The sequence below is a fragment of the Nocardioides iriomotensis genome, assembly GCF_004168035.1.
Classification (GTDB): Bacteria; Actinomycetota; Actinomycetes; order Propionibacteriales; family Nocardioidaceae; genus Nocardioides_B; species Nocardioides_B iriomotensis.
Window position 1 is genome coordinate 225,963 of record NZ_SDPU01000023.1, and the last position, 55,494, is coordinate 281,456.

Below are 55,494 nucleotides of genomic sequence, written 5' to 3' on the forward strand. Positions count from 1 at the left end.
GCTGGGCCGGCGAGGCCGGGCTCGACCTCGACGGGCTGGACACCGCGCTGGCCAGGCACGAGCCCGTCGGCGACCTGGTCACGGGCGCGGCGTCGGAGGCCGACTTCCGAACGGCGTACGCCGCCGCGCTCGGGCTGAGCGACGAGCAGGCGGCCGCGATGATGGCGGAGATGTGGGACGGCTACTGCGGCGAGCTCGACGTGCCGCTGCACGAGTTCTGGCTCTCGCTGCGCGAACGCGGCGTCCGCCTCGGGATCTTGTCGAACTCCATGGACGGGGCTCGTCGCGAGGAAGGCCGCCGCTACGGCTTCCCGGACCAGGTCGACGTGCTCGTGTACTCGCACGAGGTCGGCCTGGCCAAGCCCGACCCGGCCATCTACGCGCTCACCACGGAGCGGCTCGGCGTCCGGCCGGACGAGGTCGCCTTCCTCGACGACAGTGCCACCAACGTCGCCGCCGCGCAGACCCACGGGTGGCACGCGATGGTGCACGACAACACGCACCAGTCGATCGCGTGGCTGCGCGAGCTGCTGGACGGGGAGGCCTGAGTTATGTCAACCCCGCCGGAGTGTGGTCACTGAGGACGGAGAGAGCGGCAGTCGGCCCGAGGTCCGGGCCCTGCGCGCGTGACTGGTGGCCTCCGGTGCTGGCGTCGGCTGGCGCTCGTCGGGCGACGTCGTCAAAGCGTCGGTGCTGTCGTGGGAACGCCGCAGGGAGGATGCCGGCAGGTGCAGGGAGCATCGGCGGAGGTTTCGAGGGGCTCAGGGCAGCCCCTTCTCCGGAGTCGCCGCCTCCTGCGTAGTTCGCCGATAAGCGACATTATGTCAACTACCGTGGATTCCGGAACGGACCGCCCTGGGCCGCCCTCCCCGCTGTCCCTGCTATCCGTTGAGCAGGTCGGCCGCTGCTTCGCGCACCCGGTCGAGACTGCCGAGCTGCTCGTCGAGCACCTGGGCGGCGACGCCACGGCCTTCGCGGACGAGTGCCAGCAGCACGTGCGCCGGCGCGACCTCGTCGCTGCCCAGGTGCCGGGCCTCGCGGACGGCGATCTGCATGACCTTCAGCGCCCGGGCCGTGAGCCCGGGCGTCCGGGTGACGTCCAGGGCTCCCTCGCCGACGATCTCCAGCGCGGCGTCCATCGCGGCGTCGGCGGTGAGGCCGACCGCCGCGGCGACGCGTCCCGGCGGCAGCGCCAGCACGCCCACGAGCAGGTGCTCGGTGCCGACGTAGTGGTGCCGGTGCGCGCGCGCCCGCTCCTGGGCGATCCGCACGGCCGTCCGGACGTCGGCGTCGTACCCCTCCAGGTCACCCTGGTCGGGTTCGTCGGCGCGCGACTGAGCGCGCTGCTGGGCGGCCTGCTTGCTCACCCCCATCGCCGCGCCGATCTCCGACCACGACGCCCCCTCGGCGCGAGCCCTCTCCACGAAGTGCCCCACCAGGTCGTCGGCGGCCTCGGTCAGCTCCCGCGAGCCGAGCACCGCCAGGGACAGCAACCGCAGCGCGCTCCCCTGTGGCGCCGACGTCTCGACCTGCGCGACGAGCTCTTCGAGCGACACGTTGACCATGTGTCAAGGATGACTTGACGGCACCTGGTCGTCAAGAGTGAGTTGACGGCCCCGCGGGCTACGGTCGCTCCATGGCAGCCGACTACACCCACGGGCACGACGAGTCCGTGCTGCGCTCCCACCGGTGGCGCACCGCGGAGAACTCCGCGGCGTACCTGCTCCCGCACCTCGCCCCCGACCTGCACCTGCTCGATGTCGGCGCCGGGCCGGGCACGATCACCGCCGACCTCGCGGGCCGGGTCGCGACGGTCACCGCCACCGAGGTGGACGAGGCGACGCTCGACCTGACCCGCGCCGGCGTCGGGGACGCGGCGAACGTCCGGTACGCCGTCGCCGACGTGCACGCCCTCGGCTTCCCCGACGACACGTTCGACGTGGTGCACGCCCACCAGGTTCTGCAGCACGTCGCCGACCCGGTGCTGGCGCTGCGCGAGATGCGCCGCGTCACCAAGCCCGGCGGTCTGGTCGCCGCCCGCGACAGCGACTACCCGGCGTTTGCGTGGTTCCCGGCGCGCGACGGGCTCACCGCCTGGCTCGAGCTGTACGTCGGCCTCGCAAGCGCCAACGGCGGCACGCCCGACGCCGGCCGGAGGCTGCTGTCGTGGGCCCGGGCGGCCGGGTTCGAGGAGGTGACGGCGTCGTCGTCGACGTGGTGCTTCGCGACGCCCGAGGACCGGGCGTGGTGGGGCGGCATGTGGGCCGACCGCGTCACGGGCTCCGCGATCGCGACCCAGGCACTGAACACCGGCGCAGCGACCCGGGACGACCTCGACCGGATGGCCGACGCCTGGCGCACCTGGGCGGCCGCCGACGACGGCTGGATCTCGCTCCTGCACGGGGAGATCCTCGCCCGCGTGTGACTCCGTAGGGTCGTCCCGTGAGCAGCACCCACACCCAGGCCGCCAAGGTCGCCGTCTCCGGCGTCTTCGTCCTCAACGGCCTGGCGTTCGCGTCGTGGGTGTCTCGTGTCCCGGCGATCCGCGACACGCTCTCCCTCACCCCGGGCCAGGTCGGCCTGCTGCTGCTGTGCCTCTCCGCCGGTACGGCGATCGCGCTGCCGATCTCCGGCGTCGTCGTGCACCGGCTCGGCCCGGCCCGCACGGTCGCCACAATGGCGGCGGTGGTCACCCTGGGGCTGCTCGTCATGTCCGCCGGGCTGGTGACCGTCGCGATCCCGCTCGTCGCGGCGGGGATGGTCGTCTACGGCATCGGGACGTCGACCTGGGACGTCGCGATGAACGTCGAGGCCGCCGACGTGGAGCGCCGGCTGGGCCGCACGATCATGCCGCGCTTCCACGCCGGCTTCAGCGCGGGCACCGTGACCGGCGCGCTCCTGGGCGCGGCCGCCGCCCGGGTCGGGATCGACCTGCCGTACCAGCTGATCGGCACCGCATTCGTCGTGCTCGCCGTCGTACCGCTGGTGACCCGCTGGTTCACGCCGGTGCCCGAGGAGGACCCGCACGCGGAGCCGAAGCCGAGCGCGCTGGTCGCCTGGCGCGAGCCACGCACCCTGATGATCGGGCTCGTCGTGCTGGCGTTCGCGCTGTCCGAGGGCATCGCCAACGACTGGGTGGCACTCGCGCTCGTCGACGGGCACGACGCGGGCGAGTCGCTCGCGGCGTTCGGCTACGCGCTGTTCGTGTCCGCGATGACCGTCGGGCGGCTGTTCGGCGGCTCGGTGGTCGAACGGGTCGGACGCGTCGGCACGCTGCGGGTCACCGGGCTCCTCGTCACCGCCGGGGTGGCCGTCGTCGTGCTCTCCCCCGGCCTCCCCGGCGCGATGGTCGGGGCGGTGCTGTGGGGCATCGGCGCCTCGCTCGGCTTCCCGCTCGGCATGAGCGCCGCGGCCGACGACGAGCACCGCGCCGCGGCCCGGGTCGCGGTGGTCAGCTCCATCGGCTATGCGGCCTTCCTCGGCGGACCGCCGCTCGTCGGCCTGCTCGCCGACCACCTCGGGGTGCTGCAGGCGATCGTCGTGGCGGCCGTCGCCGGGATCGCCGGAGCCCTGCTGGCGAAAGCCACCGCGCCCACGTCGCCGCCCGGCCCGACCGCACCTGGCCCGACCGGTCCGACCTCTCCTGGCGAGGCCGCTGCCGACCGACGGCTAGCGTGACCCGCATGCGCCTGCCCGTGCCCGGTCCCCGCGACCTCCTCCAGCTCGTCGAGCGGGGTGGTGACGCGCTCGAGACCGTGCTCGGCGCCGTACCCCGCCTGCTCTCCCTGCTCGACCAGGCCGAGGACCTCCTCGGCCGGGTCGGCGGCCTGCTCGACCGCATCGAGGGCACGCGTCAGGGCGCGGACGAGGTCGTCGCGCGCACCGACGCCACCGTCGGCCGGGCGGACGCGCTGGTCACCTCGGTGGAGCCGCTCAACCAGCGGCTGGCCGCGCTGCTCGACCGGCTGGAGCCTCCGCTCACCCGGCTGCAGCCCACCCTCGACCGGCTCGCCGAGACGACGGACCCGCACGAGGTCGACGCGCTCGTCGAGCTGATCGACCACCTGCCCAACCTCGCGCACAAGATGGAGACCGACATCGTGCCGGTCCTCGACAGCCTCGGCTCGGTCGCGCCCGACCTGCACGACCTGCTCGACGTCTCCCGCGAGCTCAACGAGATGCTCAGCCAGATCCCGGGCATCAGCCGGATGAAGAAGCGGATCGACGAGCAGCAGGAGGCCGAGGGCCGCGGGTGAGACGGCTCACCCGGTGAATGGCCGCCGAGGCCCTGGGTACGGGCGCCGCATGACCACCACCACGAACGACACCCGCAAGGTCGCGTTCCTCGTGGCCTCCGAAGGCATCGAGCGCGTCGAGCTGACCGAGCCGTGGAAGGCCGTCGCCGACGCGGGTTTCGAGCCGGTCCTGGTCTCCCCCGAGGCCGGCGAGGTGCAGACCTTCGACCACCTCGACAGGTCCGACAAGCAGGCCGTCGACGTGACCGTCGCCGATGCGAACGTCGACGAGTACGCCGCGCTGGTCCTGCCCGGCGGCGTCGCAAACCCGACGCGCTCCGCCTCGACGAGGGCGCGGTCGGGTTCACCCGCGACTTCCTCGCCTCCGGCAAGCCGCTCGCCGCGATCTGCCACGCGCCGTGGACGCTCGTCGAGGCCGACGTGCTGAAGGGCCGCACGCTGACCAGCTGGCCGAGCCTGCGCACCGACATCACCAACGCTGGCGGCACCTGGACCGACGAGAAGGTCGTCGTCGACGGCAACCTCATCACCAGCCGCAACCCCGACGACCTCCCGGCGTTCGTCTCGGCGCTGGTCGAGTCGCTCCAGCACGGGGACGCCGCCGCGTCCTGACGACGCCGTCCAGTAGGTTCGCGGCATGTCGAGCCGCATCCCGGTCGGCCTGTGACCGACCTCCACGACCTGCCCACCCCCACCCTCGTCGTCGACATCGACCTGCTGCAGCGCAACGTCGCCGACATGGCGTCGTACGCCGCCACGGAGGACCTCGCGCTGCGCCCGCACGCCAAGACCCACAAGACGCCGCGGATCGCCGACCTGCAACGGGCGGCGGGCGCGGTCGGGCTCACCGTCGCCACGGTCTCGGAGGCCGAGGTGTTCGCGGACGCCGGCCACACCGACCTGTTCGTGGCCTACCCGCTCTGGCTGGACCACGACCGGACCTGCCGCATCCGTGAGCTGCTCGGCCGCACCGCGCTGACCCTCGGTGTCGACTCGGCCGAGGGTTCGCGCCGGCTCGCCGCCCAGCTCGGCGACGACCGCGGCCGGCTCCGCGTCCGGGTCGAGGTCGACAGCGGGCACCATCGCAGCGGTGTCGCCCCGGAGGAGGCCGGCGACGTCGCCGAGGCCGCCGAGCACGCGGGTCTGGTCGTCGACGGCGTCTTCACCTTCCCGGGGCACTCCTACTCCCCCGGCGCCCAGGCCGACGTGGCCGGTCAGGAGTCCGACGCGCTCGGCCGGGCCGCGGCCGCGCTGCGCCGTCGAGGCATCGACGCCCCGGTCGTCAGCGGCGGCTCGACGCCCAGCGCGCAGGCCACCTCCGCCGGCGTGCTCACCGAGCTGCGGCCCGGCGTCTACGTCTTCGGCGACGCCCAGCAGTGGGAGCTCGGCACCACCACACCCGACCGGATCGCGCTCAGCTGCTGGGCCACCGTGGTCAGCCACGCCGGTGGCCGCGCCGTCCTCGACTCCGGCAGCAAGGTCATCGGGGCGGACCGCTCGGCGTGGGCCACCGGCCACGGGCGGCTGCTCGACCACCCCGACGCCCGGATCGTGCAGCTCTCGGAGCACCACGCGGTCGTCGACGGCTTCACCGGCCCGCTGCCGCCGCTGGGCAGCCACCTGCGCGTCGTACCCAACCACGTCTGCAACGCCGTCAACCTCGTCGACCGGCTCGTCGTCGTCCAGGACGGCCGCGTCGTCGACACCTGGGAGGTCGCCGCGCGAGGAGCCAACACGTGAGCCCGTCGGCCCAGGGCCACCGCCCCGACCTGGTCATGTTCGACTGCGACGGCGTGCTCGTCGACAGCGAACGGCTCACCGTCGGCGTCGAGGCCCGCGTGCTCACCGAGCTCGGTTGGCCGATGGACGCCGCCGAGGTCGTCGCCCGCTGGATGGGAGGTACGTCGGCCGCGCAGATCGCCGACGTCGCCGCGCGCCTCGGCCCCGAGACCGCGGCCCGCTTCGACGATCTGACCACCGCCGAGGTGCACGCCGCGTTTGAGACCGACCTGGTCGCCGTCCCCGGGGTCGCGGACCTCGTCGACCACCTCCACGACGCCGGCGTCCGCACCTGCGTCGCGTCGAGCGGCAGCCACGAACGGATGGCCCTCACCCTCGGGCTGACCGGGCTCCGGGACCGGTTCGACGGGCGGATCTTCAGCGCCACCGAGGTCGCGCACGGCAAGCCCGCACCCGACCTCTTCCTGCACGCGGCCGAGCGGATGGGGACCGACCCGGCGCGCTGCGCGGTCATCGAGGACAGCGTGCACGGCGTCCGGGCGGGCGTCGCCGCGGGGATGCAGGTCTACGGCTACGCCGGCGGGCTGTCCGCTCCCGACGCGCTCGCGGCCGCCGGGGCGGTGCTGTTCGACGAGATGATCGACCTGGTCGCGATCTTCTCCCACTCCTCGTCCAGCAGCGCGTAGTCCGCCTCGTCGCCCCACTCCCCCTTGAACCACTCGTTCTTCACCAGCAGCGCCTCGCGGCGCATGCCGAGCCGTTCGAGCACCGCGGCCGAGCCGGTGTTGCGGGCGTCGATGCGCGCGATGACCCGGTGCATGCCCAGCAGGTCGAAACCGATCTCGAGCATCGCCCGCGCACCCTCGGTGGCCAGGCCCCGGCCCCAGAAGTCCGGGTGCAGCACGTAGCCGACCTCGCCACCGCGGTGCTCCACGCTCCGCAGGAACAGCACGAACTCCCCCACCAGCCGGCCGGACTCCTTGTCGAAGCCCGCCAGCGTCATGCCGTCGTCGTCCTTCTCCAGGACCGCGGTCTGGTGCCGGTCGAGCGCCTTGCGCGACGCCTCGGCGTCCCGCGTCTCCCACGGCAGGTACCGCGCCACGTCGTCGCGACCGTGCAGGTCGTGGAACGCGTCGTAGTCGTCGAGGGAGTACGGGCGCAGCAGCAGTCGCTCGGTCTCCGCGCGGTAGCCGCCGAAGTCCACTCAGACCACCTCCACCGAGACCGGGGTGCCGCGCTCGACCGTGCGGCTCACCGTGCAGAGCCGGTCGTGCGATCGCTCGACGGCGCTCGGCAGCACCTCCCGCGCGGCGTCGCCCGCCTCGCCCTCGGGGAAGGCGATCTCGATCGTCACCGCCAGGTCCTCCATGCGGTTGCCGGTCTCGTCGCGCACCTTGTCGCCGCGCACCTGCACCCGGAACGTCGTCGGCTCCGCGCGCTTGACGGTGATGTAGTCGACGTCCGCCGCCGTGCACCCGGCGATGGCGGTCAGCAGCAGCTCGACCGGGCTGAACTCGTCGCTGTCACCGCCCGACCCGAACCGCAGCGTGCCGCCGCGCGGGTTCACCGCCTCGTAGCGGCCCAGGGCCAGCCGGGTGATCTCGACGCTGCGTCCGCTCCCGTCGGTCATGGCGGGAACTCTGCCACAGCGCGGTCAGCAGCCCGTGAACAGCCGGGCGGGGTCGAACAGCTCGGGCATGTCGCGGCGCAGCAGCGGGTCCGCGACGTCCTCCTCCAGCGAGGCCGAGCCCTGCTCCTGCGACCCGTCGATCGAGAGCGTGTACGTGGTGCGCTGCACGTCCCAGGCCAGCATCACGCCCGGCGGTTCGGCCGTCGTGGCGCTGAGCACCTCGACCGTGTCGTCGCCGCACCGCACCGCCAGGGGTGCCATGCCGCCGTCGGTGGCGACGAACGGGACGACCGGATGTCCGTTCACCGTGACCTCACGCATCGCGTCGGGACCCACCAGGTACAGGTGCGGCTGGAAGCCGCCGCGCGGGTGCATCCCGCCGTCGACCCGCACGAGCACGCCGCCGCCCAGCGGTCCCGCGTCGAGCACCGAGATGGTGCTGCCGTCGAGCTCGTCGGAGCCGACGTCGACGCCGACGACCCCGCCGGGACCGGACGCGACCAGGGCGCCGGCGCAGGGCCCGTCCGACGGCAGCTTGAGCTGCATGTCCGCCCCCCAGCCGTCGTGCCGCAGCGTCGTGGCCGGCGAACCCGCGGCCGCGAACGCCTCCTCGGTGCAGTCGCCCCACGCCTGCCCGGGCGCACCCGTCGGCGTACCGGACCCGTCCGCGGCACCGTCGTCGGACCCGCCCGTCCGGGACCCGCATCCGGCCAGCGCGACCGACGGCACCAGGGCCAGCACCACGAGAAGGCGTCGCATGCCGATGGGACGCATCGTCAGAGCAGTGGGTTCCGTCGGGCCAGGCTCGAGGTGACCCGCCGCACCGCGGCGAGGCTGTCGCGCAGGAAGGCGCGCAGCCCGTGCGCGAACGCGTCCTCGGGCAGGGCCGCGTCGGCAGCGACCGTGAGCTCCAGCATCATCCCGCCCACGATGAGCCCGGCGATCAGGTCAGCGAACCAGTGCCAGTTCAGCGACAGCGACACGACCACCATCATCACCGACAGGCCGGCGACGGCCGACCACAGCACGGCGTACTCACCACGGCTGACCCGGTAGTAGCGGCCGAGGAGGTACACGGCGAGCCCGTAGACCAGCACGATGTTGGCGGTGTGGCCCGACGGGTACGCCATGCCGCCGATGAAGAACGACGGGTCGGCAGGTGCGGGCTGCCCTCGGCCCAGCGCGAGCTTGAGGATCCCCACGACGAGGTTGAGCAAGAGCACCGCCCCGACGGCGATCACCGCAGGCCGCCAGGAGCGCTCCTTGCGGCAGCACACCCACACCACGACCGCCAGGATCGGCAGGCAGATCGCCCGCTGCCCGACGCGGTCGAGCAGGTGGAGCACGGGGACCCAGCCGGACGGCGGCGGGGCGAGGTTGAAGTACTGGTCGAGCGCCATCAGCCGGCCCATGACCAGCAGGGTGAAGCCGGTGAACACCAGGCCGAGGAAGCCCGCGAGCGCGAGCGCCGACGACGCCTCGCTCGTCCAGCCCTCGTGCGGACCCGGGACGTCCGGGCCGCTCGCATCCCGCCTGCCCAGCCTGCGCACTCCGCCTCCGTTCGCACCTGTGGACTGTGCCCGGCCGGTCCGCAGCACCCCGAGACTCCTGCCTCGCCGTCCTCCCCAAATATAGGGTTTCCACATGAGCCCTCCCCGACGCCCCGGACCGTCGGTGCGCACGCGCGTGCGCGAGGTGCGCAACGGCGGCGCGGTCGTGCGCGAGGACCGGCTCGCCACCGAGGAGCCGCTCGAGATCCGCTGCTCCTGGCCCGGCGTCGACGGGCACCGGGTCGCCGTGACGATGCGCACACCGGGGCAGGACTTCGAGCTGGCCGCGGGCTTCTTGTTCGCCGAGGGCGTCGTGGGCGGGCAGGAGCATCTGCACACCGTGGCCTACTGCACCGACACGAACCTCACGCCCGAGCAGGAGTTCAACGTCGTGACGGTGGACCTCGCCGGTCCCCCGCTCCGGCACCCCGCGGTGCGGTACGGCGGGCTCGCCGGCGCGTCCTCGGCGTGCGGGGTCTGCGGCACCGAGAGCATCGACGACGTCCTCGCGCTGGTGGCGTCGTTCCCGACCCGCGACCATGCCGCGACACCGCCGCCCGTCGACCGCGCCGTCGTCCACGGCCTGCCCGACCGGCTCCGCGAGGCGCAGCGCGTCTTCGACACGACGGGCGGCCTGCACGCCGCCGGACTGTTCACCGCCCACGGTGAGCCGCTCGTGGTGCGCGAGGACATCGGCCGGCACAACGCGGTCGACAAGGTCGTCGGTGCCCGGCTGCTGGCGGGTGCGACGACCGCCGTACCCGTGCTGGCGGTGAGCGGCCGCATCGGCTTCGAGATCGTCCAGAAGGCCGTCGCCGCCGGCGTCGGACTGCTCGCCGCGGTGGGCGCCCCGTCCAGCCTCGCCGTCGACCTGGCCCGTCGCGCCGGCCTGTGCACGGTGGGGTTCGTCGACCCCGAACGGTTCGTCGTCTACAGCGCCCCGGAGCGGCTCGGCGTGTGAACCGGGGACTGTCGGCGTGCCCGATTAGCGTTCGTGGCGATGAGAGTCCTGCACACCTCCGACTGGCACCTGGGACGGTCCTTCCACCGGGTGGGGCTGCTCGATGCCCAGGCGGTCTTCGTCGACCACCTGCTGGCGACGGTCGAGCAGGAGCAGGTCGACCTCGTCGTCGTCTCGGGCGACGTCTACGACCGCGCGCTGCCTCCCGTCGACGCCGTCGAGCTCGCCGACGAGACGTTCGCGCGCCTCGCCGCCTCGCGCGCCCAGGTGGTCGTCACCAGCGGCAACCACGACTCCCACGTCCGGCTCGGGTTCAACGCCCGCCTGGCCGACGCCGCCGGCGTGCACCTGCGCACCCGCCACCAGGACGTCGGCACGCCGGTGCTCCTCGACGACGCGCACGGACCCGTCGCCGTCTACGGCCTGCCCTACCTCGAGCCCGACGCCGTCCGCGGACCCTGGCAGCTCACGGCCCGCAGCCACGAGGCGGCCCTGACCGAGGCGATGCGCCGCGTCCGGGCCGACCTCGACACCCGGCCCGGCACCCGCTCGGTCGTGATGGCCCACGCGTTCGTCGCCGGCGACCCGGACGCTGCCCCGGCGATGGCCAGCGACAGCGAGCGCGACATCTCCGTCGGCGGCGTCCAGCTCGCGCCGACCAGCCTGTTCGCCGGCGTCGACTACACCGCGCTGGGCCACCTCCACGGCCGCCACACGCTGAGCGACGCCGTCCGCTACAGCGGCTCGCCACTCGCCTACTCGTTCTCCGAGGCCCGCCACACCAAGGGCTGCTGGCTCGTCGAGATCGGTCGTGACGGGGTCGAGCGCGCCGACTTCGTCGAGGCGCCGGTGCCGCGTCGCCTGCGCAGCGTGCGCGGCCGGCTCGACGACCTGCTCCGCGACCCGGTGCTCGCCGACGCCGAGGACGCCTGGGTGCAGGCCACGCTCACCGACGCGCGCCGTCCGCTGCACGCGATGGAGCGGCTGCGCTCGCGGTTCCCGCACGCGCTGCTGCTCGCCTTCGAGCCCGAGGGAGCACCCCGCGCCCGTGGCCCGGTGCTGCCCCGCGTCGACGGCCGCTCCGACCTCGACGTCGCCCTCGGTTTCGTCGCCGAGGTGCGCGACCTGGAGGCCACCACCGAGGAGGCGCTGCTGCTCCAGCTCGCCTGCGACTCCTGCCGCATCAACGACGACCGCGACGCCGACGGGTTCGTCGAGGTCCGCGGGACCGGGTGACGCGGTGCGCCTCCACGACCTCGAGGTGACGGCGTTCGGGCCGTTCCCCGGCACCGAGCGCGTCGACTTCGACGCCCTCAACGACGCCGGCCTCTTCCTGCTCTCCGGCGCCACCGGCGCGGGCAAGACCAGCATCCTCGACGCCGTCTGCTTCGCGCTCTACGGTCAGGTGCCGGGCGTCCGCGGCGTCAAGGCGCTGAAGTCCCAGCACGCCGCCGACGAGGCCCGGCCCGAGGTGGTGCTCGACTTCAGCGTGCGCGACCGCCGCTTCGTCGTACGCCGCTCGCCGGAGTGGACCCGCCCCAAGCGGCGCGGCGAGGGCACCGCGACCGAGAAGGCCCGCGCGTCGATCGCCGAGGTGCGCGCCGACGGCGAGGACCTGCTCAGCCACCGCGCCGCGGAGGTCGGCCAGCTCGTCTCCGACCTGGTCGGCATGCAGGCCGCACAGTTCCAGCAGGTCGCGATGCTGCCGCAGGGCGAGTTCCAGCGGTTCCTGCAGGCCTCCTCGCAGGACCGGCACGACGTGCTGCAGCGGCTCTTCCACACCGACCGGTTCTCGCGCATCGAGGACTGGGTCGCCGACCACAGCCGGCAGCGACGCGACGCGGCCGCCGACGGGCAGTCGACCGTGCAGCGGCTGGTCGACACGCTCGCCGAGCGAGCCGCCGTCGAACCACCCGAGCACCTCTCCCCCGACCGTCTGCTCGCCGCTGCCGGCAGCGGCGAGGTCAGCGTCTGGGCACACGAGCGCCTGGACGACGCGGCCGGCCTCGACGTCGCCGCCCGGGCCGGCCACGACCAGGCCGCGGCGGCCGCCGCCGCGGCCGCGAGCCGCCTCGACCGGGCCCGCGAGCGGGCGGCGGCCCGGGCCCGTCGCGACGAGGCGCAGGCACAGCTGAGCCGGTTGGAGGCGGAGGTCGACGCGGTCACCGCCGCCACCGCTGCGCTCGACGGCCACTGTCGCGCCGTCCGCGTCCTCCCGGCCCTGGCCGTCCTCGAGCGCGCCCAGCGTGAGTCGACCCAGGCGACGGCCACGGCCACCCGATCGGCCGAGGCCGCCCGCGCCCGCGACCTGGCCCCTGAGCCGGCCTGGGCCGACACCGTGGCCGAGTTGCGCGAGCAGGTCACCCGCACGCAGCGGCTCACCCCGCTGCTCGACGAGCACACCGCCGCGACCGACGCCGTGGGCGCCACCCGCCGACGGCTGGCCGAGGCCGAGGCCGCGCGGGTCCGCGCGGCGACGGCGCACGAGGCACTCCCCGGCGAGCGCGACCGCCTGCGCCGCGCCCTCGACGCGGCCCGCGAGGAGGCAGGCCGCGGCGAGGCTCTCCGGCTGCAGCTCGCCTCGACGCGCCAGCGCGCCCGTGCGGCCGCCGACCTGCCGGCCGCCGAAGCCACCGCGGCGACGCTGGCCGACCGGGCCCGCGACGCGCGCGACCTGGCCGCCGACACGCGCGACCACATGCAGGACCTCGTCCAGCGCCGGCTCGACGGGATCGCGGCCGAGCTGGCCGGTCGGCTCGAGGACGGCCGGGCGTGCCTGGTGTGCGGCGCGACCGAGCACCCCGACCCGGCGTCGAGCGATCAGGCGAGCGTCACGGCGGACGAGCAGGAGGCCGCGGGCGCCGCCTTCGACGTCGCGCAGGCCGCCCACGCCGACCTCGTCGCGCGCGCCGCCGACGCCGACCGCCAGGTCGCCTCGCTGCGCGAGCTGGCTGCCGGTCGCGACGCCGCCACCTGGGACGCGGAGGTGGAACGACTGCGCGGCGAGCTCGCGACGGCCGAGGAGTCCGCAGCCCGCGCCGAGGCCCTCGCGAAGGACCTGGTGTGCGTCGAGCAGAGGCTCGCCGAGGCCGAGCGGGCCCTGCGCGCCCACGACGTCCGGGCGGCCGAGCTCGCCGAGACCCTGCGCGCCGACGAGGGCCGGGCCGTCCGGGCCGAGACGCACCTGGCCGAGGCGTGGCCCGACCCGGGGCTCGACGCGTCCGACCTGCCGCGACTGGTGGAGCGGCTGCGCACCGACCTCGCCGCCGCCGGGGCCGCCCACGACACCGCCGAGGCGGCGGCCGGAGCGGCGAGCCGCGTCGACGAGGTCCGCGCCTCCGCCGTCGAGGCGTCCACCGCCGAGGGGTTCGCCGACCTCGACGACGTACGTTCGGCGGTCCTGACCGACGCCCGGCACCGCGACCACGAGGAGCTGCTGGCCGACCACGCCCGCCGCGAGGCCGCCGCCCGGTCGGTGCTCGACGAGCCCGCCGTCGCCGCTCTCGTCGTCGCGTCCGAGGACGCACCGCTCGAGGGGCTCGACGAGCTCGAGACGCTCGACGGCCTCGACGACCTTGACGACCTGGCTGCCTCCGCCCGGTCCGCGCAGGAGACGGCGGAGGCGGCGACCCGGGTGTTCCACCTGGCCGAGCAGCGGCTGACCTCGGTCCGAAGCCTGGTCGATCGGCTCGACGCCGCCCTGACCGACTGGGCACCCGCCCGCGACGAGTTCCTCCTCGCCGAGTCCATGTCGCGCCTCGTGCGTGGCCTCGGCGGTGACAACCAGCTGCAGATGCGCTTGTCGTCCTACGTCCTGGCCACCCGGCTCGACCAGGTGCTCGACGCCGCCAACGAACGGCTGTCACACCTCCGCGACCAGCGCTACCTCCTCCAGCGCACCGGCCGCGCCGCCCGACGCGGGTCGCAGGCCGGGCTCGGGCTCGAGGTCGTCGACCAGTGGACGGGCGACGTGCGCGACCCCGCCACGCTCAGCGGAGGCGAGACGTTCGTGGTCTCGCTGTCGCTGGCGCTCGGCCTCGCCGACGTGGTCACCCACGAGGCCGGCGGCACGGAGATCGAGACGCTGTTCGTCGACGAGGGGTTCGGCACGCTCGACGCCGACACCCTCGACGACGTGATGGACCGGCTCGACGGGCTGCGCGCCGGTGGCCGCACCGTCGGGGTGGTCAGCCACGTCACCGAGCTGCGCAGCCGCATCCCCGTCCAGCTCCACGTCGACAAGACCCCGGCAGGGTCCTCGATCCGTGCCCACGCCCTCGTCGGATGATGGTCCGGTGCCGCGCACCCCGACCGGAAGCACCCCTCCCCCTCCCCCGCGCATGCTCGCGGTCGTCGACCTCGACGGCGTCGTCGCCGACGTCCGGCACCGACTGCGGTACGTCGAGTCGCGGCCGAAGGACTGGCGCCGGTTCTTCGGCGCCGCCCCGCAGGACCCGGTGCTCGACGAGGGCCGGCGCGTGGTCGAGGCGCTCGCCGGCGTGCACGAGGTGGTCTACCTCTCGGGCCGCCCGGAGTACTGCCGCGACGACACCGAGGCCTGGCTCGCCCGGCACGAGCTCCCCGAGGGTCCGGTCCACCTCCGGCCCTGGGGCGACCACCGGCCCGCCCGGGAGCTGAAGGTGGCCGCCCTGCGCGAGCTCAGCCGCGACCGGGAGATCGCCGTCCTCGTCGACGACGACCCGCTCGTGTGCGACGCGGCGCGGGCGGCCGGGTTCGACGTGCTGCCCGCGACCTGGATGGGCGAGGCGCCCACCCTGCTCGAGGCGCAGGAGGTCGACGGCGAGACGTGAGGCCCGCGCCTCGCCGGGGACCCAGGTGCGGGGTGGTCCAGACCCCTCTCGGTAGGTTCGACCCATGACGAGCACGTCCACGCCTCAGGACGCCGAGATCGACCCGACGTTCACCGCTCTGCCCTACCGGAAGATGGCGGAGGCAGCACTCGCCCGCTGCCAGGACTTCCACGTCGACCACGCAGACTTCCGCTTCGAGCGGGTCCGCTACCAGGACATCCGGGTCCGCGACGGACGGCTCCAGGGCGCCTCCGACCGCGAGGACATCGGCTTCGCCGTGCGCGTCATCCTCAACGGCGCCTGGGGCTTCGCCTCGGGCGTGGTGCTCACCCCCGACTCGGCCGTCCAGGTCGCCGAGACCGCGCTGCAGACCGCCCAGGTCGCCGCGGCGATGACCTCCCGCCCGGTGGCGCTCGCCCCGGAGCCGGTGCACGCCGACGTCACCTGGGTCAGCGCCTACGACGTCGACCCGCTCGCCGTACCCCTGGCCGACAAGGTCGCGCTGCTCAGCGACCTCTCCCGTCGGCTGTACGACGCTCCTGGAGTCGCGCACTCCAGCGGCGAGCTCCGGCAGGTGCTGGAGAACAAGTTCTACACCGACCTCGCCGGCACCACGACCACCCAGCAGCGGGTCCGGATGCTGCCCGAGCTCGAGGCGTTCGGCTCCGACGAGGCGACCGGCGCGTTCGACTCGATGCGCACCATCGCGCCGCCCGTCGGCCGCGGCTGGGAGTACATGCTCGGCGGGCTGCACGACTGGGACGCCGAGATCGCGCAGCTGCCCGAGCTGCTCGCCGAGAAGCTCAAGGCGCCCTCGGTCGACGCCGGCCGCTACGACCTCGTCATCCACCCGTCCAACCTGTGGCTGACCATCCACGAGTCGATCGGCCACGCGACCGAGCTCGACCGCGCGCTCGGCTACGAGGCCAACTACGCCGGGACGTCGTTCGCCACGATCGACAAGCTCAACACCCTCCGGTACGGCTCCCCCGTCATGCACGTCACCGGCGACCGCACCGTCGATCACGGGCTCGCCACGATCGGCTACGACGACGAGGGCGTGCAGACGCAGAGCTGGGACATCGTCAAGGACGGTGTCCTCGTCGGCTACCAGCTCGACCGGGCGATGGCCCGCGACCACGGGGCCGAGCTCAACGGCGGCCGGTCCAACGGCTGCGCCTACGCCGACTCCCCCGGGCACATCCCGATCCAGCGGATGGCCAACGTCTCCCTGCAACCCGCCAGCGACGGCCCGGACACCGACGGGCTGATCGGTGACGTCGAGCGCGGCATCTACGTCGTCGGCGACAAGTCGTGGTCGATCGACATGCAGCGCTACAACTTCCAGTTCACCGGGCAGCGGTTCTACAAGATCGAGAACGGCAGGCTCGCCGGCCAGCTCCGCGACGTCGCCTACCAGGCCACCACCACCGAGTTCTGGGGATCGATGGAGGCGGTCGGCGGCCCGCAGACCTGGGAGCTCGGCGGCGCGTTCAACTGCGGCAAGGCCCAGCCCGGCCAGGTCGCCGCCGTCTCGCACGGCTGCCCCACCGCCCTGTTCCGCGACGTCAACGTCCTCAACACCACCGCCGAGGGAGCAGCATGAGCACCCCGCAGAAGCTCGTCGAGCACGCCCTCAAGACCTCGACGTCCGACCACTGCATCGCGATCGTCCAGGACTCCACCAGCGCCAACCTGCGCTGGGCCAACAACACCCTCACGACCAACGGCGTGATGCACGGCGTCAGCGTGACGGTGGTCGCCTTCAAGGACGGCGGCGAGGGTACGGCGACCGGCTCGGTCACCGCGAGCGCCGCCTCGTCCGAGCAGGTCACCCGGATCGTCGAGGCGGCCGACGCCGCCGCGGCGGCGAGCGGCCCGGCGGAGGACGCCCAGACGCTCGTCGACGGCGACGCGGCCGCCGACTGGGACGACACGCCCGGCAGCACCTCGATCGACGTGTACTCCGACTTCGCCCCCGCGCTCGGCGAGGCGTTCGGCCGCGCCGACGCCGAGGGTCGGGTGCTCTACGGCTTCGTCGACCACGACGTGACCACGACGTACCTCGGCTCCAGCACCGGCCTCCGGCTCCGGCACGTCCAGCCCACCGGGCACTGGGGCTGCACCGGCAAGAACGCCGACCTCACCAGCAGCGCCTGGGTGGGCGGCGCGACCCGCGACTTCACCGACGTCGACGCCGGCGCGATGGAGGCCGAGCTGGTCCGCCGGCTCGGCTGGGCCGAGCGCCGCGTCGACCTGCCCGCCGGCCGCTACGACACGGTGCTGCCGCCGACGGCGGTGAGCGACCTGATGATCTACGCCTACTGGACCGCCGGCGCGCGCGAGGCGCATGACGGCCAGACGGTGTTCTCGCGGCGCGGCGGCGGCACCCGCATCGGCGACGCGCTGTCCTCGAAGCCGGTGCAGGTCTACTCCGATCCGGCCTACCCCGGCCTCGGCGCCGGCACCTTCGTCACCGCCTCGTCCAGCAGCAACCTCGAGAGCGTCTTCGACAACGGGCTGCCGCTCGACCGCACCGACTGGGTGCGCGACGGCAAGCTCGCCGCCCTGCTCCAGACCCGGCACTCCGCCGGGATCACCGAGCAGCCGGTCACGCCGTACGTCGACAACCTGGTCGTCGAGGTCGACGGCGCCGAGGGCACGACCGACGACCTCGTCGCCGGGATGGACCGCGGCCTGCTGGTGACCTGCCTCTGGTACATCCGCGAGGTCGACCCGCAGACGCTGCTGCTCACCGGCCTGACCCGCGACGGCGTGTACCTCGTCGAGAACGGCGAGGTGACCGGCGCGGTGAACAACTTCCGGTTCAACGAGAGCCCGGTCGGCCTGCTCGACCGGTTCTCGCAGGCGTCCGCGACCGTGCCGAGCTTCTCGCGCGAGTGGGGCGACTACTTCCCGCGCACCGCGACCCCGGCGCTGCGCGTGCCGGACTTCAACATGAGCACGGTCAGCCAGGCCCAGTAGCGGGCAGGCCGCCCGGCACCGGTGCGGCCGGGTCGTAGGGCACCCGGGTGTAGACGAACGTGGCGCACACCAGGTGGGTCACCGTGCCGTCGGCGGCGCGGCCGACCTGCAGCGTCTCGCCGTGGTGGTAGCCACTGGTGCCGACGAGCACGCCGTCGCGCAGCGCGAAGCGGTAGCTCTCCAGCCCGGACTGCAGGCCGCCGGCGACCACGTGGCTGCCGTCCCACGCGAACGCGAAGGCCGTGTTGCCCCAGTGCCAGACACCCAGCACCTCCCGGACCTCCTCCGGCACCTCGGTGACGGGCTGCCAGGCTTGGGGAACGGTCGGCTCGAGCTCCTCGAGCGTGTTGAGCAGGTCCACGGGCAGTCCCTCGGCGCGCAGGCCGGCGGTGCCGTTGGCGAGCACGACCGCCCCGGTGCGGCGCTTGCGGTCGACGAACAGGCCGGCCAGGAAGCCAGGCATCGAGCCGGTGTGGCCGTGCAGCAGCCCGCTGCCGCCGGACACCAGCCGGAAGCCCAGGCCGTAACCGCCCGCGAGCGCGCCGGCCAGGCTGCCCGACTGCGGCGTGCTCATCTCCTCGAGCGTGGCCGGCGACAGCACGTCGGGGTGCCCGGCGACCAGGAACGCCGCGTACCGGGCCAGGTCCTCGACGGTGCTCCAGACCTGACCGGCCGGTGCCATCGCGCCGGCGTCGTGGCTCGGCTCGGGGTCGAGCGTGCCGGCGAAGTGGTGGACGCTCCAGCCGTCGGCGTGCGGCGGCTCCGGGAGGTACGTCGTGCGCGTCATGCCCAGCGGCGCGAGCAGCCGCTCGCGCACCGCGTCGAACCACGGCCTGCCCGTGAGCCGCGCGACCAGCTCGCCGAGCAGGCCGAAGGCGACGTTGGTGTAGTGGAACGTCGCGCCGGCCGGGAACGCCGGCGGCACGTCCGCGAGGTGCTCGGCCAGGTCGTCGAACGAGCCGCCCGGCGTGCGCTCCCACCACTCCCCGGCCGGCTCGGAGTGCATGCCGGACGAGTGCGAGAGCAGCGACCGGATCGTGCGGTCGCCGTACCGCACGCCGGGCAGGTGCGCGTCGAGCCGGTCGTTGAGGTCGAGCCGACTTTGGTCGCGCAGCTGCAGCACGAGCACGGCGACGAGCGTCTTGGTGATCGAGCCGATGCGGTACTGCACCTCGGGGCCGGTGGCGAACCCGGCGGCGGCGTGCGAGCCGTGCCAGACGAGCTCGCCGTCACGGACGACACCGCCGACGACCGACGGGAGCCGTCCCGCGACCTGGTCCTTCGCGAGGAGGAGGTGCAGCCGGCGGGCGGTGAGGTCCGAGACGGTCTCTGAGGAGCTCACTCCGCGAAGGCCTCCGGCGACGGGCAGGCGCAGACCAGGTTGCGGTCGCCGTACGCCTGGTCGACGCGGGCCACGGGCGGCCAGTACTTGTCGGGGTCGTAGCCGGTCGGGAACACCGCCAGCTCGCGGCTGTAGGCGCGGTCCCACGCACCGACGAGCGCGCGCGGGGTGTGCGGGGCACCGCGCAGCGGCGAGTCCTCCGGGCTCCACTCGCCCGCCTCGACCCGGTCGATCTCCTGGCGGATCGCGATCATCGCGTCGCAGAAGCGGTCCAGCTCGCGCAGGTCCTCCGACTCGGTCGGCTCGACCATGAGCGTGCCCGCGACGGGGAAGCTCATCGTCGGGGCGTGGAAGCCGTAGTCGATGAGCCGCTTGGCGACGTCGTCCACCGTCACGCCGGAGGTCTTGGTGAGCCCGCGGACGTCGAGGATGCACTCGTGCGCGACGAGGTCGTTGTGGCCCTTGTAGAGCACCGGGTAGTGCTCGCCGAGCCGCTTGGCGACGTAGTTGGCGCTGAGCACCGCGACGGACGTCGCGTCGGTGAGGCCGGCGCCGCCCATCATCCGCACGTAGGCCCACGAGATCGGCAGGATGCCGGCCGAGCCGTGCGGCGCGGCGCTGATCGGGCCGATCCCGTCGCGGCGGTCGGCGTCGGGGTGCATCGGGTGGCTGGGGAGGTACGGCGCGAGGTGCGTGCGGACCGCGACCGGGCCGACACCGGGACCGCCGCCGCCGTGCGGGATGCAGAACGTCTTGTGCAGGTTGAGGTGCGACACGTCGCCGCCGAACTCGCCGGGCTTGGCGTGCCCGAGCAGGGCGTTGAGGTTCGCGCCGTCCACGTACACCTGGCCGCCGTGGTCGTGGACGATCTTGCACAGCTCGGTGATGCCGTCCTCGTAGGCGCCGTGCGTCGACGGGTAGGTCACCATGATCGCGGCGAGGTCCTCGGCGTGCTTCTCGCACTGGGCGGTCAGGTCGTCGAGGTCGACCGAGCCGTCGGCGGCGGCCTTGACCACGACCACCCGCATCCCGGCCATGACGGCCGACGCGGCGTTGGTGCCGTGGGCGGACGACGGGATCAGGCAGACGTCGCGCTGGTCGTCGCCCTGCGCGCGGTGGTAGCCGCGGATCGCGAGCAGGCCGGCGAGCTCGCCCTGCGAGCCGGCGTTGGGCTGCACCGACACCCGGTCGTAGCCGGTGACCTCGGCGAGCCAGCCCTCGAGCTCCTCGATCATCGCGGTGTAGCCCTCGGCGTCCTCGGCGGGCGCGAACGGGTGCAGGTCGGCGAAGCCCGGCAGGCTCACCGGCTCCATCTCGGTGGTGGCGTTGAGCTTCATCGTGCACGAGCCGAGCGGGATCATGCCGCGGTCGAGCGCGTAGTCGCGGGCCGAGAGCCGGCGCAGGTAGCGCAGCATCGCGGTCTCGGAGTGGTGGCTGCTGAACACCTCGTGCGTGAGGTACGGCGTCTGCCGGAGCAGACCGGCCGGGAGGTCCTCCCCCACCCGGGCGTCGAGGTCGTCGACGTCGGCGTCCACGCCGAACGCCGCGAGCACGGCGTCGAGGTGCGGGCGGCGGGTCGTCTCGGAGGTGCTGATCCCCACGGTGTCGGCGTCGACGAGGCGCAGGTGGAGGCCCGCCTCCCGGGCGGCGGAGACGACGGCGTCGGCCCGGCCCGGCACGCGGGCGGTGACGGTGTCGAAGAACGCCTCGTGCGTCACCTCGACCCCGCCCTCGCGGAGCGCGGCGGCCAGGACGGCGGCGTAGCGGTGGGTGCGCCGCGCGATCGCGCGGAGGCCCTCGGGGCCGTGGTAGACGGCGTACATGGACGCGACGACGGCCAGCAGCACCTGCGCGGTGCAGATGTTGGAGGTGGCCTTGTCGCGGCGGATGTGCTGCTCGCGGGTCTGCAGCGCGAGGCGGTAGGCGGGACGGCCCTCGGCGTCGACGGACACGCCGACGAGACGGCCGGGCAGGTGCCTCTCGAGGCCGGCGCGGACGGCCATGTAGCCGGCGTGCGGGCCGCCGTAGAACAGCGGCACACCGAAGCGCTGGGTGCTGCCGACCACGACGTCGGCGCCGAGCTCGCCCGGGGACTCGAGCAGGGTCAAGGCGAGCAGGTCGGCCGCGACCACCGCGAGCGCGTTGCGCTCGTGTGCGGCCTCGACGACCGGGCGCGGGTCGAGGATCGCGCCGTCGGCGCCCGGGTACTGCACCAGCACGCCGGACAGCGGTCCCTCCGGCAGCCCGTCGCCGAGGTCGGCGACCACGACCTCGATGCCGAGCGCAGCCGCCCGGGTCTCGACGACGGCGATCGTCTGCGGCAGCGCGTTGGCGTCGACGACGAACGGCCCGTCGGCGCTCCGGTTGCCGCGGCGTACCAGGGTCATCGCCTCGGCGGCGGCGGTGCCCTCGTCGAGCAGCGACGCGTTGGCAGTGGGCAGCCCGGTGAGGTCGCCGACCATGGTCTGGAAGTTCAGCAGCGCCTCGAGGCGGCCCTGGGAGATCTCCGGCTGGTACGGCGTGTACGCGGTGTACCAGCTCGGGTCCTCGAGCACGTTGCGCCGCACGACCGGCGGCGTGGTGGTGCCGTGGTAGCCGAGACCGATCATCGGCTCCCGCGGCGTGTTGCGCGCGGCGAGAGCGCGGAGCTCGCGGGCGGCCTGCTCCTCCGACGCGGCGGCCGGGAGGTCCAGCTCGGCCGACGCCCGGATGCCGCCGGGGACGGCGGCGCGCATGAGGTCGTCGAGGCTGTCGAAGCCGAGCGCGGCGAGCATGGTCGCGCGGCCGCCGTCGTCGGGACCGATGTGGCGCTCGCGGAAGGGCTGCGCGTCGTCGAGCTCGGACAGGCTGGGGTGGTCGGACACGGGGGCTCCTGGTCGCATCTGGTGCCGGTGCAGGTCGCCCTCCCCCTCTGTCGGGACGCCCGCGCGTGGTGCGGCCGATCTCCAGAGTTGCCTGTCCCGCGCGGTCCGGGCGCCTGAGAGGTTCCGGGGAGGATTTGCCCCTTCGGCGCTCCGCTGCGTGTGGCGGAGTCTCTCCCGCGCGGTGTCGTCAGCGGTGTCAACGCTACCGCATGGCCCGGCGTCGTCCCGGCATGCAGGAGCCCCCGGGACCGTGGGTCGCGGGGGCTCCGGAGTCGGAAGGCAGGGAAGCTAGGAGGGTGCCGGTCAGCCGACCTCGCGGCGGCGGCGCCGGGCGGCGAGCTCGTCCTCGGCGTGGCCATCGGGGTCCTCGGCGGTGCGCTCGCTGGGCAGCTCCGCGAGCGACCCCTCGATCTCGCGCCAGACACCGCCGATCGCGATGCCGAAGACACCCTGACCGCCCTGGAGCAGGTCGATGACCTCGTCGTTGCTGGTGCACTCGTAGACGCTCGCGCCGTCGCTCATCAGCGTCACGCGGGTGAGGTCGTCGGTGCCACGCTTGCGGAGGTGCTGGACGGCGGTGCGGATCTGCTGCAGGGAGATGCCCGCGTCGAGGAGCCGCTTGATGACCTTGAGCAGCAGGATGTCGCGGAAGCTGTAGAGGCGCTGCGAGCCGCTGCCGCTCGCCCCGCGGACGCTGGGCTCCACGAGACCGGTGCGGGCCCAGTAGTCGAGCTGGCGGTAGGTGATCCCGGCGGCGTTGCACGCGGTCGGGCCGCGGTAGCCGGCGTCGCTGGGCAGCGGCGAGACGTCGTCGTCGAAGAGCAGCCCCTGGCTGTCCGCAGCCTGGGCGGCCTCGGCGGCCGCGCTCTCCGCCTCGCGCTCGTGCGCGGCCTTGTCGCCGTTGCCTGTCACGGTTGACCTCCGTCATTCCTTCGCTCTGCCTGTCGCTCCGAGGGGGAAGCCGTCCGTTCCCCGGCGGAGAACAACGGTGGAGTTACAGCGAAGACACTCCCCAAGGTAAACCTGGGGTTGAGGGTGGTCAACGAACTCCGGCATCTTCGGGGCGGCGTGTCGCAACCCTCAACCTCAACTAGAGGGTTACTCCCCACCCGAGACGCGAAGGCCACCATCGACCGGCCGGTGCCGGTCCGCCCGCCGTGGATGCGGGTTCAGTGGGCCTCGAAGTCCTCCGGCGTGACGTGGTCGAGGAACTCGCGGAACTTCTCGACCTCGTCCTCCTGCTCGTCGGGAACCTCGAGGCCGGCCTCGTCGAGGACGTCCTCGGCGCAGACGATCTTGCTGCCGGTGCGCAGCGCCAGGGCGATCGAGTCGGACGGCCGTGCGCTGACCTCCACACCGCTCGCGAAGACGAGGAGGGCGTAGAAGATGCCGTCCTTCATCTCGGTGATGCGGACCTCGCTGAGGTCGTTGCCGGTCGCGCTGAGGAGGTCCTTCATCAGGTCGTGCGTCAACGGCCGGGGTGGCACCACGCCCTGCTGGGCGAAGGCGATCGCCGTGGCCTCGACCGCGCCGATCCAGATCGGGAGGTACCGGTCCCCCGCCACCTCGCGCAGCAGCACGATGGGCTGGTTGGACGGCATCTCCACGCGGACACCGATCACATCGACTTCACGCACGAGATCAGCGTACTCCCGACCCCTGACAGGGGAACCGCCCGTGCGAGTGGGTTGGGGGCGTCAGCGTCCGGACTGGAGGCCGGACTTCACGAGCGTCGCGTGCAGCTTCACGGAGAGCGCCGCGATCTCGCGGACCGCCTCCTCGGCGCGGGCCTGGGCTCCGGCGTCACGCTGCCGGCGCAACGGCTCGGAGACCTGCTGCACGAGCCCGACCTCCCGATCGGCGGCGGTCTTGAAGGCGCGCAGGTGCCGCGGCTCGAGCCCGTACGACGCCAGCTCGCCCGCGGCCTTGGCGATGACGAGGGCGTCACCGTCGAAGTACTTCGTGCCGGGACGCAGTCGCACCATGCCGAAGTCGACGAGCTGCTGCAGCAGCTCGTCGTCGATGCCGGCGGTCTCGACCAGCTCGGCCCGGGACAGCCGCAGCTCGGGTCCTCCGGCGGCGAACGCCTCGGGGCTGGGCATCCCGTCGCCGGACAGCACCACCCGCGGCACTTGCGGCCCGGTGACCGGCAGCTCCGGCGGCTCGAGGCCGCGGTCCATCGCGTCGAGGTGCTCGCGGATCACCTTGAGCGGGAGGTAGTGCTCGCGCTGCGCGGTCAGCACGTAACGGAGCCGGGCGACGTCGTCGGCGGAGAACTTGCGGTAGCCCGCCGGTGTGCGCTCGGGCGAGACCAGTCCCTCGGTCTCGAGGTAGCGGATCTTCGAGATGTGCAGGCCCGGGAAGTCCGGGCGCAGCTGCTCGAGCACCTCACCGATGCTGAAGCGCCCGCTCCGCGAGTGCGAGGTCGCTGCGCTGCCGGAGCCGTTGCTCGAGGAGGTCATGACGGTCGACGCACGGTTGGTCGCCGGGCTGGTCACTGAGGCGTGCCCGCACCCGCGTGGCTGGCGAAGTAGACCAGCCGGTACTTGCCGATCTGCACCTCGTCGCCGCCCTGGAGGGCGACCTCGTCGATGCGGTCGCGGTTGACGTAGGTGCCGTTGAGGCTGCCGACGTCGGCCACGGTGTAGCCCTGCGCGCCACGCCGGAACTCGGCGTGCCGGCGCGACACGGTCACGTCGTCGAGGAAGATCTCGCTGTCGGGGTGGCGGCCCGCGGCGACCACGTCGGTGTCGAGCAGGAACCGGCTGCCCGCGGACGGGCCACGCTGCACGACGAGCAGGGCGCTGCCGGCCGGAAGCGCGTCGACGGCCGCGGCGTCGGCGTCGTTGAGGGAACGCTCCTCGCGGTGCTCGGCCTCCTTCTGCGGCGCGCCGAAGGTGATCGTGGCCGTGGTCTCGCTCGGCGACTCGGTGGCCGGCGCGGCCGGCTGCTCGAGGCGGGTACCGCACTGCGAGCAGAAGCGCGCACCGTCGGGGTTCTGATGTCCGCACTCGGTGCAGAACGGCATCGGTTGCCTCCCGTTGTCGTGCCGTCGGACGTTGCCAACCCTCAACCGCTCATCGAGGTTGACGGTGGCCCCGAACCTATCAGGGGCGCGGAGTCGATCAACCCCGTTCGGTCAGAGCTGCTGCTGGTACGCCTCGGCGTCGAGCAGCCCGTCGACGACCGACGGGTCGCTCGGGGTGACCTCGAACAGCCATCCGTCGCCGTAGGGGTCGGTGTTGACCAGCTCCGGGGTGCCGTCGAGGTTCTCGTTGCGCGCGACGACGGTGCCGGTGACCGGGGCGTACACGTCGGAGACCGACTTGGTCGACTCGAGCTCGCCGACCGCCGTACCGGCCTCGACGTCGGTGCCGACGTCCGGCAGCTGGACGTAGACGATGTCCCCGAGGGCATCCTGGGCGAAGTGCGTGATCCCCACGCGGACCGAGCCGTCGCTCTCGCCGGGGCTGCGCACCCACTCGTGCTCGACGGTGTACTTCAGGTCCTCGGGGTACACGGCAACCGGCTCCTCTGTGCTGGACGGATCGAACGGGGCTGGACGGGATCGAACTGGGCAGGGCTGGTGGGTCGCACCGGCGACGCGGGCAGGCTACTCGGTCGGCACCGGGTCGGCGTACTGGGACGGGGGCACCTCGTGCACCGAGGCGATCTCGACGCTGTCGGAGCGGGCGACGCCGACCTCACCGCCGACGCGCTCCACCTCGTAGGTGAACCCGCGCCGCAGGTCCAGCGCGCTGGAGAGGTTGTGCGGACCGCCGATCGCCTCGATGACGTACGGCGCCGTGATCGTCTCGCCGTCGACGACGACGCCACCGTTGGGGGCGTCGCGCAGCGCGGTCTGCGCGACGATGCGCACGGTGTTGTTGAGCTCGATCGCCTCGGCGCCGGCGTCGCGCAGCTCCTGGATGCCGTTGATGAGGTTGTTGGAGCCGACCGCGTTGTCGGGGTCCCGGATCGTCACCTGGATGCCGGGCCCGACCGCCGGGAGCGTCCCGGCCATGATGCCGAGCTCGTCGGCCCGCTGCCGGGCGCGCTCGAGGGCGGTGCGCCGGGCCTGGGTGTCGTTGAGCAGGGAGCTGCGGGTCTGCTCGAGCTCGGCGATCTCGTTCTCGGCCCGGTCGCTGGCGAGGGACAGCGAGTTGATCAGGCTGATCAGCTCGTCCTGCCGTGCGCCGACGTACTCCGCGTCGCTGGTGTTGGAGCGGACCTGCACCACCGCGGCGAAGCCGAGCACGAGCAGCAGGACGCCGGCGGTGACCTGGCCGCGGCCACCGGGCTTGCGCAGCGAGGCGGCCAGCCGGTCGCGTCCGGTGACCTTGGTCGGTCCCGGCTCGGGCGGGTGCGTGGTCGGCTCGTCAGGCATGGAACAGGTGGCGCCGGATCGCGGCGACGTTGGAGAAGATGCGGATGCCCAGGACGACGATGACCCCGGTCGACAGCTGACCGCCGACGCCGAGCTGGTCGCCGAGGTAGACGATCAGGGCCGCGATCAGCACGTTGCTGACGAACGACACCACGAACACCTTGTCGTCGAAGATCCCGTCGAGGAACGCCCGGAGCGCGCCGAACACCGCGTCGAGCGCGGCGACGACCGCGATCGGGAGGTAGGGCTGCAGCCAGACCGGCACCTCGGGCTGGAGGAGCAGGCCGAGGAGGACGCCGACGACCAGGCCCAGGCCCGCGATCATCGCAGTCTCTCCGGGGTGTGGGCGTAGCGCAGGGTGCTGCGACGGGCCGCGGGCACGGTCAGGGGGTCCTCGCTGTTCGTGATGTCGAGTTCCACACCATAGAGCGCCTGCAGATCGCTCCACCATTGGCCCGAAGGTGTGTCGGCGAAGCGGGCCGCCAGGGTGTCCGGGTCGCCGATGACGCGCAGGTTGTACGGCGGGGAGATCGGCCGGAAGTTCACCGTGATCACGGCGCCGCCCTGGCGGACGGCCGTCAGGGCGGTCAGCCGCTCACCGTTGATCGAGATCGCCTCGGCGCCGGCCAGCCAGAAGCCGTTGACGAGCTTCTGCAGGTCGAGGTCGATGACTTCGTTCTCGCCGTCGGCCAGGGGCGGCCCGTCGTCGGCACGCACGAGCACCCCGGGGCCGCGGGCGGCGTCCGCGCCGGTCGCGACGCCGAGCGAGGTGAGCCGCGACTGCACCGACCGTCCCTGCGCGGTGGCCTCGAGGTACTGCGTCTGCAGCGTCTCGGTCTCGTTGGCGAGCCGGTTGACCCGCTCACGGCGGTCGGCGAGCTGGGCCTTGCGCGCCTGGACCTGCTTGACCAGCTCCTCGTGGGAGGTGGCGGTGTCGTCGGCGCTGCGAGCGGTCTGCACGGCGGCCGTCGCGATCAGGACGCCGAAGACGGCGAGCACCGCGAGCACCGCGCCTGCCGCGCGCGACGGAGGCCTCTCCCCCGCCGCCTCGCGGCGCTCGGCGACGACGGCGTAGTCCTGGTCGAGCGACGTCACGGTGAGGTAGTTGATCAGCCCCATCACGGCCTGGGGAGGGGGCTCCGGCAGCGTGCGCTCGCCACGTCCGGCGTGCTCGGCGCCGGGCCGGCGTCCGGGCTTGCCCGACGAGCCGGCGTCGTTCCGGTCGGAGGTGGGCAGGTCAGGAGCCATCGAGGCTCGGTGCCCTGCGGTCGTGATCGGCCAGGAGCTTGCGCACCTGCCAGGCGTACAGGAACCCGGCCCACCAGTAGAGCGCCGTCCCCCAGATGGCGAACGCCCAGCCGAACACCTTGGCGAGCATGGCGACCAGGCCGCTGCCGTCACCGAGCAGCAGCAGCGGGAAGGCGTAGAGCAGGTTGGCCGTCGCGGCCTTGCCGAGGAAGTGCACCGGCAGTGCGCTGTAGCCGCGGGTGCGCAGGAACGGCACGAGTCCCCAGAGGAACAGGTCGCGGGCCGGCAGCAGGAGCGCCAGCCACCACGGGATGATGTCGCGCCACGCGAGGCCGATGACGGTGGACAGGATGTAGAGCCGGTCGGCGACCGGATCGAGGATCTCGCCGAGCTTGGACGTCTGGTTCAGCTTCCGGGCGAGGTAGCCGTCGAGGTAGTCGCTGATCCCCGACAGGGCGAGGACGAGGAGCGCCCAGCCGTCCGCTTCCGGCACGAGGATCAGCCAGAGGAAGAGCGGGACGCCGGCGAGCCGGACGATGCTGATGACGTTGGGGATGGTGAGGACCCGGCGACCACTCGTCGCCGTCGTGCCCTGGCCGTCCACCCAACCCACCTAATGCTCTGTCGTCCCACCGGTCGTCAGTACCTTATCCGGTGGGGTCGCACGGCCCCGGCGCACGCAGGGCGCGTCGGGCGGTTGGTCGCGTCGCTCGGGTCAGTCGCGGTGCAGCGTGCGGCCGCAACGCGGGCAGTGGGCCCGGGCGCAGATGTCGAGCTGCTGGCCGCAGGTGCAGCTGCGGGACGTCGATCCGGTGGCCCGTGTCAGGGTGGGCCGCTTCTCGGTGGTGCTTCGCACGGTCTTCATGGTCCTGGTACTCCTGGTTTCCCCTCGGCTCTTCCATGGAACCGACGAGACCGGCGCTCATGACGGCAAAACACGCCGAATAGCCCGAACGGGTCACGCGAAACGACCTGATCGGTCCTGGCGCCCCGCAGCCGTCCGGCGCCGGGCCGGTCAGCCGGGTCAGGTGCCGCCGCCCGGCCGGCCCACCTGGTCGAGCTGTCCGAGGAGGTCCTCGATGAGGGCGTCGAGGTCACCGGTGTCGCCGCCGGTCAGGCCCTCGAGCCCACCCAGCCCGCCGAGCCCGCCGAGCCCGCCGTCATCGGCGCCCGGCCGGACGTCGAGGTCCCGGTCGCCGTGGCTGCCCTGCATCCACCGGCGCCAGAGCCGGTCGAACGACGGCTCGTCGAGCGCCGCACCCAGGGCGTCGCGGAGCTGGTCGGAGGTCAGCATGGCGAACGCGTGCTCCTCCGTGACCGTGCCGAGCGCGCTCGCGACCCGGTCGGGGCCGTAGCGCTCCTCCAGCGCGCGGTAGAAGGCGGCGGCCTTGCCGTAGACGAGACCGGCGTACTGGAACGACGAGTCGTAGTCGCTGGTCGCGCGGTCGGCCCGGCCGTCGGCGTCACGGAGCATCCGCATCTGCTCGTAGCCGCTGTCGATGTGGGTGTCGCAGAGCTCGTCGACCTCGTCGGGCGGCGCGTCCTGCAGCTCGCGGAGGACGAGGCAGGCGGAGTACTGGGCCAGCGGCTCGTCGACGACCGGTGCGAGCACCGAGTCGTTGCCGACGATGACGTGCCACCACTCGTGGCCGACCTCGTGGGCGATCGTCCAGGCCCGCATGGTCTCGAGCATCCGGCCGGTGTCGCCGCCGACCATCCCACCGAGTCCGCCCGCTCCCCCGCCCAGCAGGTCCTCGAGACCCTCCATGCCTTCCATGCCCTCGAGCCCCTCCAGGCCGCCGAGGCCGCCGAGCAGGTCCTCGAGGTCGCCGAGGCCGGGGACGCCGCCGGCGAACAGCGCCGGCTCGATCCACGTGGCGCCGGGCCACTCCATGCCTCCCACGCCCGAGCCCAGCGGGGCGGAGACCACCTCGAACTCGCGCCAGGGGTAGGCGACGAAGTGGTCGGACAGCACCTCCAGCGCGCCGGCCGCTTCGTCGAGCACGCCGGCCAGCTCGGCCTGCGCGGCGGGCGGTCCGTAGGCACGCACGGTGACGCCGTCGAGGTCGCCGACGAGGGTGCGCTCCTCGACGTCGTACCCGCGGAGGAGGTTCACGACGAGGTCGTTCATGCCGTAGCCCTCGGACGTGACGGTGGTGGTGCCGTCCTCGGACGCCTCGCCGGTGCGGACCCCGCCGTCGACGACGGTCCAGGCGCTGGGGACGGACAGCCGCATCCGGATGAGCGCGGCCGGTGAGTTGCCGATGTCGCCGACACCGCGCGGGTCGGGCTCGGCGCTGCCGCCGTCGGGGATCCAGAGCGGGAACCAGTGGCCGAGGTTCCAGGCGTCGGCGGTGCGGGACAGCAGCCCGATGTCGGCCGGCCCGCCCATGCCGCCGAGCATGTCGAGCAGGCCGCCACCGCCCTCCGAGACCGGCAGGGTGTACGAGAACGGCACGGTCACGCCGACGCGGTCACCGTGCCCGTCGGGAAGAGGCACCGTGACGAGGGCGTCGTCGACGGTCGCGTCGGCAGGCTCGCCGTCGACCTCGACGTCACCGATCGCGGCCTTCGCCTCGAAGTCGGGCACGCCCGGGAACCAGCGCAGCAGCACCTCGTCGGCCTCGCCCACGAGGAGCGAGAGCCGCACCGTGCCGGACACCTCACCGGAGCCCGGCCGCACGTCGGCCTCGACGTCGTAGGTCGGGGCGTCGTCCGCGAGGCCCGCCGCCTCGGCGAGCTCGACCCCGGCGGGCGTCATCGACACGGCCGCGTCCCAGCGAGCGACACCCGAGGCGGGGTCGAGCTCGTCCCCCTCGGACCCGCCGAGCAACGAGCAGCCGGCGAGCGACGACGCCGCCAGGAGAGCGGCGAGGAGGGCGGGGACGGTGCGCGTCATGCAGCCATGATGGCAAGGGGCGCCCCCGCGCGTGGCCCGTCATCCACAGGTCCCGCCGGGTCAGCCCCGGAGGTCGTGTGCATGCGGAAACCCGTTGGCGGTACGGCGACCCGCTCCCGGAGACTTGCCCGCATGATCCCGAGCACCTGGGCCCCGCACCGGCGGGCCGACGACGGGGAGGTCGTCGGCTACCTGGCACCCGCCGAGGACGTGACCGACTCCGACCTGGTCGTCCCGATGTCGCTGCTCGGCCACCCGCTCGGCGAGCCGGCGGACGAGTGGGAGGCCGCCGACGTGCTCGAGCGCACCGGCCTGTCGATGCTCGCGGACCAGTGGCGCTACACCTCCGACGGCGCCGAGATCCGGGTGCGGATCGTGTCGGTGACGCCGTCGCACGTGGTGCTCAAGCACGAGGACTTCGGCGACATGTCGCACGACTACGGTCGGAACTTCACCCTCGCCCTACCCGCGGGAGACGTCCTCCGCCGGGCATGAAAGCGAGTTTCGAGCCGCGTCGGACTTGATTACGCGCGTGACCTGTGAGACGGATGGTAAAGGCGCCGATTCGGCGGTGCCGCGGTCCGCGGACCGTCCAACCAACTCCTCTGGGGGAGATTCCATTGCGCAAGAAGATCGCCTACGGCTCTGCCGTCGCCGTCCTCGCCGCCCTCGCGGTGAGCAACCCGGTCGTCGCCGACGCCGCCCGCAAGATCGGCGGCGAGGACATCCGCAACGGCAGCGTCGGGTCGGCCGACATCAAGAACTCGACGATCAAGAGCAAGGACGTCGCCAAGGACACCCTGAAGTCCTGGGACATCGCCGACAACCACATCCAGGGCAAGGACGTGAAGGACGGCTCGCTCACCGCGGCCGACTTCAAGGCGGGTGAGCTGCCGGTGACGGCGTACGCCCGGGTCACGGGCGGCGCGACGCCGGCGCTCGACGACGCCCGCACGCAGAAGGTGGCGTCGCTGAACCGCACCGGCCCCGGGGTCTACTGCCTCGAGCTGGCCAGCGGGGTCGACCGCAGCGTGGCGATCCTGGCCCAGGTCGAGCACGCCACCGGCTCCGGCAACAAGACGGCCCAGCCGTCCGGCAACTGCGGCGCCAACGGCGTCCAGGTCACCACCGAGGCGCAGTCGGTCAACGGCACCGCCATCGAGTCCGCTCCGTCGAACGACGTGTCGTTCACGGTGCTGGTGCCCTGACGCAGCACGACACGCACGGCACGCGCGCGCCCCGGCCCTCCTGCGGCCGGGGCGCGCGCGTGTCCGGGTCAGGCCCAGAGCGCGTGGTACGCGTTCAGGGCCGGCTGCCCGCCGAGGTGCGCGTAGAGCACGGTGGCGTCGCGCGGGATCTCCGCGCTGCGCACCAGGTCGATGAGGCCGGCGAGGGACTTCCCCTCGTAGACCGGGTCGGTGATCATCGCCTCGAGCTCCGCGCCGAGGCGCATCGCCTCCATCGTCGAGTCCACGGGGATGCCGTACAGGTCGCCCGCCCAGCCCTCCAGCACGGTGATCTCGTCGTCGCGGAGGTCACGGCCCAGCTCGATCAGCTCGGCGGTGTGCCGCGCGATCCGGGCGACCTGGTCGGTCGTCTTGGCCAGCGTGGCGGAGGCGTCGATGCCGATGACGCGGCGCCGTACACCGGTCTGCTCCTCGAGGGCCGCGAACCCGGCGATCATCCCGGCGTGCGTCGAGCCGGTGACCGTGCAGACCACGATCGTGTCGAAGTGCACGCCGAGCGCCTTCTCCTGCTCGGCCACCTCGAACGCCCAGCTGGCGAACCCCAGCCCGCCGAGCGGGTGCTCGCTCGCGCCCGCCGGGATCGGGTACGGCGTGCCGCCCGCCTCCTCGACCTCGCGGATCGCGTCCTCCCACGACTGCCGGATGCCGATGTCGAAGCCCGCGGGATCGAGCCGCACGTCGGCGCCCATCATCCGCGACAGCAGGATGTTGCCGACCTTGTCGTTGACCGGGTCGTCCCAGGGCACCCACTTCTCCTGGACGAGCCGCGCCTTGAGGCCGAGGTGCGCGGCGACGGCGGCGACCTGGCGGGTGTGGTTGCTCTGCACTCCCCCGATCGACACGAGCGTGTCGGCGCCGCTGGCCAGCACGTCGGGGACGATGTACTCCAGCTTGCGCACCTTGTTGCCGCCGTACGCCAGCCCGCTGCTGACGTCCTCGCGCTTGGCCCAGACGTCCGCGCCGCCGAGGTGCTCGGTGAGCCGGGCGAGGCGGTGGACCGGGCTCGGCCCGAAGGTGAGGGGGTGGCGGGGGAACTCGTGGAGCTTCATGAGGCCTCTTCGTCGCTGATGTCGGGCAGGTCGTGCAGGGAGTGCCAGGTCTCGTGCGCGACCTCGGCGGCGCGCTCGGTGTCGCGGGCCGCGCACAGGTCGACGAGCGCGACGTGGCGGTCGACCGAGGCCCGACCGGCGTCGGAGGAGAACCGCAGCCGTTCGAGGCGGCGCAGCACGGGGGTGTACTGGTCGAGCACCGTCGCCGCGGCGGCGTTGCCCGCCACGTCCACGGGTACGGCGTGGAACTCGTCGTCGGCGGCGAGGGCGGCCTCGGTGTCCCCCGCCGCGAGGGCGGCGGCGAACCGGTCGTTGGCCGCTCGCATCGCGGCGAGGTCGTCGTCGGTCAGCCGGGCGACCGACTCGGCGACGGCGAGCCGGTGCATGGCCGCGACCACCGAGCGGGCGTCGCGGATCTCGGCCGGCTCGAGCGGCGCGACGGTCGTGGAGCGTCCCGGCCGGGCCTGGACCAGGCCGACCTGGCCCAGCCGCAGCAGCGCCTCGCGCACCGGGGTCCGGCTCACGCCGAGCCAGGTCGCCAGCTCCCCGTCGCGCAGCTGCTCCCCCGGCGCGAGCGTGCCGTCGACGATGGCGTCCCGGAGCCGGAGGTAGACACCGTCGCGCAGCAGGGTGCGCGGGATCCGGCGGTCGGAGTCGAGGGGGACGGGCACGCAATATATTGCACACCGCGAGGTCGGCCGGCGCAACCTCGCGTCCGAGGCGTGACACCGGGCCCGCCCCGGCGCATGGTGGTCAAGCGAGCGTTACCGCACTCCCGCGGTCGCCGCACTCTCCGAGGGGGCTCGCCACCATGCGCAGGAAGATCTCGTTCGCCGTCGCCACCGTCGCGGTCGCCGCCGTCGCCCTGACCAACCCGGTCGTGGCCGACGCGGCCCGGAGGATCGGGTCGGGCGACATCCGCAACGACAGCGTCCGCAGCAAGGACGTGCACAACGACACGCTCCGCTCCAAGGACATCCACGACGGCTCGATCAAGGCGAAGGACCTGCGGATCGGCGCGGGCTCGGTGTCGGCGTACGCCCGGGTCATCGCCACCGGCGTGGTGCCGACGCTCGACGCGGGTCGCACGAAGAACGTCGTGTCCGTGACGCGCGTGTCGACCGGCGTCTACTGCCTGGAGCTCGCCGCCGGCGTCAACCGCACGGTCGCGGTCGTGGCCGCGCCGGAGGGCGCGCTGGGCAACGCGAGCGCGCAGTGGACGAACGACTGCGGCACCAACGGCATCCAGGTGCAGACCGAGCGGCTCAGCGTCGGCGGCGGAGGCAACCTCAACAGCACGGTGGAGAACTCCGTCTCCTTCCACGTCCTCGTCCCCTGAGCGCGACCGGGCGGGAACCGGAGGCGCAACGACGAGGACGGCCGGACCCCACGGGGGTCCGGCCGTCCGTGCGTGGTGGCGCGGTCAGCGCAGGTCGAACCGGTCGGCCTCCATGACCTTGGCGAACGCGGCGACGAAGTCGGTGACGAACTTGTCGCGGGCGTCCTCGCTGGCGTAGACCTCCGAGAGCGCGCGCAGCTGGGAGTTCGACCCGAAGACCAGATCGACCGCGGTCGCGGTCCCCCGCAGGTCGCCGCTGCTGACGTCGCGGATCTCGTAGACGCCCTCCTCGGACTCCGACGCCTTCCACTGCGTGCCCGGGGACAGCAGGTTGACGAAGAAGTCGTTGGTGAGGGTGCCGGGCCGCTCGGTGAGCACGCCGTGCTCGGTGCCGCCGGCGTTGGCCCCGAGTGCGCGCAGGCCGCCGACCAGGACGGTCATCTCCGGGGCGGACAGGCCGAGCAGGTACGCCTTGTCGACCATCAGCGTCTCGGGCTGCAGCTTCTCGCCGGGACGGACCCAGTTGCGGAAGCCGTCGGCACGCGGCTCGAGGTACTGCGACGAGTCGACGTCGGTCTGCTCCTGCGTGGCGTCGGTGCGTCCCGGACGGAACGGCACGGTGACGTCGTGGCCGGCATCCTTCGCGGCCTTCTCGACCGCGGCGACACCGCCGAGCACGATCAGGTCGGCGAGCGACACCTGCTTGCCGCCGGACTGGGCGGCGTTGAACTCGTCGCGCACCCGGCCGATGGCTTCGAGGGCCGTCGCGAGCTGCTCCGGCTCGTTGACCGCCCAGCCGCGCTGCGGCTCGAGCGCGATGCGGGCGCCGTTGGCGCCGCCCCGCTTGTCGGTACGGCGGAACGTCGAGGCCGACGCCCACGCCGTCGTGACCAGCTGCGCGACACTGAGACCGCTGTCGAGCAGCTTCGCCTTCAGGGCCGTGACGTCCTGGTCGTCGACGAGCTCGTGGTCGACGGCCGGCACCGGGTCCTGCCACAGCTGCGGCTCGGGCACCCAGGGGCCGAGCAGGTGCGGACCCACCGGACCCATGTCGCGGTGGAGCAGCTTGTACCAGGCCTTGGCGAAGGCCAGCGCGAACTCGTCGGGGTTCTCCAGGAAGCGGCGCGAGATCTTCTCGTACGTCGGGTCCATCCGCAGCGACAGGTCGGTGGTGAGCATCGTCGGGCGGTGCTTCTTCGACGCGTCGTAGGGGTCGGGGATGATCTCCTCGGCGTCCTTGGCGACGTACTGCTTGCCGCCCGCGGGGCTCTCGGTGAGCTCCCACTCGTAGCCGAAGAGGATCTCGAAGAACCGGTTGCTCCACTGCGTGGGCTTGTCGGTCCAGGTGACCTCCAGGCCCGACGTGATCGTGTCGACGCCCTTGCCGGAGCCGTATGTGCTCAGCCAGCCGAGGCCCTGGTTCTCCAGCTCGCCGGCCTCGGGCTCCGGGCCGACGTGCGCGTCGGCGTCGCCGGCCCCGTGGGTCTTGCCGAAGGTGTGGCCGCCGGCGATCAGCGCGACGGTCTCCTCGTCGTTCATCGCCATCCGCTTGAAGGTCTCGCGGATGAACGCCGCGGCCTTGACCGGGTCGGGGTTGCCGGCAGGGCCCTCCGGGTTGACGTAGATGAGGCCCATCTCGGTGGCGCCGACCTCGGGCGCCATCTCGCCCTCGCCGACGTAGCGGTCCTCGCCGAGCCAGGCGTCCTCGGGACCCCAGATGATCTCCTCGGGCTCCCAGACGTCCTCGCGGCCGAAGGCGAACCCGTAGGTCTTGAAGCCCATCGACTCCAGCGCGACGTTGCCGGCGAGCACGAGCAGGTCGGCCCAGGAGACCTTCTGGCCGTGCTTCTGCTTGACCGGCCAGAGCAGGCGGCGTGCCTTGTCGAGGTTGGCGTTGTCGGGCCAGCTGTTCAGCGGCGCGAACCGCTGGCTGCCGTCGCCGGCGCCGCCGCGCCCGTCGTGGACGCGGTAGGTGCCGGCCGCGTGCCAGCTCAGCCGGATCATCAGGCCGCCGTAGTGGCCGAAGTCGGCCGGCCACCAGTCCTGGGGCGTGGTGAGCACGTCCACGATGTCCTGCTTGAGGGCCTCGACGTCGAGCTTCTGGAACTCCGTGCGGTAGCTGAACCCGCTGCCGAGCGGGTTGCCCGCCGGGTTGTGCGCGTGCAGCACCGTCAGGTCGAGCTGGTTGGGCCACCAGTCCTTGTTGGTGCTCGGGCGATGCGCCTTCGGGGTCGGCGAGTCGATCGCGGGGTTCTCGCTCTCGCTGCCCTGTGCGGTCGCTCCGTCGTGGGCGACGGGGCAGCCGCCGCCGGTCTGGTCAGACACGTGTTTCCCTTCCGTTCGTGTGGGTGCGGTTCAGGAGGCCTTGCAGTCGGGGCAGGTGCCCCAGTAGACGACCTCGGCCTCGTCGATCGTGAAGCCGTGGTCCTCGGACGCGGTCAGACAGGGGATCTCGCCGACGGCACAGTCGACGTCGGCGATGGCGCCGCAGGATCGGCACACGACGTGGTGGTGGTTGTCCCCCACCCGCGACTCGTAGCGCGCGACCGAGCCGGACGGCTGGATGCGGCGGACCAGTCCCGCCGCGGTCAACGCCCGGAGGACGTCGTACACGGCCTGGTGGGAGACCTGGCCGAGTCGGGCGCGGCTGGCGTCGAGGATCGCGTCGGTGTCGGCGTGCGGCAGCTCGTGCACGGCCGCCAGGACGGCGAGCCGGGGCTGCGTGACCCGGAGCTCGACCCCTCGCAGCAGGCCCGCGAGGTGCTCGTTCGTGGTCATGGCACGACCCTACCCATGATCTTGAACGAGTCAAGAAGAGGGGTAAGCCGCTCCCCTACGGAACCGGCGCCTCGCCGGGTGGTGCCGGGTTGTCGAAGAGGCCGGCGTCCCGGAGCAGGCGCAGCGCGTTGAGCAGCCCGGAGGTCAGCGGTGCCGCCAGGATGGCGCCCATCAGCCCGAACAGCAGGGTGCCAGCGGTGGTGGTGATCAGCACCACCAGCGGGTGCAGCCGCAGGGACCGTCCGAACGCGAAGGGCTCGAGCAGGTTCTGGATCGTGTTGTTGGCCAGCAGGACGATGGCCAGCATCGTGAGCGCGACGGGCAGCCCGTGCGCCCCGAGCGCGACGACGACGGCGAACCCGCCCGCGACGAACGCGCCGAAGTACGGCACGTACGACCCGATGAACGACACCAGCGCGATCGCGCCGGCATGGGGGACGTCCAGCACGAGGGCGCCGAGACCGACGACGACTGCGTTCGCCACGCCGAGCTCGGTGAGGCCGAGTGCGTAGCCGCGGAAGGCGTGCACGGTCCCCTGCATCACCTGCTCGGCCAGGCGTGGCGGCAGGGCGACGTGGCCGGCTGCCCAGGTGGTGAGCGGCTCCCAGTCCTTGAGCAGGAACAGCAGCATGAACGTGCCCAGGACGATCCCGACGAGCACCGCGGCCACCGAGGAGATCGCCGAACCGAGCCAGCCGACCAGCAGGGCGCGCATCGCACCCCGCAGGACGCCGCCGAGCGCAGCACCCCGGCTGGTCTCGGGGTCGACCTGGTCGCTCGCGGACTCCAGCCCGGTCGCGACGTCCTGCCAGATGTCGGCGCTCTCGTCGAGGAGGACCAGGATCACGAGAACCGCGACGACCACGACGAGCGAGAGCCCCAGGAGCAGGACGAGGGCAGCCCCGAGCCAGCGCGGAACGTGCCAGAGCTGCAGCCGGTCGACGACCGGCACGAGGACCGCCGCCAGGACCGCGGCGAGGACGAGCGGGATCAGCAGCGGCGTGACGCGCGCCAGGAGGAGCAGGACGATCCCGACCAGGACGACGACGCCCACGATGAGCCACGCCCCGAGGCCGAGGACGCGCAACCACGACGGCAGCTCCAGGTGCACGATCTCCTGGCCCGCCGCCGTCGCCGCGCGCCGTGCACGCCGTACGGCGTCCTCACGCTCCTCCTCGGTCACGTCGCCGTCAGCCCGTGCCGTCGGAGGGCGACGTCGACGGTGATCCCGTCGTCGTCGACGCTGCCGAGGGGGACGGCTCGGGGGACGGGACGGCGTCGCGGATGTCCGCGAGCACCTGCCCGGCGGTGGCGATGGCTTCCTCGAGCGCGGCCAGGGTCGCGGGGTCGACGGCGCCGGTCTGCTTCACCCCGAGCTCCTTCTGGAACCGGGTCAGCGCCTCGGTGAGCTCCGGGGTCCACTCCCCGTCGACCGGGCCGTCCCAGTAGCCGGCCAGCTTCAGGGTCTGCTGCACGGCGGCGGTGCTCGCCACTGCTTCCTGGGCCGCCGCACCACCGGCCTTCGACAGGTCCGACTGGAGGGCGGCCTGGGTCGCCTTGTCGACGGCACCGGTCACCGGGAGGTCGTGCTCCCTCTGCACGGACTCGACGGCCTCGACCGTGGCCGGGCCGTACGCACCGTCGACCGGTCCGTCGTAGTAGCCGGCCTGCTCCAGGGACTGCTGGAGTCGCTTCGTGTAGTCGTGCACGGCTGCCTGGGCCTGCTGCTCCTCCTCGGGGGTCAGGCAGCCCGCGTCCACGACCAGCCCCATCCACGCGACCTCGAGCGCGACGGCGGCGGCGTTGAGCTCCCGGGTCGCCTGTGCCAGCGGGGTGCTGTCGGTGACCGCGTTCACGGCCGCGTCGAGATCGGCCTCCGCGGCCTCGACCTGGTTGACCGTCGAGGCCGGTACCAACGGTGAGGCTGACGGCTCGCTCTCCGGCGTGGCGTTCGAGTTCGTGGCCTTCTGACCGTTCTTGGCGCGCTTGAGAGCCGCCTTCGCGTCCGCCAGGTCCTGTTCGGCGTCGGCCACCCCCTGGTGGGCGTCGACGGCGGTCTCGGCCGCCGCGAGGGCCTCTCCCCCGGGAGCCGCCAGGTCCGTCCCGGCGTCCCGGACGTCGCCCACCGTGGGAGCGGTCGAGTGGAGGATGTCGCCGTAGCGGTCGAGGGCGACGACATAGCTGCGGGAGGACCCGCAGAACGCGCTCGATGCCTCCTCGAACGCGCTCCGGGCGTCGGTCAGCGCCTGCTGCTTGAGGGTCACCTGAGCCTCGGCGCGCTGCACCTGCTGCTCGGGATCGCCGCTGCCGCAGCCCGCAGCCGAGAGGGCGATGGCCATGGCCACCGCGCAGACACGTTCCCGTCGTGCGCGCATCGCGGCACCCCTCTCCCGTGAGCGGGTGCGGACTCCCGGCGGGGCGCTCGAGCAGACGCTAGAGAGACCGGAGCCGCTGCGGCGTCACCCGGGAAGGGTGACGGCCGCCCGCACCTGGTCGATCATCGACGCCTCACGCTGGCTCACCTGCTCGGCGCCGAACCCCATGAACCCGCCCTCCTTGGCAGCGTTCGCGGCTGCCTGGGCGACCTCGACCATCCACCGGCCGAACGCCTCCGCCTCCCCCGGCTCGGCCTTGGCCGCGACCAACGCCTGCACGGTGCGCAGCTCGTCGACCACCTGGTCGCCGGCCGGCCCGGAACCCTCGGGCTTGAACCCCTTCAGCGGGTTCTGATGCTCCTGCACCATGGCCTGGAGGTCGAGCGCGACGTCCGAGAGCAGCTGCTCGCGGCTGGGCGGGTTGGTGGCGGCCTTGAGGCTCGCCATGCTCTCCTTGGCCGCCTCGATCGGGCCGCCGGGATCGGCGAGGGTGATCGCGGCCCCCGCCACGAACGGCGCACGCACGATCCGGGCCCAGTCCTGCTCGTCGAAGTCGCTCTTCGCGGTCACGGTTCCTCCTCTGGTCCAGGCGCTTTCCTGGGCGCACCCACGCGGCGGATGACCAGCGCCGACTGGTCGCGACGGTCACCCGGCCCCGGCGTCGCGGGGCTCACCCAAGAAGGGTGACCGGCCGCCGTGCACCACCGGTTAAGTGTGGTGCAGGCGAGACATGGGAGGGCGCATGGACGGGGTACGCCGTCGCTTCGCCGCCTCGGTGGCACTGATCAGCGCCTCGGGGTTGCTGGCTGCCTGCGCGACCGAGGGCGGCTCCGGCACGACGCTGACCTGGTACATCAACCCCGATGCGGGGGGCCAGGAGAAGGTCGCGGAGAACTGCAGCACCGACGACTACACGATCGCGGTGCAGGTCCTGCCGCAGAGCGCCAGCGAGCAGCGCATCCAGCTCTCGCGGCGACTCGCGGCGGAGGACCCCGAGATCGACATCATGAGCATCGACCCGCCCTACACGGCGGAGTTCGCGAACGCCGGTTTCCTCGCCCCGATCCCCGACGACCTGCAGTCCAGGTTGGAGAAGCAGTCCTTCAAGGGCGCGGTAGACGCAGCCGTCTGGGACGGCCGGCTCGTCGTCGCACCGTTCTGGTCCAACACCCAGGTGCTCTGGTACCGCAAGTCGTTCGCCGAGAAGGCCGGCATCGACATGACGCAGCCGGTCACCTGGGACCAGCTCACCGAGACCGCCGCGGACAACGGCGGCACGGTGGCGGTGCAGGCCAACAAGTACGAGGGCTACTCGGTGTGGATCAACGCCCTGATCTCCGGTGCCGGCGGCGAGATCGCGACCAACACCGACCGAGGGATCAACCTGACCGTCGACGTCGCCTCCCCCGCGGGCGAGGACGCGGCGAGCATCATCGAGAGGCTCGCGGCGTCCCCCGCCGCACCGGCCGACCTGTCGGTCTCGAACGAGGGCACGGCGGGCGGCACGTTCGGCGGGCCGGAAGGGGCGTTCATGGTCAACTGGACCTACATCTGGACGAACTACGACGCCACCCAGCCCGAGGTGAAGGACGACCTCGGTTTCGCCCGGTACCCGCGGTCCACGGAGGGTGAGGACTCCCGCCCGCCGTACGGCGGCATCGGCGTCGGCGTGAGTGCCTACTCGCAGCACGTCGACGAGGCGATGCAGGCGATCGAGTGCATCACCTCGCCCGACAACCAGGGTGTGAACGCGGAGATCACCGGCAACATGCCGGCCAGCGCTGCCGGCTACGACTACCCGGCGCTGGCCAAGATCTACCCCCCACGGCTGCTCGCGCTGTTCCAGGAGAGCCTCGACGCGGCGGCGCCTCGCACCGTCACGCCGTACTGGAGCGACATCTCCGGCGCGCTCCTGGCCTCCTGGCACCCGCCCGACACCGTCCGGGCGCAGACGCCGCCGGACTCGCAGCAGCTGATCGAGGACGTGCTGCACGGAAGGAGCCTGCTGTGAGCACCGCGACCGCGGGGGTCAAGGCCACTGGGAAGACCGTCACCAAGAAGCGGAGCGACCGGGCACGGTCCGAGAACCGGCTGGGTCAACGCCTCGTGGCGCCGGCCGTGGTCGTGATGCTGGCCGTCACGGCGTGGCCGATGATCCAGGCCCTCTACCTCTCGTTGTTCCGGTACCGGCTCACGTCACCCGACGACAAGGATTTCATCGGCCTCAGCAACTACGGGACGGTGCTCACCGACCAGCTGTTCTGGCAGGACACCTTCAACACGCTCCTGATCATGGTGGTCACGGTCGCGGTGGAGCTGGTCATCGGCTTCGCGTTCGCGATGGTGATGCACCGCATCGTGTTCGCCCGCGGCGCCGTGCGCACGTCGATCCTGATCCCCTACGGCATCATCACCGTGGTCTCGGCGTACGCCTGGCAGTTCGCGTTCAGCCTCAACAACGGCTGGGTCAACTCATGGTTCGCCTGGCTGCCCTGGCTCGAGCCGGACACGAACTGGTTCGGTAGCCACTGGCCGGCGATGTTCGCGATCATGATCTCGGAGATCTGGAAGACGACGCCGTTCATGGCGCTCCTGCTGCTGGCAGGACTGGCCCAGATCTCCGAGGACATGATCGAGGCGGCCAAGGTCGACGGCGCCACCTGGTGGCAGCGGCTCTTCAAGGTGATCCTCCCGAACATGAAGGCCGCGATCATGGTCGCGGTGCTGTTCCGGGCGCTCGACGCCTTCCGCATCTTCGACAACATCTACGTGATGACCAAGGGTGCCCAGGACACCGAGTCGTCGTCGTTCCTGACCTATCGACAGGTGATCGAGCAGATGCAGCTCGGTCTCGGGTCGGCTCTCTCGGTGCTGCTGTTCATCTCGGTGCTGCTGCTGGCCTTCCTGATCGTCAAGCTCTTCAAGGTCGACCTGGCGCAGGCGAGGGGTGAGGGCTGATGGGCGAGACACGGGCCAAGATCGGCACCTGGCTGGGCTTCCTGCTCATCCTCGTGTGGTGCCTCCTCCCGGTCGTCTGGATCATCTCGCTGTCCTTCAAGGGGCCGACGGAGACCGCCGCCGGCAGCCCGCAGTTCCTGCCGAAGGAGCCGACGCTCCAGAACTACTCGGACATCATCGACAACCCGGACTTCAAGGACTCGCTGATCAACTCGTTCGGCATCGCGGCGATCTCGACGTTCCTGTCCGTGATCCTGGCGACGCTCGCGGCGTACGCGATCGCCCGTCTCGACTTCAAGGGCAAGCGGTTGGTGCTGTCGATCGCGCTGGCGATCGCGATGTTCCCGGTGGTCGCGCTCGTGGGACCGCTGTTCGACCTGTGGCGGACGCTCGGCCTGTTCAACACCTGGCCGGGCCTGATCATCCCGTACATGTCGTTCACGCTGCCGCTGGCGATCTGGACCTTGTCGGCGTTCTTCCGCGAGATCCCGTGGGAGATGGAGCAGGCCGCCCAGGTCGACGGTGCGACCTCGTGGCAGGCGTTCCGCAAGGTGATCGTGCCGCTCGCGGCACCCGGCGTGTTCACCGCGGCGATCCTGACGTTCTTCTTCGCCTGGAACGAGTTCGTGCTCGCGCTCTCGCTGACCTCGACGACCCAGGCGCGCACGGTCCCGGCGCAGCTGTCGTTCTTCGTCGGCCCCGACCCGTTCAACCCGCCGTACGGACAGCTGGCCACCGCCTCCGTGGTGGTCACCGTCCCGATCATCGTCATCGTCCTGCTGTTCCAGCGAAAGATCGTCGCCGGACTCACGTCCGGCGCTGTGAAGGGGTGAGCCGGTTGGCTGCCATCGACATGAAGAACATCGTCAAGGAGTACGGCGACGGGTTCCTGGCGGTGAACGACGTCAGCATCGACGTGCAGGACGGAGAGTTCATGATCCTCGTCGGGCCGTCCGGCTGCGGGAAGTCGACCCTCCTTCGGATGATCGTCGGCCTCGAGGACATCACCGGGGGCGAGATGATGATCGGCGACAAGCTGGTCAACGACCTGGCACCGCGGGACCGGAACCTCGCCATGGTGTTCCAGAACTACGCGCTCTACCCGCACCTGACCGTCTACGAGAACATCGCGTTCCCGCTGCGGCTGGCCCACGTCCCCGACGCGGAGATCGACAGGAAGGTGCGCGACGCGTCGAAGACCCTGGAGCTCGACGAGCACCTCGACCGGAAGCCGGGCAACCTCTCCGGCGGTCAGCGCCAGCGCGTGGCGATGGGCCGCGCGATCGTCCGCGAGGCCGACGCGTTCCTGTTCGACGAGCCGCTGTCGAACCTCGACGCCAAGCTCCGCGGGCAGATGCGCACCGAGATCACGCGTCTGCAGAAGCGGCTCGGCATCACCACGGTCTACGTCACCCACGACCAGACCGAGGCGATGACCCTGGGCGACCGGGTCGCGGTGCTCAAGCGTGGCGTGCTGCAACAGCTCGCGACCCCGCGCGAGCTCTACGAGAACCCCTGCAACCTCTTCGTGGCCGGCTTCATCGGCTCGCCGCCGATGAACTTCCTGCCGGCGACCGTCGAGGGCAACACCGTCAAGCTGCCGTTCGGCGCCGTGGACGTGCCGCCCGAGCGGGCGGAGAAGGCTGCCGGCAAGGGGCTGCTGATGGCCGGCATCCGCCCGGAGAACTTCGAGGACGCGTCGGTGCGCACCGACAAGGGCGGGGGGTCGACGTTCCGGGCGGAGGTCGACGTCGTCGAGTGGCTCGGCAACGAGACCTACGCCTACATCCCCTACGAGGCGCCGCCCGAGGTCGAGGCCCAGCTGCGCCAGCTCGAGCGGGACCTCGACGGGGAGACCATGCACACCCAGCTCGTCGTGTCGCTCGACGGCTCCAGCCGGATCAAGGCCGGCGAGGACGCCGAGATCTGGGTCGACGGGCGCAAGGTCCAGCTGTTCGACCCGGCCTCCGGCGACAACCTCACCGTCGACCTCGACAACGCCGGCCGGATCCCCGTGCACGGGACCCAGCAGGCTGCGCAGTCGGGCGCGGCGGGCTAGCGCGGCCCGGCCCTCCGGCAGCGGCGCGACGAGACCATCGCCGGGGTTCCGCTCCAGAACGGTCTCTACGCCGCTGCGGCGGCCGCGATCCTGTACGCCGTCTTCGGCACCTGCCGACAGATCTCGCTGGGCCCGAGCGCCGGACTGGCCGCGGTGGCCGCCGGCGCGGTCATCGCGGCGGGTATCACGGGCGAGGCCGAGGTGGCGACGTTCGTCGCAGGGATCAGACCGCCACATCGTCCAAGCGGACCTCCTGACGGGTGATGTCAGGCGCTCCGCTCCAGGCCTGTCGCCGCGATCTGCCGAGTGAGCCCGGCGATGTCTTCGAGGTGCCAGGCATCGGCGAGCTTCCCGTCCCGGACGCGGTAGATGTCGATGTACCCGAAGTCGACGGCCCGTCCGGTCGGTTCCTGGCCGAAGAAGCTGCCGCTGTGCGTGCCCTTGATGCGTCCGTAGCCAACGACGTCCTGTCCATCTGCCACCACCTTCTCGAGACTGATTCGAAGGTCGGGAAAGCCCTGTCGGTAGCCAGCGACGGCGTAGAGCAGCCCGTCGATGCCGGGTGCCGCGCCTGGCGGCGGGGTGTGATCAACGATGTCGGCGTGCACCAGTCGGCGCAGCGTGCCGTCGTCCCCGGCGGCGAAGGCCGCCATGAACTCGTGCAGCAGGTCCTCGTTCTCGCGTCCCATGGCGTCTGTCCCCTTCATTGTCAGGTGGTGGGGGCTCGGCGGGCTGTGATGAGCCACGCGGCGCATCCGAAGGCAACGCCGTCGGGGGTCTCGTGCTGGACGAGGAGGTCGCTCAGACGGGTCATGGCCTTTTCGGCGTCTGTCGGCTCCAGGTCACGAACGGTCCATCCGAGCAGGTCGCGAAGGATCGGGAAACCCTCGTCGGCGTCGCGCCCGAAGTACATCGGCGTGTCGAGCGGCTGGAGTGCGACCTCGTCGAACCCGGCGACGGTCAGGATCCTCGTCGTGTTCGCCGGATCGGCGTGGCGGAACGGGGTCGGCGCGTCGGCCGGAGGGGCGGGTAGAGGCGCATCGGGGGTCAGGGCGCCGAACAGGGAGGCGATCCATTCGTTCTCACGTGCCGTCCGCCAGGAGACCATGGCCAATCGACCGCCGGGGCGCAGCGCACGTGCGATGTTGCGGAACGCGGCAACCTGGTCGGCGAAGAACATGGCACCGGTGCGGCTGATAGCCACGTCGAACGCGGCGGACCTGAACGGATGGACCTGAGCGTCACCCTGAACGAAGCTGGCGTTCGTCAGACCCTCGCGCTCCGCAGCCGCCTCTGCGACGCGGATCATCGGCAGCGAGAGGTCGATCCCGAGCGCCGTCCCCCGAGAGGCACACCGGGCAGCCTCACGTGCGCACTCGCCGTTGCCGCAACCGATGTCGAGTACCCGGTCGCGGGCACCGATGTCGGCCGCCTCCATCAGCGGTCGGTGCAGCCGGCGGATCGACCGGTCGTAGAACTCCGGGTGAGCGGCCCAGTGCCTCCCCTCGTCGCCGTTCCAGGCGGCGTACTGCTCCTCGTTGCCCGCGGCCAGGCCGCCGTCCACGGCGCCGGGCTGGTCCTGCATCCGTCGGATGGTGGTCATCGGAGCCTCGGTTGGATAATCTCAATGGGACTATCCAGAAATACTCTCAAGGAGACCATGTGTCAAGGGTGGAGCGGGCCCCTGCACTGACCACCACATCGTTCGCGATCCTGGGCCTTCTGGCGATCCAGCCCTGGACGACCTACGAGCTGGCCGTGCAGATGGAACGCACCCTCAACCGGGTCTGGCCGCGGGCGCGCAGCCGGCTCTATGAAGAGCCGAAGAAGCTGGTCGCGCATGGGCTCGCCACCGCGACCAAGGAGTCCGTCGGACGTCGACCGCGCACGGTCTACACCATCACCGACCAGGGCCGCGCGGCGCTGGCGGAGTGGCTACAGAGCCCTGGCGAGGGCCCCAGCCTCGAGTTCGAGCAGCACCTCAAGCTCTTCTTCGCCGACTTCGGCACCCGGGAGGACGCACTGGCGGGCCTTGCCGCGTCGCGCGCCTGGGCCGAGCAGCAGCTCGACGTGTTCATCGAGTCGGCGCGCGCATACCTGGCCGGAGAAGGAGAGTTTCACCAGAGGTCGGCGGTGACCTCTGTCGGCGCGAGGTTCCTGGTCGACTTCTACGACCTCGTCGACCGATGGGCCGCATGGGCAACCGAGGTCGTCCAGGAATGGCCGGACGACCCGAGCCGCGCGGACCCGACCCTGGCCATCGATCACTACATCCTGCAGCTGGCCCAGCAGCGGGCAAGCCGACTCGCGGAAACCAGTGACCCTCCTCCGGCAACGGCAAAGCGGGACCGATAAAAGCGGCTCGGGATTGCCTACTCTCGAATGGTGGCGGCGGTGAGAATGCCGAACCTGGCCGTCGTCAGGCCTGCCTGCGAAGGGGCATGAAAACGGGCCCCGACCTGCGTGAACAGATCGGGGCCCGGCCGGTCGGGCTGACAGGATTTGAACCTGCGACCCCTTGACCCCCAGTCAAGTGCGCTACCAAGCTGCGCCACAGCCCGATGCCCTCGTTCAGACGCTCCGGGCGGAGCGGCTCGAGGGCGTGTGAACCCTACCGCAACGACTCCCCCGCCCCCGAATCGGGAGGGTGGGCTCAGCGGACCTGCGCGCTGTCGCGCGAGACCTTCAGCGACGAGGTGTCGACGGCGACGAAGGCGGACGCCGGGATCTGCTTGAGGTCGCTGATCAGCCGGTCGGACCACTTCTTGTGCTGCTCGCCCTGGAAGTACCACGGCGACCCGTTGTCGGCGAGCACGAGGCCGTAGGTCTTCATCGCCTTCACCACCGCCTTGGCGCCGGCGCCGAGCCCTGCGGGCTGCCACGAGGACCTCAGCCGGAAGCGGGCGCCCATCGGCGGGTAGTCGCGGCTGTCCTGCGAGCCGGCGTCGTGCCTGGCGGGCCAGAGGTGGTGCCGCGAGGTGACGTCGGTGGTGAACCGGATCGCGTGGTTCACCCGGCGCGCCTTGACCTCGTTGTGGCGCAGCAGACCGGGCAGGATCGGCAGCCCGGCGGCGTCGGCAGAGGTCCAGGTGTCGGGGCGCAGCTTGTTGCTGGTCAGCTTCCAGGTGGCGCCGGATCCGGCGACCCAACGGTTGCCGGTCACGCGGGTGTTCCAGGTCTCGTACAGGCGGCAGGTGGACTGGTCGACGACGACGGCGTGCTTGTCGCCCGAGGAGTCGCGGCCGCCCTCGATGCGGGTGTCGTCGCCGAACGGGTAGCCGACGTGGTCGCTCTCGTCGGCGTAGTCGAACTTGACGTCGACCTTCGGGTGTCCGCCGCCGACGACGGTGACCGGGATGCCGTAGTCGGGCCCGTCGCCGTACGACGGACCGAAGTCGGGGTGCAGGTCACGGTCGGTCGACATGTGCGACAGCCACGCGCGGCTGCGCGCGTGCACGGGCAGGTCGCTGACGTCGGCGCGCCACCAGCTGTCCTTCGGGAACGTCGAGCAGCCCGTGCCGGCGACCGGCCGGGCGTCGGCGGGCGAGTGCAGCGCCGCGGCGCCGGCCACCCCGGTCGAGACGACGAGGACGGCGGCCAGCGCGCGACGGAGCATCTACTTCTTGCCCTTCTTCCGGGGCCGCTGCTCCAGGTGGATCGGCGACCCGGTGAAGCCGAACTCCTCGCGGAGCCGGCGCTCGATGTAGCGGAGGTAGCCCGCCTCGAGCATGCCGGAGGTGAACAGCACGAACGTCGGCGGCTCCGTCGACACCTGCGTGCCGAACAGGACCTTGGGCTGCTTGCCGCCGCGCACCGGGTGCGGGTGCTCGGCGACGAGCCTCCCGAGGAAGGAGTTCAGGGCGCCGGTGCCGACCCGGGTCGACCAGCCCTCGAGGGCGGCGTCGAGCGCCGGGACGAGACGGTCGACGTGCCAGCCGGTGCGGGCGGTGATGTTGACGCGCGGGGCCCACTGCACGCGGACGAGCTCGCGCTCGATCTCGCGGTCGAGGTAGTAGCGGCGCTCCTCGTCGACGAGGTCCCACTTGTTGAACGCGATGACCAGCGCCCGACCGGCCTCGGCGACCTGGGTGATGATCCGCAGGTCCTGCTCGGAGATCGGTTGCGAGCCGTCGACGACCATCACGCAGACCTCGGCGCGCTCGACGGCGCCGGCGGTGCGCAGGCTGGCGTAGTACTCGTGGCCCGACGCCTCCTTGACCCGCTTGCGGATGCCCGCGGTGTCGATGAAGCGCCACGTGCGGCCGCCGAGCTCGACCAGCTCGTCGACCGGGTCGACCGTGGTGCCGGCGGCGTCGTCGACGACCGCGCGGTCCTCCTTGGCGAGCTTGTTCAGCAGCGAGGACTTGCCGACGTTGGGCTTGCCGACGATCGCGACGCGGCGGGGACCGCCGACCTCGGCGAAGGACTCCGGCGGGGTCTCGGGCAGCGCGGCCAGGATCGCGTCGAGCATGTCGCCGGAGCCGCGGCCGTGCAGGGCGGAGACGGGGTACGGCTCCCCCAGCCCGAGGTTCCACAGGCCGTAGGCCTCGGCCTCGGCGCGCTGGTCGTCGACCTTGTTGGCGGCGAGGATGACCGGCTTCTTGGCCTTGCGGAGGATGCGCACCACGGCCTCGTCGGCGTCGGTGATGCCGACGGTCGCGTCGACGACGAAGAGCACGGCGTCGGCCACGGACACGGCCACCTCGGCCTGGGCAGCGATCCGCTCGGCGAGGCCCCTGGCGTCGGGGTCCCAGCCGCCGGTGTCGACCACGGTGAACCCGCGGCCGTTCCAGGTGGCGTCGTACGAGATCCGGTCGCGGGTCACGCCCGGGACGTCCTGCACGACCGCCTCGCGGCGGCCGATGATCCGGTTGACCAGCGTCGACTTGCCGACGTTGGGGCGCCCGACGACGGCCAGGACCGGGGTCGGGCCGGTGGGTTCGTCGGTGCCGTCGAGGTCGGTCGGCTGGGGGTCGGTGGTCATGCTTCTTCGTTCCTTCGGGAGACGCCGCGGGCGTCCCGTACGTCGTGCTCGGTGATCATCGGCAGCGGTCCGGGGAGGTCCCGGCCGGTGACGGCCTTCGCCTCAACGAGGTGCTCGACGAATCTGTTCCGCAGCTCGGCCGTGGTGCGGCGCACGTCCGCCTGGGTCCGGGGCCACGGGTGCGCCTCCCAGTACACCGGTTCGCCGTACACGAAGTCGAATCGCGCCCCCTTGTCGGGGATCGAGTCGGTGTGCCCGCCGGGGTGACGCGTGCCGAACATCACCAGCGGCACCACCGGCGCGCCGGTCACGAGGGCGAGGTAGGCGGCGCCGGTGTGCACGTGGCGCATCTCGCCGTCGCCGCGGGTGCCTTCGGGGTAGATGCCGACCACTCCCCCGGCGCGCAGCACGCGCACGCACCGCTTGACCGCCTCCGGGTCGACGTCGTAGCGCGACAGCGGCACCTGGCCGACCGCGAGCAGGAACCGGCCGGTGCGGCCCTCGAACATCTCCTTCTTGGTCAGCGCGTGGACGGGCCGCGGGGCGAAGGCGCCGAGCAGCGGCCCGTCGAGCAGGCCGATGTGGTTGGAGGCGATGATCGCGCGGCCGCTGCGCGGGACGTGCTGCTCGCCGTGGACGCGGACGTCGTAGCGCCGGCGGAAGTACGCCCGCGCCACCGGACGCAGAGCACGCAGCAGCCGGACCGGCGGCAGCGGCACCTCGTCGGTGCGCAACGGGTCGGTCGTCACGGCTCCAGGGCCTGCTCGACGAGCGCGACGACCTGGGCGATCACCTCGTCGAGGGTGTACGGCGTGGTGTCGATGTGGTGCGCGTCGTCCGCCATGGTCAGCGGCGCCGTCGCGCGGCCCGAGTCGATCCTGTCCCGGCGGAGCAGGTCGGCCTGGGTGGCCTGGACGGTGGAGCCGGCCATCTCGGCGGTGCGCCGGGTGGCGCGTGCCTCGGGGTCGGCGGTGAGGTAGACCTTCACGTCGGCGTCCGGCGCCACCACGGTGCCGATGTCGCGGCCCTCCACGACGATGCCGCCGCTGCCGATGATGTCGCGCTGCTCGCGCAGCAGTCGTTCACGGACCTCCGGGACGACGCTGACCTGGCTCACCGACGAGGTGACCTCCTGGGTGCGGATCGCGGCGGCGACGTCGGTGCCGTCGACGGTGATCGTGGGTGCCTGCGGGTCGGTGCCGGACACCATCAGGGGCGCGTCGACGCGGGCCGCGACGGCTGCCGGGTCGTCGACGTCGACGCCCTGCTGCAGCATCCACCAGGTCATCGCCCGGAACATCGCGCCGGTGTCGAGGTAGCGCAGGCCGAGCCGGGTCGCGACGCCTCGCGAGGTGCTCGACTTGCCGGAGCCGGACGGTCCGTCCATCGCCACCACGACCTGCGAGAGGCGGCTGGTCGAGCTCGTCGAGACCACGGGTATCTGCTCCTGAGGGGCCGGTTGCGGGACGGGCGCACTCTACCGGTGGGTGGTCCAGCCCCGTTCCTCCAGCGACCCCAGCAGGTGCTCGACGCTGTCGGCCGCGACGAACAGCTCGACGAGGCCGACCGGGCGGCCAGGGTCGTGGTCGATGCGGAGGTCCTCGATGTTGACGCCGATCTCGCCGGCGTCCGCCAGCAGCCGGGCCAGCTCGCCCGGGTGGTCCGGGACCGCCACGAACACGCTCGTCTCGACGACCGCGGGCCCGCCGTGCTTGCCCGGGATGACCGCCGTACCGGCGACGCCGCGGTCGAGCAGCGCCGCCACCGCGTCCCGGTCGTCGCGGTCCAGGGCGAGCAGCAGGGTGTCGACGTCGTCGCGGACCTCGTGCAGCAGCGCGGTGATCGCGGCGGTGTTGCCGGCGATGATCTGCTGCCACAGCGCGGGGTCGCCGGCGGCGATCCGGGTGACGTCGCGGACGCCCTGGCCGGACAGCGCGAGGTGGCTGCGCGGCGCGTCGGTGAGCCGCCCGGCGACCAGCGCGGCGAGCAGGTGCGGCAGGTGGCTGGTGCGCGCGACGGCGGCGTCGTGCTCCTCCGGGCTGAACGCGAGGGGCGTGGCGCCGCACGCCGCGGCCAGCGCGGTCACCTGGGCGACCGCCGCCGGGTCGGCGGTGCCGTGCGCGGTGACCGCCCACGGGCGGCCGTCGAACAGGGTCGCGCTGGCCGCCAGCGGCCCGGAGCGCTCGCTGCCGGCCATCGGGTGGCTGCCCACGTAGCGGGTGAGCTGGGCGGCGGTGACGGCGTCCGCCACCGCGGTGTACGGCGCCGCCTTGACGCTGCCGACGTCGGTGACGACCGCGTCGGTGTCGCGCAGCGCCTCCGCCACGACCGGGGCGAGCGCGTCCGGCGGGACCGCGACGACCACGAGGGCCGGCTCGGTCCTGTCGTCGGGCTTGACGTTGGCGGCGCCGAGGCCGGTGGCGATGCGGACGTTCTCGGGGCTCAGGTCGGCCAGGGCGACGTCGACCCCCCGCCGCCGCAGGGCCAGCCCGATCGAGGTGCCGAGGAGGCCGGCGCCGACGACGAGGACGGGACCGCTGAGCGTGCCCGCGGGGCTACTGCTCGGCATCCGGCACCTCGCGGACCCGGGTGAGGTCGCGGCGGAGCTGCGCGGCACCGTGCAGGTAGACGTGGGTGATGTCGGCGCGGGGCAGGTCGGTCTCGACGTGCGCGAGCATCCGGACCACGCGTGGCATCGAGCCCGCGATCTCGAGCTCGCGGGCGCAGATCAGTGGCACCTCGCCGAAGCCGAGCCGCCGGGCGGCGTACGCCGGGAACTCCGAGACCAGGTCCGAGGTCGCGGTGAAGATCACGCTGATGAAGTCGTCGACGCCGAGGCCGTTGGCCTCCATCACGTCCACGACCATCTCGGCGACCCGCTCCAGCATGTGCTCGCGCACGTCGTCGTCGAGCTGGGTCGCTCCTCGCACTGCCCGGACTGCCACGGGAAGCACCCTAACGAGGTGGTGGAGGTGGGCCCTGCGGTGTCCGCCGTGAGGCGGTTGCACCGCGCACGTCCGGGCACCAGGGGCGTAAGCCTCCTGCATCGCGCGGCGAACGGGAGCAGCATCCGCGTTTGCGGGTGAGGATCACGGGCACCGCCCGGGATCGACCAAGGAGGGCCGAGGCAGATGAACGCATTCGACGCAGTGAACCCCGTCGGCGTGACCAAGCGCGTGGCGCACCTCGCCGGTACGGCGGTCGGGCTGACCGGCACCGTGGCCCGCGAGGCCGTCCACGCTCCCGTCGGGGTGGCCAGGGGCGCCTTCCACGTCGCGGGCGCCGCCGCTGGCCTCGCCGGCTCCGTGGTGCGCGAGACCCGACTCGCCTTGCGGCCGGGTCCTGGCGCCGACGTGGTCGGTGACCTGGAGGACCGGCCCGAGCCGGCTGTGGTCCGGGCCGAGCCGCACGTCCCGGACGAGGCGCCCGTCGACGTGGTCGGCGAGGCGCTCGCCCGTGAAGCCGCGGCCGAGCGCGGGGAGGGGCCCCAGGGCGCCGGCATGGCTCACGAGCCGCGGGGCGCCTCCCGTCGCGAGGAGCACGGCGACGCCGCGCTGCAGCGGGCGGAGCGGGAGGAGATCGCCGAGGAGACCGCGGCCGCCCTGGAGGGCGACGTCGAGCCGTAGGGCGGTCAGAGCTCCGCGGCGTCGAGGAACGCGCCGAGCTCGTCGTTGGTCAGCTCGCGGAGCTCGCCCGACCGCAGGCCGCGCAGCACGACCGGGCCGATCGCGGTGCGGGTGAGCTTGCGGACCGGGTGCCCCACCTCGTCGAGGAGTCGCCGGACGATCCGGTTGCGGCCCTCGTGGATGGTGAGCTCGACGATCGAGCGCCGGGGGTTCTCCTGCACCACGCGGGCGGCGGAGACCTGCACCGGCCCGTCCTCGAGCGTCACGCCGTCGCGCAGCCGCCGGACGACCGCCTTGGTGACGCGGCCGTCGACCTCGGCGACGTACGTCTTGTCGAGCTCGTACGACGGGTGCGCGACCCGCTGGGCGAAGTCGCCGTCGTTGGTGAGCAGGATCAGGCCCTCGGTGTCGGTGTCGAGCCGGCCGACGTGGAAGAGCCGCTCGGGCCGGTCGGCCACGAGGTCCGCCAGCGTGCGCCGGCCCTCGGGGTCGCTCATGGTGGACACCACGCCGCGCGGCTTGTTGAGGACGAGGTAGACGTGCGCGCTGACCGGTGGGAGCCGCCGGCCGTCGACCCGGATCACCGCCGTGCGCGGGTCGACCTTGGTGCCGAGCCGGGTGACGACCTCGCCGTCGACCTCGACCAGGCCGTCGAGCATCAGCTCCTCGCACTTGCGGCGGCTGGCCACGCCGGACTGCGCGAGCAGCTTCTGCAGCCGGATCAGTCCCTCGTCGTCGGTCTGGATGTCGCGGGTCACTCGCGGGTCACTCGGGTGATCATGCGGACTCGGTGGACTCGAGGTCCTCGAGGTCGGCCATCTCGGGGAGGTACGGCGCGAGCTCGGGCAGGTCCTCCAGCGACGTGATGCCGATGCGCTCGAGGAAGTACGACGTGGTGCGGTACAGCGTCGCGGTCGTCTCGCTGTCGTGGCCGGCCTCCTCGACCAACCCGCGGGCGACGAGGGTGCGCATGACGCCGTCGACGTTCACGCCGCGGATGGCGGAGACGCGGGCGCGGCTCACCGGCTGCTTGTAGGCGACGACGGCGAGCGTCTCGAGCGCCGCCTGGGTCAGCCGGGCCTGCTGCCCGTCGAGGACGAACCGCTCCACGACGGAGGCGAGCTCCTCGCGGGTGTAGTAGCGCCAGCCTCCCGCCACGTTGCGCAGGTCGAAGCCGCGGCCCTGCTCGGCGTACTCCGCCGACAGCTCAGCGAGCGCGGCGCGTACCTCCTCGGGCGGGTAGCCGACCGCGCTGGCCAGCGTCACGTGGTCGAGCGGCTGGTCGGCGATCATCAGCACGGCCTCCAGCGCCGGGCGGAGCTCGGCGAGCGGGACGTCCAACGTCTCGCTGCCGGTCTCCTCCTCGTCCCGGTCGGTCGAGCCGGTCGAGACCTGTTCGTCGGTCATTCCTCGTCCTCATTCGCGTCTGCGTCGTCCGGCGCCTCGTCGTTCTCGGGCGGCGCCTCGTCCGCCGCGTCGTTCTCGGGCGGCGCGCCGTCGAACTCGTCGGTGATCTCGACCTCGCCGTCGTCGGCGCCGGTCCAGCGGACCGTCAGCTCGCCGAGCGGGGTCACCTGGTCGAACGCCACGGCGCCCTCCCGGAACAGCTCCAGCAGCGCCAGGAACCGCGCCACCCGGGTCAGCGTGTCGGGCGCGTCGCGCGCGATGGACCGGAACGTCATCGTGCCGCTGCGCCGGAGCCGGTCGACGACGACCGTCGCCTGCTCCTTGACCGAGACGGTCGGCGCGTGGATGTGGCCCAGGGACAGCTCGAGCACCGGCTTGGGCTCCATCGCCTTCGCCGCGAGGGCGGCGAAGTCCTGCAGCCCGAGCCCGATGAGCACCTCGGGCAGCAGCGTCGCGAACCGCTCCTCGAGCCCGACCGCGCGGGCGTGCCGCTTGGACTCCCCCGCGAGGCGCTGCTCGAGCACGCCGGCGACCTGCTTGAAGGCCTTGTACTGCAGCAGCCGCGCGAAGAGCAGGTCGCGGGCCTCGAGCAGCGCGAGGTCCTCCTCGTCCTCGACGTCGCCCTGCGGCAGCAGCCGGGCCGCCTTGAGGTCGAGCAGCGTGGCCGCGACGAGCAGGAACGACGAGGTCTGCTCGAGGTCCCAGCCCTTCTCGGAGGCTCCCTTGATGTGCGCGATGAACTCGTCGGTGACCTTCGACAGCGCGACCTCGGTGATGTCGAGCTTGTGCTTGGCGATCAGGCTCAGCAGCAGGTCGAACGGGCCCTCGAAGTTGTCCAGGCGTACGGCGAACCCGCCGGCGGCGGCGGTCTCCCCGGTGTCGACGCCCGCGACGACAGCTGGCTCCGTGGCGACCGGGTCGGCCGGGTCGACCGTCGCAGCGGTCTCCCCCGCGCCCGGCGAGTCCGCCGTTGCGGCCGTCATCTGGTCCTGCTCCACG

At 72.5% G+C, this 55,494-nt stretch carries 58 protein-coding genes, 1 tRNA gene, 1 pseudogene and 1 riboswitch (1 of these 61 cut by a window edge); of the genes and pseudogenes, 23 read left to right on the top strand and 37 right to left on the bottom strand.

All coding sequences use genetic code 11. The annotated features are described in order from the left end of the window. Positions 1-548, top strand: partial view of an HAD family hydrolase gene (locus ETU37_RS13585; RefSeq protein ID WP_129987865.1) — the 3' portion only. 85 nt of this gene lie to the left of the window's left edge; the window shows 548 of its 633 coding nt (coding positions 86-633); its start codon lies beyond the left edge, outside the window; its stop codon occupies positions 546-548. Between the two features lie 333 nt (positions 549-881). On the opposite strand, the gene ETU37_RS13590 is transcribed toward ETU37_RS13585, so the two are convergent. After that, the gene (locus ETU37_RS13590) at positions 882-1,565 is read right to left on the bottom strand and encodes a Clp protease N-terminal domain-containing protein (RefSeq protein ID WP_129987866.1); all 684 of its coding nucleotides are present in this window, start codon (positions 1,563-1,565) and stop codon (positions 882-884) included. A 71-nt stretch (positions 1,566-1,636) separates the two neighbouring features. On the opposite strand from ETU37_RS13590, the gene ETU37_RS13595 reads away from it, so the two are divergent. From ETU37_RS13595 to ETU37_RS13620, 6 genes and pseudogenes are all read left to right on the top strand, one after another. Continuing rightward, positions 1,637-2,425 (top strand): class I SAM-dependent methyltransferase, encoded by a 789-nt coding sequence (locus ETU37_RS13595; RefSeq protein WP_129987867.1) that lies wholly within the window; start codon positions 1,637-1,639, stop codon positions 2,423-2,425. A 17-nt stretch (positions 2,426-2,442) separates the two neighbouring features. After that, entirely contained in the window at positions 2,443-3,678 is a 1,236-nt protein-coding gene (locus tag ETU37_RS13600; protein WP_129987868.1) for an MFS transporter, read from the top strand. Between the two features lie 5 nt (positions 3,679-3,683). Continuing rightward, complete coding sequence (locus tag ETU37_RS13605; protein ID WP_129987869.1) at positions 3,684-4,256, top strand: hypothetical protein; 573 nt, start codon at positions 3,684-3,686, stop codon at positions 4,254-4,256. Between the two features lie 49 nt (positions 4,257-4,305). Further along, positions 4,306-4,868, top strand: a pseudogene (locus ETU37_RS13610) (type 1 glutamine amidotransferase domain-containing protein). 51 nt (positions 4,869-4,919) lie between these two features. Further along, a complete protein-coding gene (locus ETU37_RS13615) occupies positions 4,920-5,996 on the top strand; it encodes an alanine racemase (protein WP_240755721.1) in 1,077 nt (358 codons plus the stop codon). Further along, entirely contained in the window at positions 5,993-6,682 is a 690-nt protein-coding gene (locus ETU37_RS13620; RefSeq protein WP_240755722.1) for an HAD family hydrolase, read from the top strand. The genes ETU37_RS13615 and ETU37_RS13620 overlap by 4 nt, the downstream gene beginning before the upstream one ends. On the opposite strand, the gene ETU37_RS13625 is transcribed toward ETU37_RS13620, so the two are convergent. From ETU37_RS13625 to ETU37_RS13640, 4 genes are read right to left on the bottom strand one after another with little or no spacing between them, the layout of a single operon-like run. Then, on the bottom strand, positions 6,568-7,200 hold the full coding sequence (locus tag ETU37_RS13625) for a GNAT family N-acetyltransferase (RefSeq protein WP_129987870.1): 633 nt from the start codon (positions 7,198-7,200) through the stop codon (positions 6,568-6,570). The genes ETU37_RS13620 and ETU37_RS13625 overlap by 115 nt on opposite strands. After that, positions 7,201-7,626, bottom strand: a complete 426-nt coding sequence (locus ETU37_RS13630) for an OsmC family protein (RefSeq protein ID WP_129987871.1) — start codon at positions 7,624-7,626, stop codon at positions 7,201-7,203. It lies immediately after the preceding gene. A 24-nt stretch (positions 7,627-7,650) separates the two neighbouring features. Then, a complete protein-coding gene (locus ETU37_RS13635) occupies positions 7,651-8,385 on the bottom strand; it encodes a hypothetical protein (RefSeq protein ID WP_129987872.1) in 735 nt (244 codons plus the stop codon). Between the two features lie 17 nt (positions 8,386-8,402). Then, positions 8,403-9,176 carry a phosphatase PAP2 family protein gene (locus ETU37_RS13640; protein ID WP_129987873.1) on the bottom strand — a complete coding sequence of 258 codons (774 nt, stop codon included), beginning with the start codon at positions 9,174-9,176 and terminating at the stop codon, positions 8,403-8,405. A 94-nt stretch (positions 9,177-9,270) separates the two neighbouring features. On the opposite strand from ETU37_RS13640, the gene fdhD reads away from it, so the two are divergent. The 6 genes from fdhD to ETU37_RS13670 all read left to right on the top strand — a co-directional run bounded on the left by fdhD (position 9,271) and on the right by ETU37_RS13670 (position 17,933). Further along, complete coding sequence (gene fdhD / locus ETU37_RS13645; protein ID WP_129987874.1) at positions 9,271-10,137, top strand: formate dehydrogenase accessory sulfurtransferase FdhD; 867 nt, start codon at positions 9,271-9,273, stop codon at positions 10,135-10,137. A 39-nt stretch (positions 10,138-10,176) separates the two neighbouring features. Next, positions 10,177-11,373 carry an exonuclease SbcCD subunit D gene (locus tag ETU37_RS13650; protein ID WP_129987875.1) on the top strand — a complete coding sequence of 399 codons (1,197 nt, stop codon included), beginning with the start codon at positions 10,177-10,179 and terminating at the stop codon, positions 11,371-11,373. 4 nt (positions 11,374-11,377) lie between these two features. Then, positions 11,378-14,425 carry an AAA family ATPase gene (locus ETU37_RS13655; RefSeq protein ID WP_129987876.1) on the top strand — a complete coding sequence of 1,016 codons (3,048 nt, stop codon included), beginning with the start codon at positions 11,378-11,380 and terminating at the stop codon, positions 14,423-14,425. 7 nt (positions 14,426-14,432) lie between these two features. Next, on the top strand, positions 14,433-14,948 hold the full coding sequence (locus ETU37_RS13660; protein WP_206053919.1) for a phosphatase domain-containing protein: 516 nt from the start codon (positions 14,433-14,435) through the stop codon (positions 14,946-14,948). Between the two features lie 64 nt (positions 14,949-15,012). Continuing rightward, a complete protein-coding gene (locus ETU37_RS13665; RefSeq protein ID WP_129987877.1) occupies positions 15,013-16,554 on the top strand; it encodes a TldD/PmbA family protein in 1,542 nt (513 codons plus the stop codon). Then, positions 16,551-17,933: a metallopeptidase TldD-related protein gene (locus tag ETU37_RS13670; protein WP_129987878.1), complete on the top strand. Its 1,383-nt coding sequence runs from the start codon at positions 16,551-16,553 to the stop codon at positions 17,931-17,933. The genes ETU37_RS13665 and ETU37_RS13670 overlap by 4 nt, the downstream gene beginning before the upstream one ends. Here the strand turns inward: ETU37_RS13670 and ETU37_RS13675 are convergent. The 13 genes from ETU37_RS13675 to ETU37_RS13735 form a co-directional block, all read right to left on the bottom strand. Beyond that, a complete protein-coding gene (locus tag ETU37_RS13675) occupies positions 17,917-19,275 on the bottom strand; it encodes a serine hydrolase domain-containing protein (protein ID WP_240755723.1) in 1,359 nt (452 codons plus the stop codon). The genes ETU37_RS13670 and ETU37_RS13675 overlap by 17 nt on opposite strands. Next, on the bottom strand, positions 19,272-22,157 hold the full coding sequence (gene gcvP / locus ETU37_RS13680) for an aminomethyl-transferring glycine dehydrogenase (protein ID WP_129987879.1): 2,886 nt from the start codon (positions 22,155-22,157) through the stop codon (positions 19,272-19,274). The genes ETU37_RS13675 and gcvP overlap by 4 nt, the downstream gene beginning before the upstream one ends. Before the next feature lie 73 nt (positions 22,158-22,230). After that, a riboswitch (glycine riboswitch) is annotated at positions 22,231-22,326 on the bottom strand. 116 nt (positions 22,327-22,442) lie between these two features. Further along, complete coding sequence (locus tag ETU37_RS13685; RefSeq protein WP_240755738.1) at positions 22,443-22,964, bottom strand: MerR family transcriptional regulator; 522 nt, start codon at positions 22,962-22,964, stop codon at positions 22,443-22,445. 344 nt (positions 22,965-23,308) lie between these two features. Continuing rightward, positions 23,309-23,776, bottom strand: a complete 468-nt coding sequence (locus ETU37_RS13690) for a bifunctional nuclease family protein (protein ID WP_129987881.1) — start codon at positions 23,774-23,776, stop codon at positions 23,309-23,311. A gap of 60 nt (positions 23,777-23,836) precedes the next feature. Next, the gene (gene ftsR, locus ETU37_RS13695; protein ID WP_129987882.1) at positions 23,837-24,601 is read right to left on the bottom strand and encodes a transcriptional regulator FtsR; all 765 of its coding nucleotides are present in this window, start codon (positions 24,599-24,601) and stop codon (positions 23,837-23,839) included. 32 nt (positions 24,602-24,633) lie between these two features. Further along, positions 24,634-25,167: an FHA domain-containing protein gene (locus ETU37_RS13700; RefSeq protein ID WP_129987883.1), complete on the bottom strand. Its 534-nt coding sequence runs from the start codon at positions 25,165-25,167 to the stop codon at positions 24,634-24,636. Positions 25,168-25,278: 111 nt separating this feature from the next. Further along, a complete protein-coding gene (gene gcvH / locus ETU37_RS13705; RefSeq protein WP_129987884.1) occupies positions 25,279-25,659 on the bottom strand; it encodes a glycine cleavage system protein GcvH in 381 nt (126 codons plus the stop codon). 93 nt (positions 25,660-25,752) lie between these two features. Then, a complete protein-coding gene (locus ETU37_RS13710) occupies positions 25,753-26,526 on the bottom strand; it encodes a DUF881 domain-containing protein (protein ID WP_129987885.1) in 774 nt (257 codons plus the stop codon). Beyond that, on the bottom strand, positions 26,519-26,851 hold the full coding sequence (locus ETU37_RS13715; RefSeq protein WP_129987886.1) for a small basic family protein: 333 nt from the start codon (positions 26,849-26,851) through the stop codon (positions 26,519-26,521). The genes ETU37_RS13710 and ETU37_RS13715 overlap by 8 nt, the downstream gene beginning before the upstream one ends. Next, on the bottom strand, positions 26,848-27,774 hold the full coding sequence (locus ETU37_RS13720) for a DUF881 domain-containing protein (RefSeq protein ID WP_129987887.1): 927 nt from the start codon (positions 27,772-27,774) through the stop codon (positions 26,848-26,850). Before ETU37_RS13720 ends, ETU37_RS13715 begins: the two co-directional genes overlap by 4 nt. Then, a complete protein-coding gene (gene clsA / locus ETU37_RS13725) occupies positions 27,764-28,378 on the bottom strand; it encodes a cardiolipin synthase ClsA (RefSeq protein WP_129987888.1) in 615 nt (204 codons plus the stop codon). The genes ETU37_RS13720 and clsA overlap by 11 nt, the downstream gene beginning before the upstream one ends. A gap of 111 nt (positions 28,379-28,489) precedes the next feature. Further along, complete coding sequence (locus tag ETU37_RS13730; protein WP_129987889.1) at positions 28,490-28,630, bottom strand: transposase; 141 nt, start codon at positions 28,628-28,630, stop codon at positions 28,490-28,492. Between the two features lie 168 nt (positions 28,631-28,798). Further along, positions 28,799-30,673: a M1 family aminopeptidase gene (locus ETU37_RS13735; protein WP_129987890.1), complete on the bottom strand. Its 1,875-nt coding sequence runs from the start codon at positions 30,671-30,673 to the stop codon at positions 28,799-28,801. A 132-nt stretch (positions 30,674-30,805) separates the two neighbouring features. On the opposite strand from ETU37_RS13735, the gene ETU37_RS13740 reads away from it, so the two are divergent. Both ETU37_RS13740 and ETU37_RS13745 read left to right on the top strand, forming a co-directional pair. After that, positions 30,806-31,168, top strand: coding sequence for a hypothetical protein (locus ETU37_RS13740; protein ID WP_129987891.1), 363 nt, complete (start codon positions 30,806-30,808; stop codon positions 31,166-31,168). A gap of 125 nt (positions 31,169-31,293) precedes the next feature. Continuing rightward, positions 31,294-31,881 (top strand): hypothetical protein, encoded by a 588-nt coding sequence (locus ETU37_RS13745; protein WP_129987892.1) that lies wholly within the window; start codon positions 31,294-31,296, stop codon positions 31,879-31,881. 68 nt (positions 31,882-31,949) lie between these two features. On the opposite strand, the gene ETU37_RS13750 is transcribed toward ETU37_RS13745, so the two are convergent. Then, positions 31,950-32,969 carry a 1-aminocyclopropane-1-carboxylate deaminase gene (locus ETU37_RS13750; RefSeq protein WP_129987893.1) on the bottom strand — a complete coding sequence of 340 codons (1,020 nt, stop codon included), beginning with the start codon at positions 32,967-32,969 and terminating at the stop codon, positions 31,950-31,952. Further along, on the bottom strand, positions 32,966-33,640 hold the full coding sequence (locus ETU37_RS13755; RefSeq protein ID WP_129987894.1) for a GntR family transcriptional regulator: 675 nt from the start codon (positions 33,638-33,640) through the stop codon (positions 32,966-32,968). The genes ETU37_RS13750 and ETU37_RS13755 overlap by 4 nt, the downstream gene beginning before the upstream one ends. A 140-nt stretch (positions 33,641-33,780) precedes the next feature. On the opposite strand from ETU37_RS13755, the gene ETU37_RS13760 reads away from it, so the two are divergent. Further along, complete coding sequence (locus ETU37_RS13760; protein ID WP_129987895.1) at positions 33,781-34,308, top strand: hypothetical protein; 528 nt, start codon at positions 33,781-33,783, stop codon at positions 34,306-34,308. 84 nt (positions 34,309-34,392) lie between these two features. Here the strand turns inward: ETU37_RS13760 and katG are convergent, their stop codons facing one another. From katG to ETU37_RS13785, 5 genes are all read right to left on the bottom strand, one after another. Further along, positions 34,393-36,633, bottom strand: a complete 2,241-nt coding sequence (gene katG, locus ETU37_RS13765) for a catalase/peroxidase HPI (RefSeq protein WP_129987896.1) — start codon at positions 36,631-36,633, stop codon at positions 34,393-34,395. Positions 36,634-36,663: 30 nt separating this feature from the next. Then, on the bottom strand, positions 36,664-37,086 hold the full coding sequence (locus ETU37_RS13770) for a Fur family transcriptional regulator (RefSeq protein ID WP_129987897.1): 423 nt from the start codon (positions 37,084-37,086) through the stop codon (positions 36,664-36,666). Between the two features lie 55 nt (positions 37,087-37,141). Beyond that, positions 37,142-38,269, bottom strand: coding sequence for an AI-2E family transporter (locus ETU37_RS13775; protein WP_129987898.1), 1,128 nt, complete (start codon positions 38,267-38,269; stop codon positions 37,142-37,144). A gap of 7 nt (positions 38,270-38,276) precedes the next feature. Continuing rightward, positions 38,277-39,461: a peptidoglycan-binding domain-containing protein gene (locus ETU37_RS13780; protein ID WP_240755725.1), complete on the bottom strand. Its 1,185-nt coding sequence runs from the start codon at positions 39,459-39,461 to the stop codon at positions 38,277-38,279. 84 nt (positions 39,462-39,545) lie between these two features. Further along, positions 39,546-40,031, bottom strand: coding sequence for a hypothetical protein (locus ETU37_RS13785; protein ID WP_129987899.1), 486 nt, complete (start codon positions 40,029-40,031; stop codon positions 39,546-39,548). A 172-nt stretch (positions 40,032-40,203) separates the two neighbouring features. Here ETU37_RS13785 and ETU37_RS13790 point away from each other — a divergent pair, with 172 nt between their 5' ends. The 5 genes from ETU37_RS13790 to ETU37_RS23970 are packed head-to-tail and all read left to right on the top strand — an operon-like array spanning position 40,204 to position 44,742. Beyond that, positions 40,204-41,472, top strand: coding sequence for an extracellular solute-binding protein (locus ETU37_RS13790; protein WP_165372520.1), 1,269 nt, complete (start codon positions 40,204-40,206; stop codon positions 41,470-41,472). Further along, positions 41,469-42,419: a carbohydrate ABC transporter permease gene (locus ETU37_RS13795; RefSeq protein WP_129987901.1), complete on the top strand. Its 951-nt coding sequence runs from the start codon at positions 41,469-41,471 to the stop codon at positions 42,417-42,419. Before ETU37_RS13790 ends, ETU37_RS13795 begins: the two co-directional genes overlap by 4 nt. Further along, a complete protein-coding gene (locus ETU37_RS13800; protein ID WP_129987902.1) occupies positions 42,419-43,252 on the top strand; it encodes a carbohydrate ABC transporter permease in 834 nt (277 codons plus the stop codon). The genes ETU37_RS13795 and ETU37_RS13800 overlap by 1 nt, the downstream gene beginning before the upstream one ends. A gap of 5 nt (positions 43,253-43,257) precedes the next feature. Further along, positions 43,258-44,478: an ABC transporter ATP-binding protein gene (locus ETU37_RS13805; protein ID WP_129987903.1), complete on the top strand. Its 1,221-nt coding sequence runs from the start codon at positions 43,258-43,260 to the stop codon at positions 44,476-44,478. A gap of 36 nt (positions 44,479-44,514) precedes the next feature. After that, positions 44,515-44,742 (top strand): SulP family inorganic anion transporter, encoded by a 228-nt coding sequence (locus ETU37_RS23970; protein ID WP_206053938.1) that lies wholly within the window; start codon positions 44,515-44,517, stop codon positions 44,740-44,742. Between the two features lie 2 nt (positions 44,743-44,744). Here ETU37_RS23970 and ETU37_RS13815 read toward each other — a convergent pair whose 3' ends face one another. After that, positions 44,745-45,167 carry an ester cyclase gene (locus tag ETU37_RS13815; RefSeq protein ID WP_165372521.1) on the bottom strand — a complete coding sequence of 141 codons (423 nt, stop codon included), beginning with the start codon at positions 45,165-45,167 and terminating at the stop codon, positions 44,745-44,747. Positions 45,168-45,187: 20 nt separating this feature from the next. Then, positions 45,188-46,063 (bottom strand): class I SAM-dependent methyltransferase, encoded by an 876-nt coding sequence (locus ETU37_RS13820; protein ID WP_129987905.1) that lies wholly within the window; start codon positions 46,061-46,063, stop codon positions 45,188-45,190. An 86-nt stretch (positions 46,064-46,149) separates the two neighbouring features. On the opposite strand from ETU37_RS13820, the gene ETU37_RS13825 reads away from it, so the two are divergent. Then, a complete protein-coding gene (locus ETU37_RS13825) occupies positions 46,150-46,833 on the top strand; it encodes a PadR family transcriptional regulator (RefSeq protein ID WP_240755726.1) in 684 nt (227 codons plus the stop codon). A 132-nt stretch (positions 46,834-46,965) separates the two neighbouring features. On the opposite strand, the gene ETU37_RS13830 is transcribed toward ETU37_RS13825, so the two are convergent. The 7 genes from ETU37_RS13830 to aroH form a co-directional block, all read right to left on the bottom strand. Then, positions 46,966-47,039 (bottom strand) — tRNA-Pro (locus ETU37_RS13830). 92 nt (positions 47,040-47,131) lie between these two features. After that, positions 47,132-48,094, bottom strand: coding sequence for a hypothetical protein (locus ETU37_RS13835; RefSeq protein WP_129987907.1), 963 nt, complete (start codon positions 48,092-48,094; stop codon positions 47,132-47,134). After that, positions 48,095-49,462 (bottom strand): ribosome biogenesis GTPase Der, encoded by a 1,368-nt coding sequence (der, locus tag ETU37_RS13840; RefSeq protein WP_129987908.1) that lies wholly within the window; start codon positions 49,460-49,462, stop codon positions 48,095-48,097. It lies immediately after the preceding gene. Further along, complete coding sequence (locus ETU37_RS13845; RefSeq protein ID WP_129987909.1) at positions 49,459-50,211, bottom strand: lysophospholipid acyltransferase family protein; 753 nt, start codon at positions 50,209-50,211, stop codon at positions 49,459-49,461. The genes der and ETU37_RS13845 overlap by 4 nt, the downstream gene beginning before the upstream one ends. Beyond that, the gene (gene cmk, locus ETU37_RS13850) at positions 50,208-50,897 is read right to left on the bottom strand and encodes a (d)CMP kinase (RefSeq protein WP_240755727.1); all 690 of its coding nucleotides are present in this window, start codon (positions 50,895-50,897) and stop codon (positions 50,208-50,210) included. Before cmk ends, ETU37_RS13845 begins: the two co-directional genes overlap by 4 nt. A 42-nt stretch (positions 50,898-50,939) precedes the next feature. After that, a complete protein-coding gene (locus ETU37_RS13855) occupies positions 50,940-52,031 on the bottom strand; it encodes a prephenate dehydrogenase (protein ID WP_129987910.1) in 1,092 nt (363 codons plus the stop codon). After that, positions 52,018-52,407: a chorismate mutase gene (gene aroH / locus ETU37_RS13860; RefSeq protein WP_129987911.1), complete on the bottom strand. Its 390-nt coding sequence runs from the start codon at positions 52,405-52,407 to the stop codon at positions 52,018-52,020. Before aroH ends, ETU37_RS13855 begins: the two co-directional genes overlap by 14 nt. 186 nt (positions 52,408-52,593) lie before the next feature. Between aroH and ETU37_RS23230 the strand changes: the two genes are divergently transcribed. Continuing rightward, entirely contained in the window at positions 52,594-53,088 is a 495-nt protein-coding gene (locus tag ETU37_RS23230; RefSeq protein ID WP_165372522.1) for a hypothetical protein, read from the top strand. Positions 53,089-53,093: 5 nt separating this feature from the next. On the opposite strand, the gene ETU37_RS13875 is transcribed toward ETU37_RS23230, so the two are convergent. Genes ETU37_RS13875 through ETU37_RS13885 form a run of 3 tightly spaced genes read right to left on the bottom strand, consistent with a single transcriptional unit; the run spans position 53,094 to position 55,493 of the window. Beyond that, positions 53,094-53,846: a pseudouridine synthase gene (locus ETU37_RS13875; RefSeq protein WP_129987914.1), complete on the bottom strand. Its 753-nt coding sequence runs from the start codon at positions 53,844-53,846 to the stop codon at positions 53,094-53,096. A gap of 19 nt (positions 53,847-53,865) precedes the next feature. Beyond that, the gene (gene scpB, locus ETU37_RS13880; protein ID WP_129987915.1) at positions 53,866-54,495 is read right to left on the bottom strand and encodes an SMC-Scp complex subunit ScpB; all 630 of its coding nucleotides are present in this window, start codon (positions 54,493-54,495) and stop codon (positions 53,866-53,868) included. Further along, entirely contained in the window at positions 54,492-55,493 is a 1,002-nt protein-coding gene (locus ETU37_RS13885; RefSeq protein ID WP_240755728.1) for a segregation and condensation protein A, read from the bottom strand. Before ETU37_RS13885 ends, scpB begins: the two co-directional genes overlap by 4 nt. Between the last annotated feature and the right edge of the window lies 1 nt (position 55,494).

What these genes read in the sequence shown, in the direction of transcription:
- ETU37_RS13665 (WP_129987877.1), top strand. Translation starts at nt 15,013, where the DNA reads ATGACGAGCACGTCCACGCCTCAGGACGCCGAGATCGACCCGACGTTC.
- ETU37_RS13815 (WP_165372521.1), bottom strand. Translation starts at nt 45,167, where the DNA reads ATGGGACGCGAGAACGAGGACCTGCTGCACGAGTTCATGGCGGCCTTC.
- ETU37_RS13740 (WP_129987891.1), top strand. Translation starts at nt 30,806, where the DNA reads ATGATCCCGAGCACCTGGGCCCCGCACCGGCGGGCCGACGACGGGGAG.
- ETU37_RS13780 (WP_240755725.1), bottom strand. Translation starts at nt 39,461, where the DNA reads ATGCGCGCACGACGGGAACGTGTCTGCGCGGTGGCCATGGCCATCGCC.
- ETU37_RS13635 (WP_129987872.1), bottom strand. Translation starts at nt 8,385, where the DNA reads ATGCGACGCCTTCTCGTGGTGCTGGCCCTGGTGCCGTCGGTCGCGCTG.
- ETU37_RS13800 (WP_129987902.1), top strand. Translation starts at nt 42,419, where the DNA reads ATGGGCGAGACACGGGCCAAGATCGGCACCTGGCTGGGCTTCCTGCTC.
- ETU37_RS13710 (WP_129987885.1), bottom strand. Translation starts at nt 26,526, where the DNA reads ATGCCTGACGAGCCGACCACGCACCCGCCCGAGCCGGGACCGACCAAG.
- ETU37_RS13820 (WP_129987905.1), bottom strand. Translation starts at nt 46,063, where the DNA reads ATGCAGGACCAGCCCGGCGCCGTGGACGGCGGCCTGGCCGCGGGCAAC.
- ETU37_RS13700 (WP_129987883.1), bottom strand. Translation starts at nt 25,167, where the DNA reads ATGCCGTTCTGCACCGAGTGCGGACATCAGAACCCCGACGGTGCGCGC.
- ETU37_RS13670 (WP_129987878.1), top strand. Translation starts at nt 16,551, where the DNA reads ATGAGCACCCCGCAGAAGCTCGTCGAGCACGCCCTCAAGACCTCGACG.
- ETU37_RS13720 (WP_129987887.1), bottom strand. Translation starts at nt 27,774, where the DNA reads ATGGCTCCTGACCTGCCCACCTCCGACCGGAACGACGCCGGCTCGTCG.
- scpB (WP_129987915.1), bottom strand. Translation starts at nt 54,495, where the DNA reads ATGACCGACGAACAGGTCTCGACCGGCTCGACCGACCGGGACGAGGAG.
- ETU37_RS13715 (WP_129987886.1), bottom strand. Translation starts at nt 26,851, where the DNA reads ATGATCGCGGGCCTGGGCCTGGTCGTCGGCGTCCTCCTCGGCCTGCTC.
- ETU37_RS23230 (WP_165372522.1), top strand. Translation starts at nt 52,594, where the DNA reads ATGAACGCATTCGACGCAGTGAACCCCGTCGGCGTGACCAAGCGCGTG.
- ETU37_RS13855 (WP_129987910.1), bottom strand. Translation starts at nt 52,031, where the DNA reads ATGCCGAGCAGTAGCCCCGCGGGCACGCTCAGCGGTCCCGTCCTCGTC.
- ETU37_RS13595 (WP_129987867.1), top strand. Translation starts at nt 1,637, where the DNA reads ATGGCAGCCGACTACACCCACGGGCACGACGAGTCCGTGCTGCGCTCC.
- ftsR (WP_129987882.1), bottom strand. Translation starts at nt 24,601, where the DNA reads ATGACCTCCTCGAGCAACGGCTCCGGCAGCGCAGCGACCTCGCACTCG.
- ETU37_RS13760 (WP_129987895.1), top strand. Translation starts at nt 33,781, where the DNA reads ATGCGCAGGAAGATCTCGTTCGCCGTCGCCACCGTCGCGGTCGCCGCC.
- ETU37_RS13750 (WP_129987893.1), bottom strand. Translation starts at nt 32,969, where the DNA reads ATGAAGCTCCACGAGTTCCCCCGCCACCCCCTCACCTTCGGGCCGAGC.
- der (WP_129987908.1), bottom strand. Translation starts at nt 49,462, where the DNA reads ATGACCACCGACCCCCAGCCGACCGACCTCGACGGCACCGACGAACCC.
- ETU37_RS13735 (WP_129987890.1), bottom strand. Translation starts at nt 30,673, where the DNA reads ATGACGCGCACCGTCCCCGCCCTCCTCGCCGCTCTCCTGGCGGCGTCG.
- ETU37_RS13630 (WP_129987871.1), bottom strand. Translation starts at nt 7,626, where the DNA reads ATGACCGACGGGAGCGGACGCAGCGTCGAGATCACCCGGCTGGCCCTG.
- ETU37_RS13770 (WP_129987897.1), bottom strand. Translation starts at nt 37,086, where the DNA reads ATGACCACGAACGAGCACCTCGCGGGCCTGCTGCGAGGGGTCGAGCTC.
- ETU37_RS13605 (WP_129987869.1), top strand. Translation starts at nt 3,684, where the DNA reads ATGCGCCTGCCCGTGCCCGGTCCCCGCGACCTCCTCCAGCTCGTCGAG.
- ETU37_RS13590 (WP_129987866.1), bottom strand. Translation starts at nt 1,565, where the DNA reads ATGGTCAACGTGTCGCTCGAAGAGCTCGTCGCGCAGGTCGAGACGTCG.
- ETU37_RS13650 (WP_129987875.1), top strand. Translation starts at nt 10,177, where the DNA reads ATGAGAGTCCTGCACACCTCCGACTGGCACCTGGGACGGTCCTTCCAC.
- ETU37_RS13835 (WP_129987907.1), bottom strand. Translation starts at nt 48,094, where the DNA reads ATGCTCCGTCGCGCGCTGGCCGCCGTCCTCGTCGTCTCGACCGGGGTG.
- ETU37_RS13790 (WP_165372520.1), top strand. Translation starts at nt 40,204, where the DNA reads ATGGACGGGGTACGCCGTCGCTTCGCCGCCTCGGTGGCACTGATCAGC.
- fdhD (WP_129987874.1), top strand. Translation starts at nt 9,271, where the DNA reads ATGAGCCCTCCCCGACGCCCCGGACCGTCGGTGCGCACGCGCGTGCGC.
- gcvP (WP_129987879.1), bottom strand. Translation starts at nt 22,157, where the DNA reads ATGCGACCAGGAGCCCCCGTGTCCGACCACCCCAGCCTGTCCGAGCTC.